General features: G+C 37.3%; 58 protein-coding genes (1 of these 58 running past the window's edge). 40 read left to right on the top strand and 18 right to left on the bottom strand.

Features of this window, described 5'->3' with window-relative positions; genetic code table 11:
* From H9635_RS15660 to H9635_RS15650, 3 genes are all read left to right on the top strand, one after another.
* A protein-coding gene (locus H9635_RS15660) for an O-acetylhomoserine aminocarboxypropyltransferase/cysteine synthase family protein (protein WP_191701249.1) crosses the window boundary here: on the top strand, positions 1–60 show its end. The gene continues 1245 nt to the left of window position 1, outside the view; only the last 60 of its 1305 coding nucleotides appear in the window; its start codon lies off the left edge, out of view; the stop codon is at positions 58–60.
* Between the two features lie 187 nt (positions 61–247).
* Positions 248–646: a hypothetical protein gene (locus tag H9635_RS15655; RefSeq protein WP_191701248.1), complete on the top strand. Its 399-nt coding sequence runs from the start codon at positions 248–250 to the stop codon at positions 644–646.
* A gap of 228 nt (positions 647–874) precedes the next feature.
* Positions 875–1861 (top strand): homoserine dehydrogenase, encoded by a 987-nt coding sequence (locus H9635_RS15650; protein WP_191701247.1) that lies wholly within the window; start codon positions 875–877, stop codon positions 1859–1861.
* Between the two features lie 98 nt (positions 1862–1959).
* On the opposite strand, the gene H9635_RS15645 is transcribed toward H9635_RS15650, so the two are convergent.
* Together H9635_RS15645 and H9635_RS15640 are read right to left on the bottom strand one after the other, a co-directional pair.
* Positions 1960–2928: a hypothetical protein gene (locus H9635_RS15645; RefSeq protein WP_191701246.1), complete on the bottom strand. Its 969-nt coding sequence runs from the start codon at positions 2926–2928 to the stop codon at positions 1960–1962.
* A 184-nt stretch (positions 2929–3112) separates the two neighbouring features.
* A complete protein-coding gene (locus H9635_RS15640; protein ID WP_191701245.1) occupies positions 3113–3343 on the bottom strand; it encodes a DNA-binding protein in 231 nt (76 codons plus the stop codon).
* Positions 3344–3461: 118 nt separating this feature from the next.
* Here H9635_RS15640 and H9635_RS15635 point away from each other — a divergent pair, with 118 nt between their 5' ends.
* From H9635_RS15635 to H9635_RS15615, 5 genes are all read left to right on the top strand, one after another.
* Positions 3462–4328: an EamA family transporter gene (locus H9635_RS15635; RefSeq protein WP_191701244.1), complete on the top strand. Its 867-nt coding sequence runs from the start codon at positions 3462–3464 to the stop codon at positions 4326–4328.
* Between the two features lie 325 nt (positions 4329–4653).
* Positions 4654–5346 (top strand): response regulator transcription factor, encoded by a 693-nt coding sequence (locus tag H9635_RS15630; protein ID WP_191701243.1) that lies wholly within the window; start codon positions 4654–4656, stop codon positions 5344–5346.
* Between the two features lie 185 nt (positions 5347–5531).
* On the top strand, positions 5532–7727 hold the full coding sequence (locus H9635_RS15625) for a sensor histidine kinase (protein WP_191701242.1): 2196 nt from the start codon (positions 5532–5534) through the stop codon (positions 7725–7727).
* A 237-nt stretch (positions 7728–7964) separates the two neighbouring features.
* Positions 7965–9035 (top strand): metallophosphoesterase, encoded by a 1071-nt coding sequence (locus H9635_RS15620; RefSeq protein ID WP_191701241.1) that lies wholly within the window; start codon positions 7965–7967, stop codon positions 9033–9035.
* 22 nt (positions 9036–9057) lie between these two features.
* Positions 9058–9882: an undecaprenyl-diphosphate phosphatase gene (locus H9635_RS15615; RefSeq protein ID WP_191701240.1), complete on the top strand. Its 825-nt coding sequence runs from the start codon at positions 9058–9060 to the stop codon at positions 9880–9882.
* Between the two features lie 217 nt (positions 9883–10099).
* Here H9635_RS15615 and H9635_RS15610 read toward each other — a convergent pair whose 3' ends face one another.
* Positions 10100–10897: a TIGR00266 family protein gene (locus tag H9635_RS15610; RefSeq protein WP_191701239.1), complete on the bottom strand. Its 798-nt coding sequence runs from the start codon at positions 10895–10897 to the stop codon at positions 10100–10102.
* 258 nt (positions 10898–11155) lie between these two features.
* Between H9635_RS15610 and H9635_RS15605 the strand changes: the two genes are divergently transcribed.
* From H9635_RS15605 to H9635_RS15580, 6 genes are all read left to right on the top strand, one after another.
* A complete protein-coding gene (locus H9635_RS15605; protein ID WP_191701238.1) occupies positions 11156–12634 on the top strand; it encodes an aldehyde dehydrogenase family protein in 1479 nt (492 codons plus the stop codon).
* 137 nt (positions 12635–12771) lie between these two features.
* Positions 12772–13944, top strand: a complete 1173-nt coding sequence (locus H9635_RS15600) for a saccharopine dehydrogenase family protein (RefSeq protein ID WP_191701237.1) — start codon at positions 12772–12774, stop codon at positions 13942–13944.
* A gap of 10 nt (positions 13945–13954) precedes the next feature.
* Complete coding sequence (locus H9635_RS15595; protein WP_191701236.1) at positions 13955–15145, top strand: acyl-CoA dehydrogenase family protein; 1191 nt, start codon at positions 13955–13957, stop codon at positions 15143–15145.
* A gap of 134 nt (positions 15146–15279) precedes the next feature.
* The gene (locus H9635_RS15590) at positions 15280–15738 is read left to right on the top strand and encodes an NUDIX domain-containing protein (RefSeq protein ID WP_191701235.1); all 459 of its coding nucleotides are present in this window, start codon (positions 15280–15282) and stop codon (positions 15736–15738) included.
* 66 nt (positions 15739–15804) lie between these two features.
* Positions 15805–16134: a four-helix bundle copper-binding protein gene (locus tag H9635_RS15585; protein ID WP_191701234.1), complete on the top strand. Its 330-nt coding sequence runs from the start codon at positions 15805–15807 to the stop codon at positions 16132–16134.
* Positions 16135–16271: 137 nt separating this feature from the next.
* Positions 16272–16991, top strand: a complete 720-nt coding sequence (locus tag H9635_RS15580) for a ZIP family metal transporter (protein WP_191701233.1) — start codon at positions 16272–16274, stop codon at positions 16989–16991.
* 24 nt (positions 16992–17015) lie between these two features.
* Here the strand turns inward: H9635_RS15580 and H9635_RS15575 are convergent, their stop codons facing one another.
* On the bottom strand, positions 17016–17360 hold the full coding sequence (locus H9635_RS15575) for a DMT family transporter (RefSeq protein ID WP_191701232.1): 345 nt from the start codon (positions 17358–17360) through the stop codon (positions 17016–17018).
* Between the two features lie 32 nt (positions 17361–17392).
* Positions 17393–17707 (bottom strand): DMT family transporter, encoded by a 315-nt coding sequence (locus tag H9635_RS15570; protein WP_191701231.1) that lies wholly within the window; start codon positions 17705–17707, stop codon positions 17393–17395.
* Positions 17708–17951: 244 nt separating this feature from the next.
* Between H9635_RS15570 and H9635_RS15565 the strand changes: the two genes are divergently transcribed.
* The 10 genes from H9635_RS15565 (at position 17952) to H9635_RS15520 (ending at position 26892) form a co-directional block, all read left to right on the top strand.
* Positions 17952–18755: a carbonic anhydrase gene (locus tag H9635_RS15565; RefSeq protein WP_191701230.1), complete on the top strand. Its 804-nt coding sequence runs from the start codon at positions 17952–17954 to the stop codon at positions 18753–18755.
* Positions 18756–19085: 330 nt separating this feature from the next.
* Positions 19086–19286 carry a cold-shock protein gene (locus H9635_RS15560; protein WP_191701229.1) on the top strand — a complete coding sequence of 67 codons (201 nt, stop codon included), beginning with the start codon at positions 19086–19088 and terminating at the stop codon, positions 19284–19286.
* Positions 19287–19499: 213 nt separating this feature from the next.
* Entirely contained in the window at positions 19500–19877 is a 378-nt protein-coding gene (locus H9635_RS15555; RefSeq protein ID WP_191701228.1) for a VOC family protein, read from the top strand.
* A gap of 148 nt (positions 19878–20025) precedes the next feature.
* Entirely contained in the window at positions 20026–20826 is an 801-nt protein-coding gene (locus H9635_RS15550) for a protein phosphatase 2C domain-containing protein (protein WP_191701227.1), read from the top strand.
* Between the two features lie 26 nt (positions 20827–20852).
* A complete protein-coding gene (locus H9635_RS15545; RefSeq protein ID WP_191701226.1) occupies positions 20853–21497 on the top strand; it encodes an alpha/beta hydrolase in 645 nt (214 codons plus the stop codon).
* Positions 21498–21534: 37 nt separating this feature from the next.
* Positions 21535–21912, top strand: coding sequence for a VOC family protein (locus H9635_RS15540; RefSeq protein ID WP_191701225.1), 378 nt, complete (start codon positions 21535–21537; stop codon positions 21910–21912).
* Between the two features lie 29 nt (positions 21913–21941).
* Positions 21942–22340, top strand: a complete 399-nt coding sequence (locus H9635_RS15535) for a VOC family protein (RefSeq protein ID WP_191701224.1) — start codon at positions 21942–21944, stop codon at positions 22338–22340.
* 170 nt (positions 22341–22510) lie between these two features.
* Entirely contained in the window at positions 22511–24649 is a 2139-nt protein-coding gene (locus tag H9635_RS15530; protein ID WP_191701223.1) for a beta-propeller domain-containing protein, read from the top strand.
* Between the two features lie 232 nt (positions 24650–24881).
* Positions 24882–25580 (top strand): ABC transporter ATP-binding protein, encoded by a 699-nt coding sequence (locus tag H9635_RS15525; RefSeq protein ID WP_191701222.1) that lies wholly within the window; start codon positions 24882–24884, stop codon positions 25578–25580.
* Positions 25570–26892, top strand: coding sequence for an ABC transporter permease (locus tag H9635_RS15520; RefSeq protein WP_191701221.1), 1323 nt, complete (start codon positions 25570–25572; stop codon positions 26890–26892). The genes H9635_RS15525 and H9635_RS15520 overlap by 11 nt, the downstream gene beginning before the upstream one ends.
* Positions 26893–26941: 49 nt before the next feature.
* On the opposite strand, the gene H9635_RS15515 is transcribed toward H9635_RS15520, so the two are convergent.
* The gene (locus H9635_RS15515; protein WP_191701220.1) at positions 26942–27868 is read right to left on the bottom strand and encodes a 5-oxoprolinase subunit C family protein; all 927 of its coding nucleotides are present in this window, start codon (positions 27866–27868) and stop codon (positions 26942–26944) included.
* Positions 27862–28563 carry a 5-oxoprolinase subunit PxpB gene (pxpB, locus tag H9635_RS15510; protein ID WP_191701219.1) on the bottom strand — a complete coding sequence of 234 codons (702 nt, stop codon included), beginning with the start codon at positions 28561–28563 and terminating at the stop codon, positions 27862–27864. The genes H9635_RS15515 and pxpB overlap by 7 nt, the downstream gene beginning before the upstream one ends.
* Before the next feature lie 84 nt (positions 28564–28647).
* Here pxpB and H9635_RS15505 point away from each other — a divergent pair, with 84 nt between their 5' ends.
* The gene (locus H9635_RS15505) at positions 28648–29406 is read left to right on the top strand and encodes a LamB/YcsF family protein (RefSeq protein ID WP_191701218.1); all 759 of its coding nucleotides are present in this window, start codon (positions 28648–28650) and stop codon (positions 29404–29406) included.
* A gap of 259 nt (positions 29407–29665) precedes the next feature.
* Here the strand turns inward: H9635_RS15505 and H9635_RS15500 are convergent, their stop codons facing one another.
* Positions 29666–31066 carry a polysaccharide deacetylase family protein gene (locus H9635_RS15500; RefSeq protein ID WP_191701217.1) on the bottom strand — a complete coding sequence of 467 codons (1401 nt, stop codon included), beginning with the start codon at positions 31064–31066 and terminating at the stop codon, positions 29666–29668.
* Positions 31067–31248: 182 nt separating this feature from the next.
* Between H9635_RS15500 and H9635_RS15495 the strand changes: the two genes are divergently transcribed.
* Both H9635_RS15495 and H9635_RS15490 read left to right on the top strand, forming a co-directional pair.
* Positions 31249–31995, top strand: coding sequence for a threonine/serine exporter family protein (locus H9635_RS15495; RefSeq protein ID WP_191701216.1), 747 nt, complete (start codon positions 31249–31251; stop codon positions 31993–31995).
* Between the two features lie 50 nt (positions 31996–32045).
* Positions 32046–32534, top strand: coding sequence for a threonine/serine exporter family protein (locus tag H9635_RS15490; RefSeq protein WP_191701215.1), 489 nt, complete (start codon positions 32046–32048; stop codon positions 32532–32534).
* A 41-nt stretch (positions 32535–32575) separates the two neighbouring features.
* On the opposite strand, the gene H9635_RS15485 is transcribed toward H9635_RS15490, so the two are convergent.
* Entirely contained in the window at positions 32576–34579 is a 2004-nt protein-coding gene (locus H9635_RS15485; RefSeq protein WP_191701214.1) for a sensor domain-containing protein, read from the bottom strand.
* Positions 34580–34912: 333 nt separating this feature from the next.
* Between H9635_RS15485 and H9635_RS15480 the strand changes: the two genes are divergently transcribed.
* Positions 34913–35785 (top strand): GNAT family N-acetyltransferase, encoded by an 873-nt coding sequence (locus H9635_RS15480; RefSeq protein WP_191701213.1) that lies wholly within the window; start codon positions 34913–34915, stop codon positions 35783–35785.
* Between the two features lie 274 nt (positions 35786–36059).
* On the opposite strand, the gene H9635_RS15475 is transcribed toward H9635_RS15480, so the two are convergent.
* The gene (locus tag H9635_RS15475) at positions 36060–36539 is read right to left on the bottom strand and encodes a hypothetical protein (protein WP_191701212.1); all 480 of its coding nucleotides are present in this window, start codon (positions 36537–36539) and stop codon (positions 36060–36062) included.
* A 245-nt stretch (positions 36540–36784) separates the two neighbouring features.
* Complete coding sequence (gene helD / locus H9635_RS15470) at positions 36785–39046, bottom strand: RNA polymerase recycling motor HelD (RefSeq protein ID WP_191701211.1); 2262 nt, start codon at positions 39044–39046, stop codon at positions 36785–36787.
* Between the two features lie 285 nt (positions 39047–39331).
* On the opposite strand from helD, the gene H9635_RS15465 reads away from it, so the two are divergent.
* Positions 39332–39763 (top strand): NUDIX hydrolase, encoded by a 432-nt coding sequence (locus H9635_RS15465; protein WP_191701210.1) that lies wholly within the window; start codon positions 39332–39334, stop codon positions 39761–39763.
* A 26-nt stretch (positions 39764–39789) separates the two neighbouring features.
* On the opposite strand, the gene H9635_RS15460 is transcribed toward H9635_RS15465, so the two are convergent.
* Positions 39790–40143: a hypothetical protein gene (locus H9635_RS15460; protein ID WP_191701209.1), complete on the bottom strand. Its 354-nt coding sequence runs from the start codon at positions 40141–40143 to the stop codon at positions 39790–39792.
* Between the two features lie 196 nt (positions 40144–40339).
* Between H9635_RS15460 and H9635_RS15455 the strand changes: the two genes are divergently transcribed.
* The 3 genes from H9635_RS15455 to H9635_RS15445 all read left to right on the top strand — a co-directional run bounded on the left by H9635_RS15455 (position 40340) and on the right by H9635_RS15445 (position 41959).
* Entirely contained in the window at positions 40340–40654 is a 315-nt protein-coding gene (locus tag H9635_RS15455) for a hypothetical protein (RefSeq protein ID WP_191701208.1), read from the top strand.
* Between the two features lie 46 nt (positions 40655–40700).
* Entirely contained in the window at positions 40701–41501 is an 801-nt protein-coding gene (locus tag H9635_RS15450) for an alpha/beta fold hydrolase (RefSeq protein WP_191701207.1), read from the top strand.
* Positions 41502–41647: 146 nt separating this feature from the next.
* Positions 41648–41959 (top strand): hypothetical protein, encoded by a 312-nt coding sequence (locus H9635_RS15445; RefSeq protein ID WP_191701206.1) that lies wholly within the window; start codon positions 41648–41650, stop codon positions 41957–41959.
* Positions 41960–42249: 290 nt separating this feature from the next.
* Here H9635_RS15445 and H9635_RS15440 read toward each other — a convergent pair whose 3' ends face one another.
* Positions 42250–43272 carry a DUF2804 domain-containing protein gene (locus H9635_RS15440; protein WP_191701205.1) on the bottom strand — a complete coding sequence of 341 codons (1023 nt, stop codon included), beginning with the start codon at positions 43270–43272 and terminating at the stop codon, positions 42250–42252.
* Between the two features lie 161 nt (positions 43273–43433).
* Between H9635_RS15440 and H9635_RS15435 the strand changes: the two genes are divergently transcribed.
* The 6 genes from H9635_RS15435 to H9635_RS15410 all read left to right on the top strand — a co-directional run bounded on the left by H9635_RS15435 (position 43434) and on the right by H9635_RS15410 (position 49011).
* Complete coding sequence (locus H9635_RS15435; protein WP_191701204.1) at positions 43434–43937, top strand: amidase domain-containing protein; 504 nt, start codon at positions 43434–43436, stop codon at positions 43935–43937.
* Positions 43938–44012: 75 nt separating this feature from the next.
* A complete protein-coding gene (locus H9635_RS15430; RefSeq protein WP_191701203.1) occupies positions 44013–44576 on the top strand; it encodes a nitroreductase family protein in 564 nt (187 codons plus the stop codon).
* A 235-nt stretch (positions 44577–44811) separates the two neighbouring features.
* Entirely contained in the window at positions 44812–46785 is a 1974-nt protein-coding gene (locus tag H9635_RS15425; protein WP_191701202.1) for a methyl-accepting chemotaxis protein, read from the top strand.
* 134 nt (positions 46786–46919) lie between these two features.
* Positions 46920–47549 carry a general stress protein gene (locus H9635_RS15420; protein WP_191701201.1) on the top strand — a complete coding sequence of 210 codons (630 nt, stop codon included), beginning with the start codon at positions 46920–46922 and terminating at the stop codon, positions 47547–47549.
* Positions 47550–47680: 131 nt separating this feature from the next.
* Positions 47681–48379, top strand: coding sequence for a CoA transferase subunit A (locus H9635_RS15415; protein WP_191701200.1), 699 nt, complete (start codon positions 47681–47683; stop codon positions 48377–48379).
* Positions 48379–49011: a 3-oxoacid CoA-transferase subunit B gene (locus tag H9635_RS15410; RefSeq protein ID WP_225231341.1), complete on the top strand. Its 633-nt coding sequence runs from the start codon at positions 48379–48381 to the stop codon at positions 49009–49011. The genes H9635_RS15415 and H9635_RS15410 overlap by 1 nt, the downstream gene beginning before the upstream one ends.
* Positions 49012–49056: 45 nt before the next feature.
* Here the strand turns inward: H9635_RS15410 and H9635_RS15405 are convergent, their stop codons facing one another.
* The 3 genes from H9635_RS15405 to H9635_RS15395 all read right to left on the bottom strand — a co-directional run bounded on the left by H9635_RS15405 (position 49057) and on the right by H9635_RS15395 (position 52023).
* On the bottom strand, positions 49057–49254 hold the full coding sequence (locus H9635_RS15405) for a YwbE family protein (RefSeq protein ID WP_191701199.1): 198 nt from the start codon (positions 49252–49254) through the stop codon (positions 49057–49059).
* 80 nt (positions 49255–49334) lie between these two features.
* Complete coding sequence (locus H9635_RS15400; protein ID WP_191701198.1) at positions 49335–50255, bottom strand: dipeptidase; 921 nt, start codon at positions 50253–50255, stop codon at positions 49335–49337.
* Between the two features lie 64 nt (positions 50256–50319).
* A complete protein-coding gene (locus H9635_RS15395; RefSeq protein ID WP_191701197.1) occupies positions 50320–52023 on the bottom strand; it encodes an ABC transporter ATP-binding protein in 1704 nt (567 codons plus the stop codon).
* Positions 52024–52221: 198 nt separating this feature from the next.
* Here H9635_RS15395 and H9635_RS15390 point away from each other — a divergent pair, with 198 nt between their 5' ends.
* Complete coding sequence (locus H9635_RS15390) at positions 52222–53133, top strand: HNH endonuclease (RefSeq protein WP_191701196.1); 912 nt, start codon at positions 52222–52224, stop codon at positions 53131–53133.
* Between the two features lie 53 nt (positions 53134–53186).
* On the opposite strand, the gene H9635_RS15385 is transcribed toward H9635_RS15390, so the two are convergent.
* Positions 53187–56057 (bottom strand): DUF3427 domain-containing protein, encoded by a 2871-nt coding sequence (locus H9635_RS15385; protein WP_191701195.1) that lies wholly within the window; start codon positions 56055–56057, stop codon positions 53187–53189.
* Between the two features lie 21 nt (positions 56058–56078).
* Complete coding sequence (locus H9635_RS15380; RefSeq protein ID WP_191701194.1) at positions 56079–56468, bottom strand: (deoxy)nucleoside triphosphate pyrophosphohydrolase; 390 nt, start codon at positions 56466–56468, stop codon at positions 56079–56081.
* Between the two features lie 203 nt (positions 56469–56671).
* Here H9635_RS15380 and H9635_RS15375 point away from each other — a divergent pair, with 203 nt between their 5' ends.
* Positions 56672–57046, top strand: a complete 375-nt coding sequence (locus H9635_RS15375; protein ID WP_191701193.1) for a peptidylprolyl isomerase — start codon at positions 56672–56674, stop codon at positions 57044–57046.
* Positions 57047–57671: the final 625 nt, after the last annotated feature.

Below are 57671 nucleotides of genomic sequence, written 5' to 3'. Positions count from 1 at the left end.
GATTTAGAACAGGCATTAGCGAAAGTTGCGGCTGAAGTAGGCGCAGAGACAAACGTATAAAACTTAAAAAAAGCTTAGCTTTTCCCATTCGAGAAGCTAAGCAATTTTTAGAAAATTAATTCCTACTAATTATATAAGTTTTATTGACAAAGTTAATACCTAGTAATACAATTGGAATAATAAAACTACCAACCAAAATATTTGAAATAATGTTGCAGCATTATTGAAGGAAAAGGAGTTGTTCGACATGGGGAAAGTATACAGTGCACAAAATGTAGCAGCCTACATTATTTATGAATTAAACGAAGTAAAGGAATATGTAAATGCTTGTGCAATTCAGCAAATTTTAGCGGATGTAAATGTCATGTGGCAAAAGGTTTTTGGGCATAGTGCTTTCTCGGAACAAACTCACAATCTGGAAACAACAGGCTATGTCATAAAGGAAGTTGCTGAGGAGTATAACGTTCATGGAAGTGCGCATATTTTAACTCCAGCACGCGAATGGTTTTTAAAATATGGTGAGTTCCAGTTAGTGCAACGCCCATATGCGGTGCCAAACTACTCCGTAAAAGAAGAACTTGTTATGACAAAAATTTTAAATGCGCATCGTTTACGCGTATATAATTCTGTAAATGTAGCAGTATAAAATAACTTTAAACACTAGCCGGAGAATTTCTGCTAGTGTTTTTGTTTACCCGATTTAGCTATTAAACAATAGAATTTAAATGAAATTTGACCGTTTACAGTAAACAAATGTCCTTCTAGGAGAGATTCTCCTTGTTTTCATGTATTATATAGGATAGAATTTCTTTAAGATAAATTATTTGAATTATTCGTCAATATATATGTGTTAAGAATTTGGAGGAGAAAGGCAATGGCAACAATCAAGGCAGCGATCTTAGGATTTGGCACAGTAGGTCAGGGAATTTACCATATTTTAAATGAGAAGAGGCAGGAGCTTCGCGAAAAGCTGGGGGTAGAACTGGAGGTCGCGAAGATTTTAGTAACCGATGCAAGCCGTGAGCGTGTACCGGGAACAAAGCATTTAATGACAGAGTCAATGGATGACGTACTGGCGGAGAGTGACCTGCAAGTAGTATTTGAAGCGATTGTAAATGAAGAACCTGCATTCACATACTTAAAACGTGCTGTTGAGGCGAAATGCCATGTCATTACAGCGAATAAAGTGATGCTTGCGAAACGGGGCGAAGAACTCGAAGCATTAGCAAAGTTAAATGGTGTATTTATCGGCTTTGAGGCAACCGTAGCAGGTGGTGTGCCTATTATAAAAACGATGAAAAACATTCTGCTTGTAAATGAAGTTAGATGTGTACAGGGAATTTTAAATGGAACGACAAACTACATCTTAACTAAAATGCGTGCAGAGGGCTGGAGTTTTGATCAGGCGCTAAAAGAGGCGCAGCAATTAGGCTATGCAGAAGCAGATCCATTTAATGATATTTCGGGTCAAGATGCCTTTAAAAAGCTGATGATTTTATCAAGCTTAGCATTTGGAGAACAACCAAACTGGGCAGATGTAGATGTGATTGGCATTGATACAATATCAGCAGAGCAAGTAGCCGATGCGAAAGCGCAAGGGCTACGCTACCGTCATGTGGCAGAAGTTGAAAAGCTGGAAGATGGTACAATTCATGCAAAAGTTGCACCGCTATTAGTAAATAATGAACATCCACTTTATCCGGTGGATGATGTCTTTAATGCCGTAACGATGGAAACAGACTATATCGGCACATTATCCGTAATCGGACCAGGAGCAGGTATGTATCCGACAGCAAGCGTTATGGTAGAAGATTATGCGGAGATTATTGGCAAACGGGCAGGTTTTACAGTAACAATTTAACAAGAGAGAAGCTATCTCACTTAATGAATTAAATATTATCCATGAAGTATAAGACACCATTGTTCCTCTTTAGAAACAATGGTGTCTTTAGGTTGCTGTTACGAACTCTGCTGTACATTAAGGGTAGAATCAAATTTTTGAAACAGGTCTCTAACAGATGGGTGTAGTTGATTGTTTTCTTCTATAATTAACTCTTGTATCTCACTCTCTTTTATCATCCTATAAATCGTTTTTAACTGATCCACTTGAACGGCTGTTGGTGAGTCGATAATCATTTCGTTAAGGAAGGTAATGGGACCGTTTAAAGAAACATTTAGTTCAGGATTCAGGGTAAAGGCTAGCTCGAACAGATGTTGAGTATTTCTAATTTCCTGTAAGACCGGCTCTATGATATACCATCTCTCCTGAGAATCCTGAAGGGTATTTTCACTGGCTTCTTGTATTGGGACCGTTTTCTCAAAGGCTATTTCCATAAGTTCATAAGCGTCTTTAAAAAGAGCATAGGAAGCGGGTTGATTATAATAATCGTTCATATTCTCTTTTTTATAAAAGGTTTCCTTTTGAAATCCCTTTACCTTTTGATCGTAAGTGAATTTTTGGATAATTATACTAGCGTGCTGCGTCATATGCATCACAATTCCCGGCTTTCCATCAAAAGTTGCGGTACTAAAATCCAGGGAGCCTAGTTGAATATAATCATCAAATAGCGGATAAGAATTTTCACCATCCTTCACTACTAACAACCAGTTCTGGCCATCGTCCCAAGCGAATAAACCATTTTCCATTTTTCCTGCATTTACGTACAATTCAATAATTTCCTCTTCACCATCTTCATCGATATCTAAGCTTTTTTTCTTATAAAGAGTCTGAGGATATTTTTCGATATTTTTTACTGAAATAGTTGAATAATCACTGTTTGCTTGTTTTATGAGAGCCTCATTTTCTAGTGATATCTGTTCCATTTGTTTTTTTAACTCATTTATCTCTTTAGTCTGATCTGTATTTGATTGAGTGCACCCGCTCAGTATACCTGCAAAGCATATTGTTCCTAATAAAAACGTTCTCATTACAATCCTCCCTCTAGAGCTTTTTAAATGTAAATTAGAATTCCACATGGTTACTTTATGTAAATAATACTTAATATTAACATAAATTGGTTAAGTGAGCTTCTTAGAATTAGATAAATTAAATCACAAAAAGGCGTGACTATATTATCACGCCTTCTTCGAAGAGTAGATTTTGCAATTTTCTTTAGTCCTCATCCTTAATATCCACATCTTCTGGGATAGGAGTGTTTTTCCAAATTTCGATTTCTTCTTTAATTCGCTCAAGTTGCTGATGGTACGTTTCAAATTGTGCACTGTTAATTAAAAAGTTTTCACCATCATGCACTGCTTTAATACGACCAGCATAAATGTACTGTAGAATCTGGTGCTCCGACATGCCTATATCATTTGCAGTTTGTTCCACTGATTTATACATCATGATGCCTCCTTTTAATTTTGGGTTAACTCTATTATAAATATAATTTAGATAAAGTTCATCTCGATTGGCTGTTCAACGTATGATAGCATAATGGTTATAAAAGCGGGGTGTAATAGTGAATATTTTACCGTACATATTTGTTTTATTGGCTGCGATGCTTTGGGGCACAGTCGGTACGACACAAACATTTTTAACAGAAGGTATTTCCTCATTCGCAGTTGCTGGTATTCGTTCGGCAATTGGCGGGGGAGTTTTACTAATCGCAGTTATCCTCATGCGAAAAATTTCGTTTCGTCAATGGTCATGGAAGTGGACTATTCTGGCTGCGATTGCAATTGCTTTATTCCAAAGCTTATTTTTCACATCTGTCCGTTTTACAGGTGTGGCGGTAGGGACAGTTGTGACAATAGGAAGTTCACCGGTATTTGCAGGAATAATTGAATGGGTCTTTTGGAAAGTACGCCCAACACTTGTCTGGGCAGTTGCCACCGTGTTGGCGATTGTCGGCTGCTTACTGTTGTTTATGAATCAGGGAGATACAACGATAAACCCTGTTGGAATTGCATTGGCACTGGCAGCGGGCTTCATGTTTGCCCTGTATACGAATGTAAGTAAGCAGTTGATGAAACGCGAGGAAACGTTACCAGCGGTTGCGATGACCTTTACACTTTGCGCATTATTTTTATTGCCATTGGCAGTGAAGGATGGTTTCAGTTGGGTAACAGAAGGCGTGAATCTTTGGGCAATGCTATTTATGGCGCTTGCTGCAACGAGTTTGGCGTACATATTATTTTTGGGCGGATTAAAGAAAATCAGCTCGTCCGCTGCAGTGACATTAAGTTTGGCTGAACCTTTAACAGCAGCATTACTTGGCGTATTTTTAGTTGGCGAGCATTTAACATTTGTAGCTTGGATTGGCGTTGGTTTATTATTAGGTGGAATTGTAGTATTAACAATAGGTGCAAAAAAAGCTGCTTCATAGGAGGTAGCTTTTTTTTTGAAAAGATTTGGTATTTTGGATAAATCCTAGACCCCATAATTTTATTAGCCGATGCTGTGCCGAAAGTAGAAAGTTCCCGATGGAAAGTGGAACCTTTTAAATGAAAAGTAGAACCTTTAGCAGTGAATGTAGAATGAATCACGAATAAAGTAGACCCGGTAATTTTATTAGCCGGTGCTGTGTCGAAAGTAGAATCACTTTTAATGTAAATAAGAAATCTTAAGAAATTCTTCAGATTTTGAGTAGGTAGATGTTAAGAAGTTCCATTTATTATAAAGTTATAAGAAAAAGTTGTGAGGTGAGCAGGATGGATCAACTGACGGTTCTCGTGACTGATGACGATCAGGACATACGGGACGGCATAGAAATTTATTTGAAAAATGAAGGATATAGGGTGTTGAAGGCAGCAGACGGGAATGAGGCAATCGAGCTGCTGAAGCAAAATGAAGTGCATTGTATTATTTTGGACGTGATGATGCCGAATATGGATGGAATAACCGCAACGTTCAAAATTCGGGCAGAGCGTAATATTCCAATTATTATGCTTAGTGCAAAGGCGGAACAGACAGATAAAATTCACGGCCTTTCAGTTGGGGCAGATGATTATATTACGAAACCTTTCCACCCACTTGAATTGTTGGCACGTGTAAAATCTCAGCTTCGACGCTATGTCAATTTCGGAACACTTGGACTTGGGGAAGCAACTCCACTAGTTGAAGGACTTGAACTTGATGCGGCAGCTAGGGAAGTAAGAGTCGACGGGGAGCCTGTCAAACTAACACCGACCGAGTATAAAATTACCGAGCTATTATTAAAAAATGCAGGACGTGTTTTTTCAATTGGTGAAATTTATGAAATGGTTTGGAATGAACCTGCATACAACGCTGAAAATATTGTAGCAGTCCATATCCGTAAAATCCGCGAGAAAATTGAAGCTGATCCTAAAAATCCCCGCTATTTAAAAGTTGTATGGGGCTTAGGGTATAAAATTGAAAAGTAAAGTTTTTACTTGGATGGGGGCAATGAGCGCGGTAGTCGGATTTTATTATCTCGGAACGTACTTTATTGATTATTTTACAGGGCGATTTGTCCCGTTAGTTAAACAGATTTTATATTTTTTATCAATATAAAAAGAGCATTTGCTGCATGATGGGTAGATGTTCATTCCATTAGGAGGAATAACGAATGAAGAACAATAAAATTTACCTCCAACTTTTTCTTATGTTTGTGGTGGCGACCGCAGTCATTTTAATTTTTACAAGTGGTAGTAGTTATTTGGGGAAAACATTTAATGAATCACAAGATTTTAAGCGTGATTCGGAACGATTAGTATCCGAGCTTTCACAGAACTTATTTAATGTACCGACAGAACAAGATTTTGAAGGAGCCTTAACCGTTTCGGAAGAAGAAATCCATAGTTATCGTACACATTATGGTTCCCTGGCGGAGCAAATTCAAAATATTAAAGAGCAATATAAAGGTGACATAGAGGTAGCACAAGATTCGGATGTTATTGAAGCAATTGAGCAAGAGCGTGATGCAAAAATCGAGGATATAAAGAAAAATTTCGAAGATGATGATTATGTAAAGGCAAAAATAATCGCAATAAAGAAAAAAGCGATCCAAGAAGAACTGAAACAGATTAACAGTGAAAGAAAAAATACATTAAGTCGATTTAATTACTTCGCTTACGAATTTACAGATGAAAAAACGGGAGAAGTTTACCGCAATGGCGATGTTGAGGAGCAGGCAGTCTTTGAGAATACGTTTAATAATGTAGGAAAAGACTTCAATGGTAATTATACAATTCATTTTTCTGACCATGATAATCTAGGAATTATTAGAGACAGTTATACGCTTGACCGGGATTTAAAAAGTATTTCGGGTGTTGTGACGGTTCCAAAATCCTGGTTTGATAACTCTTATTTAGGAACAGACAAGAAAGCATTTAATGTTACGAAATATGTATATTATGGAATTGTTCTTGCAGGAATTATTAGCTTTGTATTATTAATGACTTATTTAGAACCAACGCGGGAGCTATTCAACCGGAAATTCCCACTGCGTGAACAATTTGAACGCTTACCGATTGATATTCGTATTGTGGCAACGATTATTGTCGCTAACTTCGCAATTATATCTAGTGAAATGTTTAGAAGGTCTATTCGAACACAAATTAATAATTATATAGTTGGTCATTATAGTCAGATTTTTGATCTATTCGTCACAGGAATTATTAGTTTTGCTCTTATTACGGCAGTTATTTTTATGATAGTTTCAATTTTAGAAAGTTTAAAGGGGCAACGAGATTTAGAAAAAATTTGGCCTCAAACATTTATTTCACAATTAGTAGACGCTGCCAAATCGATGTTTGATAATCGCTCTGTAGGGATGCAGTCACTAATATTACTATTTGTAGTGTTCCTCGGAGGGTTTGGACTTGCAGTTGTGATGGCAACAGCAGACGCAGGAGTTTTCCTGTTTTATATGTTCTTATTTGTAGTATTCTTCATGCCAACACTTTATATTTTCATGCGTCGTATGGGCTACCTAAACCGTATTATGAAGCATACAGAAGATATGGCAAACGGCCGTTTAACAAAAGACCTGAAAGTGAAGGGGAAATCTCCTTTAGCGAAACATGCACAAAATTTAAACGGGCTGCGTGAAGGCGTTCGTACTAGTCTGAATGAGCAGGCTAAAAGTGAACAAATGAAAACAGAACTAATAACAAATGTAAGTCATGATTTGCGTACACCGTTAACGTCAATTATTACGTATACGGATTTACTGAAAAATCCATCGATTAGCGAGGAAGAACGCACTAAGTATATTGGGATTTTAGATGCAAAATCGAATCGTTTAAAAACATTGATAGAAGATTTGTTTGAAGTATCGAAAATGGCGAGTGGCAATATAGAAATCTCCAAGCAGCGCATCGATTTAGCCCAACTGTTGCAGCAGGCGGCTGGTGAGCATGGGGAAGATTTCGCGGCGGCAAATTTAGATTTACGAGTAAATATTTCAGAGCAACCAATATATGCTTATGTAGATGGGCAGAAATGGTGGCGAGTAATCGATAATTTAATCGTCAATGCTCGTAAGTATTCATTAGAAGGCACGCGTGTTTATGTGAACTTAAAATTAGTTGACGGAAACGCAGAGTTAGCGGTTAAAAATGTTGCAAAGTATGAGCTATATGAAGAGGCATCACAATTAATTGAACGCTTTAAACGTGCAGATACGTCGCGTCATACAGAAGGCTCTGGGCTAGGCCTTGCGATTGCACAGTCCATTGTTGATCTTCATGGTGGGCAATTGGAAATAGCAGTAGACGGAGATCTTTTTAAAGTAACAGTGAGTGTTCGTACAGAAAAATAAGCAGAAGAAACTGCAGTAAGGGGATGACCCTTGCTGCAGTTTTTTCCTGTAGGAGAAATAGTTGGGTTATAATAGTATGGATATAAAAGCATATTAAAGGGATATTGAAGATGACTAAATCTATTAGAAATAAGCATGATCTGAAATAAATTTTTTACAAATAATCTTCTTTATTAACGTCAAAATGTTGAAATGTAGTAAAATAGCAACATTAAATATGTGAGGGGTTTAAGTATAATGCGAATATTATTCGGCATCTTGGCGATAGCAATATATAGTGGCATTACGTTTTATCTCGGCTGGAATTTAAGGGCATGGCTACTGTCCATTCAGCAATTCCGCTGGCCAATTGTTTATTGGACATTTTTATTTCTCATTTCCTATGGTTATTTTATAGGAAAGCTCCACCCATTACTGACGCCTTTAACAGTACTAGGTAGTTATTGGATGTTCTTTTTGCAGTATGGGCTGATTCTCTGTATTATAGCTAATCTGATAATTAAGTTTTCACCGCTTTCGACGAAAATGGTTGGAACAGGTGTTGTTGGTTTACTAGTCATTTTATTAATTGCGGGTACATATTTTGCATACTCTCCAGTAGTACGGAATGCTACTATCGAGATAAATAAGCCTGGAGAAGATATGCGTATTGTTATGGCATCAGATTTCCACCTCGGTCTGTTATCCGGGACAGGGCATTTAGAAAAGTTTGTTAAGCTCTCCAACGAACAAAAACCGGACTTAGTGCTATTACCGGGAGATCTTGTTGATGACAGTCCTCAGCGCTTTATTAATAAAGGCATGGGGGAAGTGATGAAAAACCTTCAGGCAACATATGGTGTTTATGGAGTACCGGGAAATCATGAGTATTATGGCAATGAAATTCCTGAATTTAAACAAGCAATGACTGAATCGAATGTTCGTATTTTAATGGATGAAACAATTTTAGTGGATAATCGTTTTTATTTAACAGGACGTGAAGATTTAACAAATAAGAAAAGGTTGGCATTAAATGAGCTACAGCCAGAAAATCAGGAACTTCCTTGGTTTGTTATGAATCATACGCCAATGGATTTGGATGAGCCGGCTAATTTAGGTGTAGATTTTCACGTATCTGGACATACCCATCGAGGACAGATGTGGCCAAATCATTTCATAACAGAACGAATCTTTGAATTGGATTATGGCCATCGTCAAAAGGAACAAATGCATGCGCTTGTCTCAAGCGGCTTTGGCTTCTGGGGACCTCCTACACGTTTAGGCAGTCAATCCGAACTCTGGGTAATTGATGTGAAATTTAGCGAATAACGTTTGCAAAAGGAGCAAGTATATGGAATGGATAGAGCTATTAAAAGCTTTAATCTTAGGATTTGTGGAAGGGATGACCGAGTTTGCACCAGTTTCTTCAACAGGACATATGATTATTGTTGATGATATGTGGCTGCAGACGAAGGAGTTTTTAGGTTCGGGGTCTGCCAATACTTTTAAAATAGTTATACAGCTAGGATCAATATTGGCAGTCGTTTTTGTAATGTGGAAACGGTTATTGAGCTTAGTCGGACTATATAAAATGGAAGGGCAGCAATCGACCCGGTTTAATTTAGGGCATGTGCTGATCGGTATTATTCCAGCAGGAGTTTTTGGTCTATTATTTGAAGATTTTATAGACGAAAACTTATTCAGCATTAAAACAGTAATTATTGGGCTGATAATCGGAGCTGTATTTATGATTATTGCTGATAAATTTGGACCTAGAAAACCTTCAATTACTTCTTTAGACAATATATCTTACAGTAAAGCCTTCAAAATTGGGGTTATTCAATGTTTGTCGCTTTGGCCAGGGTTTTCGCGTTCGGGATCGACTATTTCAGGAGGCGTTTTACTTGGACTAGATCATAAAACAGCTGCAGATTTTACATTCATTATGGCGGTACCGATAATGGCAGGGGCGAGCGGTTTGTCACTTGTGAAAAACTGGGACCAAATTAATGCCGATCACTTTTCTTTTTATGCAGTAGGCTTTATAAGCGCATTTATATTTGCCCTTATTTCGATAAAGTTCTTCCTGAAGCTGATTTCCAAGGTAAAGCTCACACCCTTTGCAGTATATCGAATTGTATTGGCTTTAATTTTAATTTTTATTCTATCTATATAGTGAAATCGTAGACGTCAAATATTTGTAGTAATTTGGCGTCTTTTTGTCGAATTGTAATGGCGATTATAGCCGATTTAAGCAATGTAAAATCGGAAGTAAAGGAAGCCATTCGCCAGTGGGATATTTTGAAATGAGTAAATGAGAAGAAACGATGCAAACATTTTAAATCAAAATGAGGCATATTCTGAAAGAGGGTTCAGAACATGCCTTGTTTAAGCTATTTATTAAACATATCAAATAATCCGCCGATGCCGCCTTCACCAGCATCTTTACCGCCACCGCCTTGAGAAACCGGTGCAGCTGCGAACACGCGGCTAGCTAAACGGCTAAATGGCAATGACTGCACCCAGACTGTTCCTGGTCCAGATAGTGTGGCGAAGAATAAACCTTCTCCACCGAAAAGCGCTGTTTTAATACCGCGTACCATTTCGATATCGTAACGGACGTCTTGTGTCATCGCAACTAAACACCCTGTATCAATACGCAATGTTTCGCCTGGCTGAAGTTTGCGTTCATAAATCGTTCCGCCCGCATGGACGAAAGCCATCCCATCTCCTTCAAGTTTCTGCATGATGAAGCCTTCTCCACCGAAGAATCCAGTTCCTAATTTCCGCTGAAATTCTACGCCTACTGAAACACCTTTTGCTGCAGCTAAAAATGCATCCTTTTGACAAATAATTTTGCCGTCTAATTGGCTTAAATCCATAGGAATAATTTTACCTGGATATGGTGAGGCGAAATAAACTTTACGTTTACCGGAGCCATTGTTCGTAAACATCGTCATGAACAAACTTTCGCCTGTAATTAATCGTTTTCCTGCACCTAGTAATTTCCCCATCAGACCAGAACCTTGGTTTGCAGATCCATCACCAAATACAGTTTCCATTTGAATCTGATCTTCCATCATCATTAAACTTCCTGCTTCAGCCACAACCGTTTCCTGAGGGTCGAGCTCTACTTCTACAAACTGCATGTCGTCTCCATGTAATACATAATCAATTTCGTGGTTTTTCATATACATATCCCCTTAATAAACAAAATTTATATACAACATACATACGCTTATAAATTTCAAAAGTTTCAAAGTAACGGAAATATATTTGGCAAATATTTAAGCAAATTAATATTTACCGGGATTGAGTATTTCCTTATTTCCCCTCAATTTACTCGGTATTTGTCAGAATTTTATGTATATTATTGCGTAGAAAAAAAGGGGATAAAGTAGAAAATGTCGAATGATATAAGAGAAAACTAGAATTTGTGAGGTGGGGTAATGAAACTGTTAAATTTTATTGGTGGAGAATGGATGGAAGATACTTCATTGCAAACAATGTCTGTGATAAATCCTGCAAATGGTGAACAGTTAGGAACAATACCACTTTCGACAAAATTTCAAGTCGAATTAGCTGCACAAAAAGCGAAAGAGGCACAAAAAGAGTGGGCACTTGTCCCAGCACCAAAACGTGCCGATTATTTATATGAAATTGCATTTAAATTAAAAGAGAAAAAAGAACATCTGGCACAAACGCTGACAAAAGAGATGGGTAAAGTAATCGAAGAAGCACGTGGCGAAGTACAGGAAGGTATTGATATGGCGCTATATATGGCAGCGGAAGGGAGACGTTTGTTTGGTGAAACTGTTCCTTCGGAGTTGCCAAATAAATTTGCGATGAGTGTACGTGCACCAATTGGGGTAGCAGGGCTTATTACACCATGGAATTTCCCTATTGCGATTGCAACATGGAAGGCTTTCCCAGCTCTTATAGCAGGCAATACAGTTGTATGGAAGCCTTCAAACGAAACGCCTTTTATGGCATACGAATTAGCTAAAATCTTTGAAGAGGTCGGGTTACCGCCAGGCGTTGTAAACGTAGTATTTGGCTCTGGACCTACAGTCGGTACTGCAATGGTTGAGCATCCGGACATACGCATTATTTCCTTTACGGGATCTACAACAACAGGTAGCAAAGTAGCGGAGCTTGGCGGAAAACATTTGAAAAAAGTATCGCTTGAAATGGGCGGGAAAAATGCAGTCATCGTGATGGATGATGCAAACTTAGATTTAGCATTGGAAGGCATTTTATGGAGTGCGTTTGGCACGGCCGGTCAACGTTGTACAGCATGTAGCCGAGTTATCGTGCATAAAGATGTAAAACAGGAGTTGGAGAAACGTCTTGTGGAAGCAACTAAGCAGCTGACAATTGGAGACGGACTGAATCCAACAATCAAAATAGGGCCAGTCATTAATAAGGCAGCACTCGAAAAAATTAACCATTATGTCCAAATAGGCAAGCAGCAAGGTGCAAACTTACTTATAGGTGGAGAGATATTAACAGACGGTGACTTGGCAAGGGGCTACTATTATGCACCTACGATTTTCACCGATGTGGAGTCAACGAGTATATTGGCACAGGAGGAGATATTTGGTCCTGTCGTTAGCATTATTGAAGTAAGTAGTTTAGAAGAAGCAATTGAAGTAAACAACAATGTGAAGTTTGGCTTATCAAGCTCAATATTCTCACAGGATGTAAATAAAATCTTCAAAGCACAGCAATTACTTGATACAGGTATTGTGTATGTAAATGCTGGGACAACAGGAGCTGAAATCCATTTACCGTTTGGAGGTACAAAAGGTACTGGAAATGGACATCGCGATTCAGGGCAAGCAGCTCTTGATGTCTATACGGAATGGAAGAGCATTTACGTTGATTACAGTGGGAAGTTGCAACGCGCTCAAATCGATAACGCATGATCTTTCGCCTAGTGCGAATTATCTTAGATTACTTTATCTTCATTCAAGCAGTTCCTGAATGAGATAGCTTTCGGAGGATGTCACAGGACGCAATTGTGCCGAGGCATAATTGACATACAAAAAAAGGGGATGTTTACATGAAAGTAGTAGTGCTTGGTGCTGGTTTGATGGGGAAAGAAATTGCACGCGATTTAGTCGATAGTAAAGAAGTAGAAACAGTATATTTAGCAGATTTATCAATCGAAAACGCGAAGGAATTCGTCGATACTTTAAATACAAAAAAAGTAGAGGTTGTACAGCTAGATGCAGACTGTGATGAAGATTTACGTGAAGTAATGGGACGTGGAAATGTAGTTATTAATGCATTGTTCTATACATTCAATGAACGCGTAGCAAAAGCTGCAATTGATGTAGGGGTTCATTCGGTTGATTTAGGCGGTCATATAGGCGGCATTACTGAATCAATTTTTCAGCTAAATAATTTGGCTGCTGAAAAAGGTGTAACAATTATTCCAGATTTAGGAGTAGCACCTGGCATGGTAAATATTCTAGCAGGATATGGTGCAACGAAGCTTGATACGGTTGACTCAATCAAATTATACGTAGGTGGCATTCCAACAGAGCCGAAGCCACCGCTGCATTATACTCGTGTATTTTCTTTGGATGGTGTATTCGACCACTATACAGAGCCATCTAAAATGATTCAAAAAGGCATTTTAGCCGAGGTAGAATCTTTAACAGGCATTGAGCCGATTTACTTTGATGAATTTGGTGTACTAGAGGCGTTTTATACATCGGGGGGAATTTCGACTTTATACAAAACTTTCCCGGATGTAAAAACATTAGAATACAAAACAATCCGCTATAAAGGCCATGCTGAAAAGTTCAAATTACTAGCTGAGTTAGGTTTCCTAGATAAAAACAATATAGTAGAAGCTAGCGGGCAGGAAGTAAATGTTCGGGAAGTAACTAAAGAAGTATTGAAGAAAAAATTGGATTTAGGCAAGAAAACGGACGCTGTATTGTTGCGTGCGATTATTTCAGGGGAAAAGTCAGAAGAACAAATTACGTACGAGTATGAAATGGTAGTACGCAAAGATTTAGAGAAAAATGTAACGGCAATGGCACGTGCGACAGCCAATACAATTTCAGTCGTAGCGCAAATGGTTGGCAATGGGATGATTACCGAGCGTGGTGTAATTGCTCCGGAATCAGTAGTACCGGGTCGTGAATTCATTAAGGAAATGGCAAAGCGTGGTGTCGACATTAGAGAGACATCACATCGTTCATCAATGATTGTTAAATGGTAGGAGTGATTTTATGAACTTCGAGTTTACTGAAGAGCAAACACTTTTACGTAAAACAGTGCGGCAATTTGTCGACACTGAAATCATCCCATATATTGCAGAGTGGGATATGAAGGGTGGATTTGATCCTAAAGTATGGAAGCGCCTAGCCGAAATTGGGCTAATGGGAGTCTGTATTCCCGAAAAATACGGCGGGGCTGGAATGGATTATAACTCGCTTGCGATAGTATGTGAAGAGCTGGAGCGTGGGGATACAGCTTTTCGTACAGCTGTTTCTGTGCATACAGGTCTCAACAGCATGACGCTTATGCAATGGGGTACAGATGCCCAAAAGGAAAAATACTTAACACCTCAGGCAAAGGGTGAGAAAATTGGTGCATTTGGCTTAACAGAACCTGGTGCAGGATCTGATGTGGCTGCGATGAACTCCTTTGCCAAACGAGACGGAGACTATTATATTTTGAATGGGCAAAAAACATGGATTTCGTTATGTGATATTGCGGATCACTTCATCGTTTTTGCCTATACAGACAAGGAAAAGGCGCATCACGGTATTTCCGCTTTTATTGTGGAACGGGAATGGGCTGGCTTTAGCTCAAAGGCGATTAAAGGAAAGTACGGAATCCGGGCAGGCAATACTGGCGAGCTGTTTTTTGACGATGTAAAAATTCCGATCGATAATTTACTAGGTGAAGAAGGGGAAGGCTTTAAAATTGCCATGTCCGCCCTTGATAATGGACGTTTTACCGTAGCAGCCGGTGCGGTTGGTCTAATTCAAGCTTGTATCGAGGCCAGTGTGAAGTATTGTAAGGAACGTGAAACTTTTGGGAAGCCAATCGGTGGGCATCAGTTAGTCGGTCAAATGCTTGCAAAGATGGAAGCGGGCTATGAAATGAGTAAACTTCTTGTATACCGTGTAGGGGAGCTGAAAAACAAAGGTGTTCGCAATACCCGTGAGACTTCTTTAGCAAAATGGCAAGCATGTGATTTTGCAAATAAAGCTGCAGATGACGCTGTACAAATTCATGGGGCATATGGTTATTCCGATGAGTATCCAGTAGCGCGCTATTTACGAAATTCAAAAGCTCCTGTTATATATGAGGGAACGCGGGAAATTCATACAATTATGCAAGCTGATTATGTACTCGGGAAACGCAACGATAAAAAACTGCGCTGTATGCTGCCTAGCTGGCCGTTTGAATAATAGAGTGGAGCGAAAGGGTTTATGAACCTTTCGCTTTTTTTGTTAATGTTAAATATAGTAAAAAGAAGTAGTAACCACAATTTTGGATGGAAAATAAGAGCCTAAAAAAATATTTGTAAGGGGGAAAGAATGAAATGAGAATAAGAAATTCAGCAAAAGCAGTTATCGTAAAGAACGGAAAGTTATTAGCTATAAAATTACAGGAAAATAATAGTACATACTATACATTACCGGGCGGTGGTCAAGAACATGGTGAAAATCTGCATCAAGCATTAGAAAGAGAGTGCATGGAAGAGATAGGTACCAAAGTGGAAATTGGAGAGTTGATTTTTGTACGTGAATACATTGGAAAAAACCATGAATTCTTTGCTAAACATGCTCATGCGCAGCAAACGGAATTTATGTTTTTATGTCGTGTACATCAGGATAGCTTTGATAACGGAAGCAACCCCGACACTGGACAATCAGGTACAGAATGGATACCAATTAAGGAATTACTGAATTTTAAATTATACCCGCAAGCAATGAGACCCCAGTTGATTTCTTATTTTAACGGGGAGAGAGCTGCAACTTATTTAGGTGATATAAATTAATGAGTATGTTTTAGGATGCAATGGAGGGGTATCAGAGTAAATAATAAGTTAAAGGAGGCAAATTAAATGACACATGAACATTATCAGTCAGTAATAGAGGCACTTCATGAATGCATGGCTGCTTGCAATCATTGTTATGATGCTTGTTTAAAAGAAGAAGATGTAAAAATGAGGGTAGGCTGTATTCGTCTTGATAGAGAGTGTGCAGATATTTGTGCTTACTTTGAACAGGCAATCAGTAGAGGAACGCCATTTATTTCTGAACTGGCCCAAGTATGTGCACAAATTTGTGAAGCATGCGGTAATGAGTGTAAAAATCACCATCATGAACACTGTCAAAAATGTGCAGAGGCTTGTTTTAAATGTGCAGAAGCATGCCGAAGTCTGATTGCATAATTTTTATTTTTTGAAAGAGCGTTTCCATAGAGGATTCGCTTTTTTATTATGAATAAGTATTTATTTTAAGGATTTTTCATAAATCACCCTGATAAACCATACCACTTATTATACTGATGGAAAGGTGATAATACGGCATGTGGTTATTAGGTTTTTTATGTACCTTTTTAGGCTTATTTATTGGTGGTCTAATAGCTTGGCTTTTCAAAGGACTGCATCAGAGAGTAGATATTTTTTACGGGATCTGTGCAGGTATTATCTTTGGCTTAATTAGTTTTGAAATTTTTCCGGAAGCAGTTGAATTAGGAGGCTGGGCAAGTACGCTTTTAGGGTTTACAATCGGAATCATTATTTTTGCAGTATTGCATAATACTTTACATAGTAACGAAAGTGAAAAAAATATTGAAAAAGATAATTTGTATATTCGTGCAAGTTTATTATTAATATTCAGTCTATCGATTCACAATATACCAATGGGAATTATTTTAGGGGCAAATCAAAGTTCTGATTTTACAATGGCATTGTTGCAAACACTGTTATTTCATAGTATCCCCGAAGGTATTATTTTGTTTACCCCCTTGATTTTGGCAGGAAAGCGAATGAATCTTTTTATTGTATTTTTAATTACCTTTATTGTATCGATACCAGTTGCACTAGGTATCTTTATTGGTGATTTTTTAGGATTTGTACACCAGTCAATCAACACGATCTTAATAGGCTTAACTTTAGGAATCATTTTTATGGTTACTGTATCGGAAATTTTATTCCCTGCATTAATCAAATCGTCAGCGTTTAAAGTTTTACTTTGGACTATGATAGGGATGGTGATAATAGGGGTTTATATGAAAATATTATAAATGTGCTTTTAAAGCGGCTGTACCTTAGTTTGTAGGTTCTGCCGCTTTGTTATTGGTTGCAGAATTTAGTACTACAACCCCGCCTATAATTAATAATATGCCTGTTACTTTAAGGATACTTAGAACTTCATCCCATAATACTACACTTACAAAGAGCGTTAATAAGGTTCCTACTCCAGCCCAAATAGCGTAAGCCAAACTTAACGGTAAAGTTTTCAAAGTTAATCCAAGGAAAAAGAATGAAAGTCCATAACCTAGAACTACTGCAGCTGAAGGTAAAGGTAGTGTGAAACCATCTGATATTTTTAGCATCGTTGTAGCGAATACCTCACAAATTATTGATATTGTTAATAAAAAGTATGCTTTCATATTTTTTTTCCTCTCTTCTTCAAGATAGTAGGTTAGCCAATATTTAAAATAACAACGCCTCCAATAATTAACCCTAACCCTAAAAGCTTTTTGCTGTTCCAGCCCTCTTTAAAAACGATAATTCCTATTAATGCAGTTAAAGCTGTCCCCACTCCAGACCAGATCGCATATGCCAAACCAAGTGGAAGTGTCTTCAGCGATAACGATAAAGCATAAAAAGCGATGGCATAACCAATAGCTATTCCAATGACAGGGAATAATTTTTTGAAGCCGCTTGACGCTTTAAGCATTGTACTTCCAAATACTTCACTAACAATGGCAACTGCCAATAGAAAATATGCGTTCATAGTAATCCCTCATATCTTTTAATGTTTTAGTGTTTTCAATATTATTTTACCTTTTTTAAATAAAACTTTAAGTGTATGCACAAAATGTATTATAAAATGATTGAATATTAAATTCTTTATGATGCTTTATATGGATAAAGTAGTAGTATTTATTAACTGAATTTCTAATTTTAAGTATATTTCTGCGATTCATCATCAGATTTTTAGTAATCTAGATAATGTATTAAAAAAGGAGGTTTTATTAATGAAAAAACTCGGATATTTATCTTTAGCTGTATTTTTAAACTTGTCTCTTGCAGCGTGTGCTGAACAATCTACAGAAACTATTGAACCAAAAGAAGATGAAAAAGCTAGTACTGAACAAATGGAATGGTCTTATGATGATGTTACAGGTCCTGAATACTGGGGTGAACTAAACGATGAAAACTTAGCGTGTGTTAACGGAGAAGAACAATCACCGATTAATCTGGAATTTTCCCAAGTGAAAGTAGATAAAAAATTAACAGAAAATCAGATTAACTATGAGCCAACCAATTTTACACTGATAAACAACGGTCATACCGTACAGGCTAATGCTACAACAGAAAATAACAGCATGATTGTTGAGGGAAATGAATATAAGCTTTTACAATTCCATTTCCATACGCCAAGTGAGCATCAGTTTAATGGTCAAAGTTATGAGATGGAGCTGCATTTAGTACATAGTGATAAGAATGGAAACCTAGCTGTCCTTGGATTGATGATTCAAGAAGGAAAGGAAAATGAAATAATGGCAGCTCTTTGGAATGAATTACCGGCTGAAAAAACGGAAGAAGCAGATACGGAAGACTATCTAATTGATTTACAGGCTTTGTTGCCTGAAAATCAAATATCTTTCCATTATGCAGGGTCCTTAACGACACCTCCTTGTACAGAAGAGGTAAAATGGAACGTTTTTGAACAGCCAATTGAAATGTCAAAAGAACAGATACAAGCATTCCAGCGCATTTTCCCGGATAATCATCGACCTGTTCAACCATTGAATGATCGGGAAGTTAATAAAAATTGAAATGAAAAATTTTACTGATAGTTTAAAGAGGTAGTATGTAATCAAACTAGTGCATAGCTAAAGAGACCATCACGTTATGGTCTCTTTTTGATAAAGAACATTAAATGTTAAGAGTAATACGGGGTAGAATAATCACTTTAAAAACACTGGACTGGACATTACTAATTATTTGTTATATACTATGGTTAATAAGACGGATTACAATACATTAATAAATTCACCTATTACAAAGAGTATTCGTGTTTTATTTAATACTTTTTGTAATATGTGAATTTTTTTCTTTTTTGAGGAATTATGATCTTATTAATACGAATAATGGAGGTCATTTAAATGACACAAGGTACAGTAAAATGGTTTAACGCAGAAAAAGGTTTTGGATTTATCGAAGTTGAAGGCGGAAACGACGTATTCGCTCACTTCTCAGCAATCCAAGGCGACGGTTTCAAATCTTTAGACGAAGGTCAAAAAGTTGAATTTGAAATCGAAGACGGTCAACGTGGCCCACAAGCTACAAACATCGTAAAACTTTAATTTTAATGATGTAATAATAAAGAAGAGGTATCCTTTAACGAGGATGCCTCTTTTTTTTTGGTGCTTAATTTACCATGAAAAGGAATATTCATTTTTTCATGTTAAATAAAGATTTCTTGTTTTAAGAGGTTATAGCAGCCTTCATCCCGAAATAAATGGATAAAGGATTGTTTAATTTATAATTACTTAAATTGATGAATAGGGGGAGTAAGGATGGAAGCAAATATGATTCAAAAAATTGGGCAGATTGGGGTGCCAATAAAAAATATGGAGAACGCAATTGCGTTTTATAAAGATAAATTAGGATTACCAGTACTTTTTAGTACAGATAGTATGGCATTCTTTGAATGCAGTGGGCAAAGGCTTCTTCTATCTATCCCTGAAAAAGAGGGATTTGCAAATTCAAGTTCTGTTATCTACTTTCAGGTAGAAGATATAAAAGAAGCTTATAAAGAATTGATTGGAAAAGGAGTTTTCTTTAACGACGAGCCACACATTGTTGCAAAAATGGAACATACAGAAACATGGATGGCTTTCTTTAAAGATAGTGAAGACAATACACACGCCTTAATGAGCGAATTGCAAATTTAATTCCTAGCATTCGATGTGGCGAAAAGTCTCCTGATTTTTATAAAAAATTGGGATATATAGGAAGAAATATAGGTTTTAGTAAAAGTTTAGTCATGATTAGTTTCCATTTAAAAATTGTGGATCTAAAAAGAATAAAGGGGGGGTGCAATTGTATAAATTTAGCTGGGTGGGGAGTGAAAATCATTTTGTAGATATACTACATATTGAGCAAGTCAACAACTTAACAATCGGTCGTTTTGGAGGTAATTCATCGGCAGGTCAATATAAAAACGAGGATGGCTGTATAGTTTGGTCAGATGAAGAACAGGATTGGGAATTTGTAGTGCTCCTCGATGCACATAATTCAGCAGAGAGCGCCGAACTTGTCATAAATACTATTACAGAGGAAGAACAAAATTTAACGACTATTTTTAACATGCCATTACGAGATTCTTTTAATCAAATGGACAAATACATAGTACATATTTTTCAAAATCCACTTTTTCTAGCGAGTTGTCGAGAGATCCAAGGGGAAACTGCGTGTCTTATCGTTTTAAGAAAAGACAAGTATGTTTGGTGGTTTTCAGTTGGAGATTGTATCCTTCATCTGTTTCACCCCGAATTGGCTAAGATGGATCAATATCTTTTGAACCAAAGAAATTTCTATGAATGGATAGGACAAGTAAACACCTTTGAACTGGATGTACCATGCTATAGTACGGGGCGTAGGGAATTAAGAAAAGGAAAGAACCATCTTTTTCTTACAACAGATGGTTTAACGGAATGCCCTGATGGTAATTTCCATAACGCTACCGAAATTATGAAGGTATTTGATAACGCCAAATCCCATCAAGATTCCGTGCAGAATTTATTAAAGGAGATTGAAAAAAAGGGAGTACGAGATAGCACTACTATTATTTCGTGGATAGTTAATGTAGAAAGAAATGCGAGTGAACCAAGTGACTTATAAATTTATGAAGAATAGGAGGCATTTCTATGTTTAAAGTAAAAACGGATTCAGTAGTGGGATATAAGGAAATGAAAATTCCCTACACTTTATTAAGCACCAATGAGGATTCAAAAAATTTAGTAATCATGCTTCCTGGAGCTGGATATAGCACGCAAGCTCCTCTCTTTCATTATTCGACTGGAGTGTTTTTAAATAAATCCTCCGATGTGTTACAAGTCAATTACTCTTATAATGACAAATTCTATGATAATTTCAGCATCGATGAAATTAGTGATGCGATTAAGCATGATGTAAGGGTAGTTATCGATCATGTTTTAAATGATGGATCGTATGAATCCTTTTGTCTGATCGGCAAATCTTTAGGAACGATTGCTATGTCATCGGAGTTAAAAAGAAATATTTTTAAAGAGGCAAAAGCAGTTTGGCTAACTCCGCTTATTAAAAGGGAAGATGTTTTTGAGGCAATGGTAAAAGCAGAAAACAGAGGATTATGTTTTATCGGTGACAACGATCAGCATTACAATGCAGAAAGATATGAGCAAATAGTTCAAAATACGAACATTGTTTCCACACTATTCCCTAATGTAAATCATGGTTTGCAATATGAGAATGACCCTGTTACTTCAATTGATGTATTAAAAAGTGTGATTAAAGAAATTAATGAATTTTAAATACAGATCGCTAGGAACATAACAAGGAGTTGAATAGATGACTATCCCCATTTTTAAGGGAATGGAAGGTGTTTTTATCCCTGTAAAAGACCCAGCTATTTCGGCTAAATGGTATGAAGAAGTACTGGGATTTGAAATAATTTACATTGAAGAAGAGGCAGCTGTCATGCAAATTGGAGAAGAGTCCCAAACGGTAGTATGTTTGGTGAAGACTTTGAATCATGTACCAATGAAGTTCCCGGAGAACAAGTTTGGGGTAGGCAAATACTATAATTTTATTCCTAAAGATATAGAAGAAGCCCATAATACTCTTCTGACCAAAGGTGTAAAGGTGAATTCAATTGGAGGGGAAGGATCCACTAGATTTTTCACTTTTTATGATCCGGATGGCAATCCATTGGGAGTCTGTAAATAAAGGCTTTTAAAAGCTGAAAGGAGATCAAAATGAGGGAGAAATTACTAAGAATAGGTACAACATATATTCCAGTAACGAATGTAGACCTTGCTGCTGATTGGTATGTAAAAAAACTAGAAGCAGAGTTAAGCTACAAAGATGAGGACAAAGCTATTTTAAACTTGGCCAATCAAAGTATCTTTCTTGTAAAGTCCCTTGAAGGCCAAAGCTCCAATTTCTTGGATATTTACGGGAGTGAGCGTTTTTCGTTAACATTTGAAGTCGATGGAATAAAGGCATTAGAAGCATTACACAAAGATTTTAAGCAAAGTGAAATAAACGTTGGAGAAATTGAAGACAGAGGACATGCTGGCCGGAATTTTACTTTTTTTGATCCGGATGGTAATAAATTTGATGTATGGAGTGAGCTTAGCCCTTCCTTTAAATAAAGAGGGTTATTTTCTATTGGAGAAAACAAGCCACCGCTTTGATTATATTTTGATCAAAGCGGTGGCTTGTTTGTTTGTAAAGATATGTGTAAAAATTTTTATTTGTTCTGTAACCTTTCCGTTATTTCCAAGTCTAATTAAATACAAAAGAATGGAAAAGGAGGGTTTTTATGAAAAATGGCAAGCTTTTTGGAATGGGATTAATTACTTCACTTGTCGCAATTTTAGTATTTGGCTATTTTTTCTTTACTAAAAACACAGAAGTGCAGGCAACAGGTATTTCATTTAAAGGGGAAACGTATTCGATTACATTGAAGCAACCAATTACGAAAGAGAGTTTAACGGATGGTTCTATCGTTGTATTAGATGAAAACGAGAAGGCTACAAAGGCTAAACTTTCGATTAATAGCAACGGGGAAATTTTATCTGTAGATGGGTTAAATTTAGGGAAATACACACTTCAAATCAAAAAAGATGCCTTTGCAAAGAAAACTAAATTGCAGCAGGAACAGTCTGTGACACTTGTAGTCGTTAAGAAAGTGAAAAATATTGTTTCAACAGAAGATTTAAAAGATTATTTTCGCGCATTTTTAGCGGCAGAAAATTCATTGTCGAATCGATTTAACGATATGGTAACAAATGATATGGCAAAAGAGGAATCCGCTATGTCGATGGATAATAGTGCAAAAAGTAGCGGGGGTCCGAGTCATTCTACTACAAATAATCAAGTAGAAGGTATTGATGAAGGGGACATTACGGTTACAGACGGTCGATATATTTACACGATTATTGATAACAAGGTAGCAATTGTCGATACGAAAGATTTAAAAGTGGTGAAGCGTATAACTGTTGGTAAAGATATTTATCCGAATCATCTAATGATACATGATAAAACATTAATAGTTGGATACTCGTCTTATGTTCAGACACAAAAGGAACCGTATGATGGGAAATCCGTATCAACAGTAGCGTTTTATGATGTGACCGATGCTAAAAACGCAACATTAGTACGTGAAGTAGGTCATGATGGTGGTATATTAAATATTCGCAAATCCGGAAACTATTTATATGTAGTGTCGAGTCTTACACCGAACTACTGGCTGCTTCAAGAGACACCGAATGTTGAATTGCGTCCGTCTACGTATGATGGTAAAAAGGAAACAATTATGCCAATCGATAAAATCCGTCTTTTACCGGAAAGCAATGAGCCGAATTATTTGATCGTTTCGGCAATCGATGTCAGCAATGTGAAGTCAAATGAATGGAAAACAGAGAGCTTTCTAGGAAGCAGCGGTCAAATGTATATGTCCGAAAATGCGATCTATATTGCGTCTATGAATCATTACGGTTTCTGGCCGGAAATTGAAACCGCAGATACAGCCGTCTCCAATATCATGCCAGCACCACAAAATAATGAAACGACAATCTATAAAATTTCAGTAAATAAAACAGCTTTAAAAATGGAGGCACAAGGAAAAGTAACAGGTTCTATATTAAATCAATTTTCAATGGATGAGCATGATGGTCACTTCCGTATTGCCACGACAGAAGGCAATGCCTGGGGAACTGCAGCAAATTCGAAAAATCATTTATTTATTTTAGATAAAAATATGAAGCAGGTTGGGGCAGTTAAGGATTTAGCAAAGGGTGAACGTATTTACTCTGCTCGTTTTATGGGTGATAAAGCGTATTTAGTAACATTTAGAGAAACTGATCCGCTGTTTGTCATCGATACAGGAAATCCGAAATCTCCAAAAGTATTAGGGGAGCTGAAAATTCCAGGATTCAGTAATTACCTGCATCCGATTGATGAAAATCATTTACTTGGAATTGGCTATGATACGGAAGTTCGAATGGAAGAGGGTTCTAAAGAGCCGATTGTCTTAACGAAAGGTATGAAACTGAGCTTGTTTGATGTAACAGATTTCAATAATCCGAAAGAAAAACAAGCGTTAGTGATTGGAGGACGTGGCACATATTCTCCTGTTCAACACGATCACAAAGCGTTATTCAGAGATCCACGCCAAAACTATTATGGATTCCCTGTAACACTTTACTCACCGACAGAAGAGGAAGACCGATTAAAATATGAAGGAACGGGTGCGCACATTTATAAAGTAACGGCTTCAGGAATTGAACTTGTAGCTGACATGATGGAAAAGGCACGTCCAGGTGAACAATATGAAGATTATTATAATGTAGTACAACGATTATTATATTTAGACGATCAATTGTTTACAGTGTCTCCATCCAAGGTAACAAGTTTCAATGGGAAAACGTTTGAAAAGCAGCAAACAGTAGGGTTTTAACAGTAAATTAACCGTAGGCACACAGGAGAATATGTGCTTGCGGTTTTTTATTTGAAAGAACTAATGAAGTGACAAGTTTCTTATCCTTTACTGCTACTATGCGGCTCCCGCCAAAGGAAAATCGCAACTTATTGTACTTATCTTTTTTCTTAAGAATTTCTTCACTTTTAGCCTTTCTAAATATTAAGATTTACCGTTTACACTAAATGTATGGGAAAAGGAGTGAACAATGATGATTAAAGTGAATAACTTACAACATACATTTTCAATCGGTAAAAAAGGGAAGGAAAAAACAGTACCCGTACTGAGGGATGTATCCTTTGATGTAAAGCGCGGTGAGATTGTAGCAATCGTAGGGAAGAGTGGTTCTGGAAAATCTACATTACTGCAAATATTAGCAGGTTTTATGAAGCCAGAGCATGGTTCGATTGTCGTTAATGCACAGGAAATCGCGGCATTTAATGAAGCTGCGAGCGCTAAGTTTCGTTTAGAAAATTACGGCTTTATATTTCAAAACTTTCAACTGATGCCAAGCTTAACGGCATTTGAAAATATAGAATTGCCTTTAAAATTAAAAGGGATGAATGTTTCAGCGCGTAGAAAACGTGTTGAAGTTATTATGCAGAAGGTTGGTTTGACGGAAGTAACGGATCATTACCCAAATGAATTATCAGGGGGGCAACAGCAGCGTGTTAGTATAGCACGGGCACTTGTAACAAATGCCCCAATATTATTGGCGGACGAACCTACAGGGAGCCTCGATTCGGAAACGGAGCAAGATATTTTGATGCTTATTCAGCAGTTAAATCGAGAACTTGATTTGACATTTATTATTATTACACATGACGAGGAAGTTGCAATGATTGCTGATAAACGCTTCCGCATGCATGATGGCAAGTTAGTAAAGGAGGGTAATCACCGTGTTATTTAAAGATCAAGTAGACTTTGTCATGCAGCATATTAAGAAGAACAAATTACGCGTATTTATGACGGTGCTTGCCGCTACAATGGGCTGTGCGTTTCTAATCGTACTTGCTTCGATCGGATTTGGGTTGCAAGCTTCAATGGAGGAAGAAATTTTATCGAGTGAAAGCGTCACAAAAATTGAAGTTATGGGTGGGGAAGCACAGTTTTCGGAAGAGGAAGTAGCAGAAATTGAAGCAGTAGAAAATGTACAGACTGTTTTAAAAACAACGACAATAGATGCAGAGGTGAAAAGTTTTTTTGAAGACCGGGATACAATTTCTGGTTTACGATTAACGAATTTCACTGATTATGCTTCTATAGCAAAGCCGTTAGCAGAAGGCACATACCCGAAAAATGAAAATGAAATTGTTGTCGGCTATCATTTCGGTCAAACGTTATTGAATGAGGCAGACCGCAAATTGATTGAGGAAAAAGAAAAAGCGGCTAAAACAGAGGGTACTTATTATAATGGAGAAGAAGAAGGCTATAAGAGCTCATTAATCGGTAAGGAGATTGAAATTGCGATAAGGTCGTATGATGATCCGAACAAGCTTTCAGATCGTATGACATATACGATTGTTGGTGTGATGCCAAAGCCTGCATATGAATGGGCAATTGAAAATAGAATTTATATGATGGACGAGCAACGTGCAGTTCTTGAAAATAGCTTTAAGCAAGTAATTGATGAGAACCCGGCTGATTACCAATTATTTTTTGAACGCTATGATATTTATGCAAAAAGCTTAGAATACGTGAAACCAATCTTGGAAGATTTACGTGGGAAAGGCTACGGTGTATACTCGGTTACCGAACAGCTTGAGGACTTAAATGTCTTTTTCTTAGTGTTAAAGGCAGGTCTGGTATTTGTTGGGACGATTGCAGTACTAATTGCATCAATCGGTATATTCAATACAATGACAATGGCGGTAACAGAGCGTACAAGGGAAATTGGTGTACTAAAGGCAATTGGAGCGAGTCCAAAATTGATTCAGCGACTATTTTTAATGGAAAGTACATTTATAGGTGTTATCGGAACAGTCATAGCCATTGCGATTTCCTACCTAGTAAGCTTTGCATCTAATCTTTTACTGCCGATTGTTTTAGAGGCAGCAACAGGTGAAGAAAACTTTGGCAATATCCAATTTTCTGCTATTCCATGGCAGTTAGTAGTGATTGCTGCAACAATTAGTATCGGTGTTGCGATGATATCAGGATTAAGACCAGCACGAAAAGCAACGAAAATCGAAGTAATGCAGGCTTTAAGACAAGAATTATAGGGAAAATTCCACCTCGTAAAAGTAGGGCTCTTCTTTTACGAGGTTTTTTCTATTTCAGAACGGCTTCGAGCAAGCGTAATTGCTGTTCCAGTTCAAAATAAGCTTCTTCGGCCTGTTCGAGTGATACAAGCTGGAAAAGTAGTGTCTGTTGGGGAGCAAGCTGCGCTAAACGATGTAAATCAGCGGTAATTACTTGTGCAATTTTCGGGTAGCCTCCTGTTGTTTGCCGATCTGCCATTAATAGAATCGGGTGTCCACTTGGAGGTAATTGGATCGTACCGAATGTGACGGCTTCGGAAAGTAATTGAAGCGGTTTTTCAAGAAATATGGACTTGTGGGAGTCTAATTGATAGCCCATACGGTCGGATTTATTCGAAATTGTATAAGATTGATTAATAAAGCTAGTTTGCATACCACGGCTAAATTGCTGCCACTCGGTTCCTGGTAGTATACGAATAGGTGCTTTTTCGTAGAAGGTCTTTGTATTTACTTGATATGCAGCATATTTTATTCGCGTTTCCTCATAAGGAATCTCATCGCCCGGTTGCAGTGCTCGTCCTTTATAACCGCCAAACTTCGCTTTTAAATAGGTGCTTCGACTACCGAGTATTTCATCCACTAAAAATCCACCTGCAATACAGAAATAGCTTCTTGCACCATTTATTATAGTCTCACACGTTAATATGTCACCTGCTTTAGCGGAAATGACTTTATACATGGGAACTAGCTGATTATTAAGTGTTGCGTGCATCATTCCACCTGTCAAAACAAATGCTGTAGTTTTTTTAAATTCGAATGACCCGCCATTTAATGTCATTTCAATGGCGGCTTTATCGGATTGCTTTAACAGCGCATTGCCGATCCGGTAGGCAACTGAATCCATTACGCCACTTGTAATGATCCCATATTGTTGATGGCCAGTTCGCCTTCCATCTTGAATTGTAGAAAAAATTCCTGGTTTTATAACTTTTAGCATGAAGTGACCTCCTTTACGGCAACAAATCGAACACGGTCACCTGCTCGTAATAATGTAGGAGGGTTTTTGTCAGGTAAAAATAATGGCGTCATCGTTCGACCGATAATTTGCCAACCGCCTGGTGTTGCAAGCGGATAAATGCCTGTTTGTTCTCCGGCAATCCCTACTGAACCGGCCGCGATTTGTAATCTTGGAGTGGAATGACGAGGTGTTGCGATTTGTTTATCCATCCCGCCCAAAAACGGGAACCCAGGTGCAAAGCCTAGCATATAGACGAGATACTGTTTAGCGGTATGTATATCTATCACTTGTTCCGGTGTTAATCCATTAACATGTGCAACATCGTTTAAGTCAGGACCATATTCACCACCGTAAATAACTGGAATATCTATTAGCCGGCCCATTTCTTGAGATGAAATGTCTTGATTAGTAAGTAAGTTTTCAATATAGTTTTGTACTTTTGTTGAACTCGTTTTTAATAAGTTGGGTTGTAAATATTTTCTAACTATAAACGGATCGTAATAAATACAAAGATTCGTATAGCTCGGCACAAGCTCGATAAAACCGGGAAAAGGGTGCTGTTGGATAGTTATCATAGCTTGATGAATTTGATGGTGTGCTTGTTCATTAATCGTCGTACTAAATTGAACAAATAGAGCATTGTCGCTTAATTGCCTAAATTGCAGAACCGGCATGTATTTTCACCTCATTATTGGAATGAATGATTATGTATGGCATGATAATAGCATAACATTCTGATAGTTGTTGGGGGAGAGGCTATGTATACGATTGATATAAATTGTGATTTAGGCGAGAGCTTTGGAAGATATAAGTTGGGAGAACAAGAGGAAATACTACGTTATATAACGTCAGCCAATATCGCATGCGGATTTCACGCAGGAGATCCAACTGTCATGCGCGAAACGGTGGAGCTGGCGGTAAAAAACAATGTGCAAATCGGTGCACATCCGGGACTACCTGATTTAAACGGCTTCGGGCGCAGGGAGATGAAGATTTCTCCTCAAGAGGCGTATGACATCGTTGTATACCAAATCGGTGCACTGCAAGGATTTTTAACAACTACAAACGTAAAAATGCAACATGTTAAACCTCATGGAGCGCTTTATAATATGGCGGCGGTACAAGAAGATATAGCAAAAGCCATTGCACAAGCGGTATATGATATTTCGCCTAAGTTAATTTTATATGGATTAGCCTCAAGTGAATTAACGAATGCAGGAGAAAAAATTGGCCTGAAAACTGTGCACGAAGTATTTGCGGATCGGACGTATCAGCAAGATGGCACGCTTACAAAGCGCAACGAATCGAATGCTCATATTACAGACGAAAAAAGGGCTGTCGCCCAAATAATAGAGATGATAAAGGAAGGAACAGTCACTTCCGTTCAGAATACGAAATTCCCACTTCAAGCACATAGTATTTGTGTGCATGGGGACGGGGAGCATGCCGTACAATTTGCCCAGCTGACCCGTACGAAATTGGAGCAGCAAGGTATTGTAGTAAAGGCATTTCAATAAAAAAGAGGCTGGGACATAAGTAGAAATTTCTTTGTAAAAGGGAAATACTCTTATTAAGAAATTGATATTATATGAATTGATTGAAGTGAAGGGGCGACTCCTGGGGGAACAGCACGACGCCTGAGACTACAGGCTCAGGCCGTGCCCCCGGAAAGCGTCCCCGTAACGGAAATTAATTCTGGTAGAAGCAGAAAACTATCTATTTTTTCTTTTAAAAAATAGATAGTTTTCGTTTTGTCCCAGGCCCTTTCGTCATATTCTAGTGATACTTCAAAATTTCAGTAACAGTTAAAAACTCGTAGCCCTCATCTTGTAAATAAGCGAGTACTGGCTCCAATCCGTCTGCAGTTGATTGGTGGATATCATGCATTAATACAATCGCATTGTTATGTAATCCATCTTTTAGCATTGGCAGAAGTTTTTCTGAGTCACGGTGTTTCCAATCGAGGGTATCAATTGTCCAGTTAACCGTTTTACATGGGATAAGCTTACGTACTTCATCATTAACCGCTCCATATGGCGGACGGAATACAGTTGAGTTTTCACTAATCGCACTTTTAATGGCCTGTTCTGTAGATTCATACTCTTTTTGAATTTCCGATGGAGACATTTTCGTTAAAACACCGTGTGTCCACGAATGGTTACCAATTTCATGACCAGCTTGACGCACTTTACGTACCAATCCAGGATAATATTGAACACGGCTGCCAAGCATGAAGAAAGTTGCCTTTGCATCATATTTTTCTAAGAGTTCTAAAATCTGTTTCGTTACTTCTGGGTGTGGTCCATCATCAAACGTAAGGGCAATTCGTTTTTTTGAAGGGTTCTTATCATTTTTCGGAATAATTGTTTCCTCTGCCTGCATCTCAATTTGGAAATCTGAGGCTAAAAGTGGGTTAATGAATGATAGAGACATTTCCACTGTTGGCATTCCTGCTTCAAGTTCTGTCACTTCTCCTTCATTAAAGTAAATAATGAGGGAATCTCCCTTTAATGCAAAGCGCTTAAATAATCGCCATTTCGGTTGAGTCGCAGAAGCAAGCTCTTTTTCCTTAATATAATCTTTATAGGTTGTGTTCTTTACCATTTCAGATTGAACATGTGCAGCAAAGGTTTCTAAACTTTTTAGATCTTCATTCAGGAGTGTACGAATATCGAATAATTCACCGGTTTCATTGTCAATTAAAAATGTTGTGATTGTTGTCTGTTGCTCTACTGCATTTAAAATTGTCTTATTTGTTAATACGAAGGAGTAGTAATGGTCATACTCAAAAGTATCAAGGCTAATATTTAGTTCGCCGGATAATTGTTTTTCATTTTGCTGTAGACGCATCATGCTTATGTAATATTCTTTCGATTCTTCGATATACGTAGTGACCGCTTGATTGAACGTTTTGTATTCTGTAAGTGGATATTGAATTACGAAAGGGATCTTATCATCATTCGAAATGTCTGTGACAATCTTTACACCAGGAAAAGTTGATGGCTCTACGCTTGTAGTAGAATCGTGCTCTTTTGCAGATGTCTCCTCACTACTCGGGAAAAGTGGGTTATCACTCAAAACTGTTAAATAGACAGTAATAGCTCCCAGTATAATGATAGAGCTAATAAGGGTTAAATCAATCCAAGGACCGCGGCGTTTTCTGTAAGGGTTTGACATGATGTACTTCGGTTCCTTTCTATTAAAAATAGACATCTAAGTAAAGCTATAAAAAATATATTAAATTTATTAATCATTTTAGAAAATACACTATCATAGTAGCATATATTGTATGAAAAAAGGCTGTTATTTTAATGGTGCTTCAAGTAATATGAGCTAAGAAGTGGAAGGAGGTCCATCGTATGGATAATGAACATACTGAAATGGCAATAGACTGCTTTTTACTTGCAGGCCGTATCATGATTGAAAGTGGTGCGGAAACGTATCGAGTGGAAGACACGATGCTACGTATGGCCCGTTCTCAAAACATGATGGATGCACAAAGCTACGTAACGCCAACAGGAATTATTTTTTCTCTTGGTAAAACGCAACCTACTCGAATTACATCGATTCCAACAAGAATTACGGACTTACACCGAATTGCTCTTGTCAATAATGTTTCGCGTAAGCTTACATCCCACCTTATATCAATTGAACAAGCATATGAAGAATTGAAGAAAATAGAAAAAACGAATTATTTCCTTCCAATAGCCATTCAGGTCCTTGCTGCGAGTATAGCGAGCGGTGCCTTTTTACTGCTGTTTAAGGGGACTGTAAGTGACATTCCAGCTGCTTTTATTGCAGGAGGGTTAGGTTTATATATCGTTACCATCATTCATAATATGACGCGCGTAAAATTTTTCTCGGAATTTCTTGCTGCGGTGGCTATTGGTGTTGTGGCATCTTTTGCAGTCTATTATGGATATGGTACAGAAATCGATAAAATTATTATTGGCTCAGTTATGCCACTTGTTCCTGGTTTGCTCATTACAAATGCGGTACGAGATATGATGGCTGGGCATTTTACAGCAGGGATGGCAAAGGGAGCCGAAGCTTTTTTAACAGCGTTTGCGATTGGCTCAGGAATTGCACTTGTTCTGTCCTTCTAAAACTTTGACTGTCAGTAAACTTTGCAATATTGGAATAGGAGGAAAGCTGGATGTTGGATAGTGTTCTTATTCAAATCGTTATTAGTTTCGTTGCAACAGCGTGCTTTGGTGTCATTTTTAATGCGCCTACAAAAACAATTCCAGCATGTGGCTTTGTCGGTGCAGTTGGTTGGGCAATCTATTACGTCATGATTGAAATCGGAGTCGATGAGGTACAAGCCTCGTTTTTAGGGGCATTTGTTGTGTCATTAGTAGCGTATTTCTTTGCGCGCAAATTTAGAATGCCCATGATTATTTTTAGTGTTTCAGGAATTATTCCGCTTGTGCCTGGTGGAATAGCCTACAATACAATGCGAAACGTTATGGAACTCGATTATATTATGGGTCTGCAAAATGGGATGCGGGCATTTATGATCTCTGGAGCCATCGCGATGGGACTTGTTTTCGCAGAAGTATTTATGCAAATTATTTTCCGACTATTGAGCCAGGGGAAGACTTCAATGCAATCCTTTATGAAATCGAAAAAAAGAAGCTCGTAAGGCACTGTTTTACAGTAGCCTTACGAGCTTCTTTATTATTGCTATACAAGTAAAGATGAAATGCCATTAGAAGAGCTTGGTTTACTAATAAAGTATCCTTGTAAAATATCGCAGCCAATATTTGTTAGGAAATCTTTTTGTTCTTCTGTTTCTACACCTTCTGCAACGACTGTTAAATTCATCGATTTGCCAAGCTGAACCATGCCATTTACAAGCTGCTGCGTTTTTTCAAACTTCAGTGAGCGGATGAAAGTTTGATCGATTTTCAAAATGGAAATCGGCAATAGCTGCATATAACGGAATGAGCCGTAGCCCGTACCAAAGTCATCTAATGCAAAAACAATTCCTTCGTTCTCAAGCGTGCGCATCTGTTTAATGATGCTAGTTTCAGCTTCTGCTTCCAAAGCAAATTTTTCGGTAATTTCGATTTGCAATAAACTAGCAGGGCAACCTGTACGTTCAAGAGTAGCTAAAATTGATTTTGCCATGTTTTTGTCACGGAACTCACGGACAGAAGAGTTAATACTTACTTTAATATTATGACCAGCCTTTTTCCAAAGAACGGCTTGCTCACATGCCTTTTCGAGCATAAATGAACCGATATTATTAATTAGACCTGTTTCCTCTGCTATTGGAATTAATTCATCAGGAGAGACAACACCAATTTCCTCATCATCCCAGCGAACTAAAGCTTCCACTCCTGTAAATTTCCCAGTTTTTACATCGAGCTGTGGCTGGTAAAGAACATGTAAATTTTTCTGATCCAATGCCAGTAATAACCGCTTTTCTATGATTGAGTTACGATTCAATGTAACATGTGAAGATTTTGACAAGGAAACAATTCGGTCACCACCAGCATTACGTACAGACGTAATGGAAGCCAATGATGCCTTCATCAGATGTGTAAATGTCAATTGGTCTTCAGGGTAGCGAGTAATGCCACCGCTTACGGAAAGGGGAACAGCAACATTTCCATTGTATATTGGGTTTTGCTGTAAATAACTTAGGAAACCTTGTGTAAACCATTCAGGCAGAGGTGTTATCACAACAAAATCGTTTTCGTTAATGCGGGCCATTGTACTATCTTGGAAATACATTTTCAGTCGCTTTGTGAATTCCATGATAAGTGATTTCTCTGCACAATCATCATGCAGATCTTTAATGGTATAGAATTTATCGATGCTTAAGTAAACAAATGAAAAGTGACGATCTTCCTGAATCATTTCATCGATTACTTGTGCAAGGCGGTGCACATTCATTAACCCTGTTTCAGTATCAATATAGGCGATTTTTTCGAGCTGGAACTGAATCGCTTTTTCCTTTGTAATGTTTCGTTCGATAAGGAAATATTGATTTAGCTCTGGTGCAGGTCCAAGCATAGGAATGGCGGTTAAATGAACCCAATAATGTTCGTCGTCCTTTGTCACCTTTTCTACATCACCTTGCCAGATTTGCCCACTTTGTACTGTTTTCCAAATTTCCAAAGCGACCTTTTCGGAATCGCCATTATTTGGAAATAGCTGCCAAAACGTTTTGCCGAGAACCCGCTTTGGTGTCCAATGGCTTGCCTTTAAAAACTGCTGGTTGGTTTGTATGATAAAACCATCCTGATCGAGTGTCACAGTCATAAAGGATTGCTGAATACCACTCTTTAAATCGATTAAATGTTGCAGTTCGTCATCTACTAAACGCATTTCTTCATTAGGAACACATAAAATGAAAATAGCTTCCTTATTTTCGAAGAGGATAGGTTTTGTATAAACTGTACATATTTTGGAAGCCTCACCCTTCATCAATATTGGAACATTGTGTAAGCATAAAGCTACAGTACTTGTTAAGATGGACTCCACTGTCTCGTTACTTATTTCTGAAAAAAGAGTGTTGTAAACAGGGTTTTCTTTTAGTTCTTTAGTCTCGGCTTCTGAGTAGTCAAAATGATGAAAATTTCCTTTAACAATTGTTCCATTTGGTAGAAGTATAAAAGAAGGGAAGGGAGTAACTAGTATTGGTTCAATATTAGTAGAAAGGGTTTGCTCGTTTATCATACTTTAAATCTCCTTATTTAATAAATTATTACTATAATTATAATGAGGCAACATCCATTGGTCATTAAAAAAAATCTTTTATATTTATATATAAGCGTTTAATAGGATTATTATACCTCAATTTTATAAGAAGGATAGTTAAAATTATACATATTTCTTATATTTGGCATCAATAGAATGTCGTACTCTTATCATCATGGTATAAATAAGAAAAAAATAAGAGAATAATTTTGTAAATCATTTTAAAATTGATAATTGCGCGCTATTGTTGCGTAACTACGTGAGCTTTACTAAAATAGAAACATTATAGAAGATAGAATTGGAGTAGAAAGAATGAATTTATCGGCAATTACCGTGTCGTTTCCTTTAGATCAAGAAACATATGAAGAAGTACAAAACTTATGTAAAACAGCCGCTGTTTGTGATGGCATCCTATTAAATCAGGTAATGAATTTAACAATTGCTAAAAGTTATGAAACACGCGGGTTTTATGTACTAGTATATGATGATGAAAAAAATCTATTAGTTGGGGCAGGAACTGCTGTGGATCTAATGGGCTTAAATACGTATGAATGGTCGATGCTAGTTGCCCCAATGTACCGTCAGCTTGGAATTGGAACCGCCATTTTAAATGTGCTAAAAGAAGGAATGGCGGTACGAAAAAGTGAAGGGGAGCTTGCTCTTGTAATGGAAGGTTCTAAATACGGAAAAGAGTTTTTAGAGCAAAATGGGTATTTATACAGTTTTTCTGAGGCAACTTTAGAGGCTCATGCGGAAGTTATGGAGAATAAAGGGGCGGTGACTTTACGTCCTTTCATGCAAAAAGATACGGAAGCGCTCATTTCAATTTTTAGTGATGCTTTTGGCGATATACGTGAAGAATCATTGGAGTTAATTGAGTTTAATACGACGACAGAAGGCTTAGTAATGTGGACAGCCGAAATGGATGGGGAAGTAGTTGGAACTGTGACAACCCGTAAAGAAGGGGAAGTGCAATGGATTACTGCGTTTGCAGTATCACCGAAGAAACAGCGCCAAGGCGTTGGTACGCAAATTTTAAACTTCGTGAAGGACTATGCAATCCGTTCAGGTGATAAAACTATTTTACTTGATGTAGAGATTGAAAATATGGGTGCACTCCGCGTATATGAAAAAGCCGGATTTATGAAGTCGTCACAATTGGATTATTATATTTATATTGGGTAAGAAAATGAGAAAACTTTACTGAGTGCTTCAGTTAATAGGGAGAAAATAATTTTAAAAATAATATTTAAGGGCACAATTCGTCTATGAATTGTGTCCTTGTTTTCGTTGTTGCTTCACGAGCTATATATAGACAAACGCAATTAGCACAGGAATCAGTAGCATCGCATAAATTTATGTGCCTTCGTTAATTCCGTTGTTACAATACTTGCTAATTAGATATTAGAAAGAGATGGGAAATCTATAGTAAGGCTATGTTCTCCAACTAACTGAGCAGTTAGTTTAATCCCATTTCCTCGCACCAAGGTCCTTGTCCTTTACATTGAAATTGATAAATTTTATTTTCATTTTTAACTTTTAGTTCAATTATATAATCCAATGGGTGATGAAAATTACCTTGCTTCGCATCTCCAACTATATTTATTTTTTCAATATCGTGATAACTCAAGTTTAATTTTTGATAGTCAGTGGAACTCCCTAAAATGACTAACAAGCGATGCTGTTCATTTATTAATCGATCCGAATGTCTATCATATGCATAATAACTAATAAGCCCTGTTTGTATAATCAACAAGGCACAAATAACAATGCCAATCTTTTTAGAAATCCCTTTTCGTGCTTTCCAAAATAAAAGGATGGTCAATGAGCATGCTACGTATAAGATGGTAAATTCAATCGTTACATTATTTAAAGCGATACCATTTCTGAACAAAATAAAACCATATAAGAAAATTAAAGCAATAACTATAACACCCATTTCATCACCCCTATTATTTATCTGAACAACTAGTAACTAAGATGATTTGCTTTTCTTTCAATAAAGAATATAATTCTACAACCCTTTCCAAAAATCCTATTTGAAGAGGAGATATCATTAGAATTAAAGAATAAGGTATGAAGTAGTTTGGACTATAGTTCAATAAGGAAAGTAAAATATTTCGCCAAAAAAACGCTCAGATTTCTAAGCGTTAACTTGTACTAATTAAGCTGTTATTTCCGTTGTTAAATACGCTTTTCTCCCGATATATTTGCACTAATTGGCTTCATTAAAAAAGCCTCTTTCGAAGGACCAATCAAATAAAGTTCATGCATGGCACGGGTTAACGCTACATATAAAAGCTTCCGATCGAGCGGGTTGTCATAATACGGTGTGTCAAATGACGTGAGAATAACTGCATCAAACTCTAATCCCTTTGCTAAATGACTTGGGATGACTAGAAGCTTTTGCTGATCGATTGCCGAGTTTTCGTCAAGCAACTGTGCAGGGATATCCGAGTTTTCAAGCAGTTTAACCAATTGAACAGCTTCATCTGTTGTTTTGCATATGAGTGCAATGGATTGATGACGGTTTTCACGAATTTTTGCCAGCACGTCTTTAATGATGTTGTCATCAAAGTTTTCCGCTGTGATAAACTCAGGCTTTTTCCCATGACGGACAACGGGTTCAACGAGCGGTAAGTCCTCATCCATCTGCATTAAAATTGCATTGGCAACTTCCATAATTTCAATTGTCGTACGGTAGCTTTTTTGAAGGGTAGCATAGGTTGCGCGAGGGAAAAGCTCAAGGACCGGCTGCCATTCTGTAAGAGATCTATAGCTATGGATACCCTGCGCTAAATCGCCAACCATCGTGAACATATCCGTTTCAAGTCCCGCCTTTAAAGCAGCGAGCTGGAAGTAGCTGTAATCCTGCACTTCATCAATAAAGACGACCCGCATTTTCCATTTATCCTCAATCCCTTTAATTTTCGCATGTAAAAATAAAAGGGCTGCTAAATCTTCAAGTGCCCATTGCTCTTTTTGGTGTGCCTCTAAAAATAACTCTGTTTCTTCAACGGACAATTCGGGAGCCAGTTCAAATAATAATTCCCGGCTTGTAAGGAATGTTCGGTATAGTTGCTTAATTTTTGCCTTCTGGAATTTTCTCATATAAGAAGATGCGACAGTTTTTGCTTCCTGTTTAATTTTTGGAATGCGGTCATCACGTTCGTCGATTAGTTTTGTGACAGTATGACGGCGCTTTTCTGCATCTCGCATGCCATTGAGCGCACGGCCAATCGCGTCTTCATAGCGTGTATTTAATGTAGTTAGTACAGCAGCTGTTTTCCGTTTTACTTCGGTCTGAATAACTTTTTTAATGCGCTCGAGCCGTTTTTCAACAGGCATATAATGAAATTCTACTAAGAATAGCTTTCGCAAATGGTCGCCTTTCATTATTCGGTATTTTTCAATAAACACATCATCAAATAATGCGGCTAACTTAGCTTCGTAATGCTGCAAATAGCGATTCATCATCAACTCATAAAAGGGACTGCCTTTCATTTTCGGAATCATCCAGCCTTCATGTGTGGAGGATGGATTGGCAATTAGCTGTTCGAGCTGGTCATTTGGATTTTGGAGCTTCAACTTAAGATTAACCGCATCAAGTACATATTGAGCATAAGTTGTTTGACATATTTTATCAACACCTAGCTCAGGCAACACGTCTGCAATATAGTCAATGAATAAACGGTTTGGTGCTAAAATCATGAGCTGTTCGGGATTGAAATGGTCACCCATCGTATAGAGGAAATATGAAATCCGGTGCAGGGCAATTGTTGTTTTTCCTGACCCTGCTGCTCCTTGTACGAGAATCGGTTGACGAAGATGGGCTCGAATAATTTCGTTTTGTTCTTTTTGTATGGTGGAGACGATTTCGGTTAAGCGAACATCTGCTTTACCTTCTAGTGCCTCTTGCAGCAACTCGTCATTCGTTGTTAAATCGACGTCCCGATAGTCTAGGAGCTTTGCATTTTCAATTTTATATTGTCGCTTTGCAAACAAATGTCCCGTAAGTTCTTCACCGCGAACATCATAAGTAATCTCACCTAACCGTCCGTCATAATAGACATTTGCAACAGGGGAACGCCAATCGACAATGATCGGTTCATGCGTTTCGCTATGGAAAAGAGAGGTTTTTCCGATATAAAGGAATTCTTCATTCTCCTGCTCACGCTGGAAATGGATTCTTGCAAAATATGGCTTTTGTCGAATTGCCTCCAAGCCTTCTTTTTGGTTGCGGGCCAATTCGAAAAAGCGGGTATTCATTAAAATATTTAAGAAGCTGTCACTCGAATCTAAGTATTCCACATTGGTCATTGCAGAGCGTATATTTTCCTGTGCTGTTTCAATATCTCTTTTCGAACTATGCAAAATCTGGTCCATATAATGAACCGTATCATGCAGCCGCTGCTGTTCTTGTTTGAACTCTTCATTTACCGTCATGTCGTTCCCCCTATCGTCAATCAATTACACTTCACTGCACGGCGTAAAGATTAAGTTTTTACTTTTTTTTGAGACTGTAACATTGTCAGATAATTATCTTATCAAAATACGATGTGTATATTCAAGGAGATGTATGGAATTACGAGGAGAATAGGAAGTCATGATATTTAAGGCACTAATAATACTTAGGAGTTACCGAAATATTTCAAACTAACAAAAACCATATAATGGTATTATTTTAAGTGAGGTTTATTTAATAATTGAAATAATGAAGGAGGATTTTTAATGGAACAAAGTACAACGAAAATCTATACACCCCCGAAACATATCGTTTCAGCAGCCACAATTGTTCTTAATGATCAAAACGAAATTCTGCTAATCAAAGGACCTTTAAGAGGTTGGGAGATGCCAGGAGGTCAAGTAGAAGAAGGTGAATCGTTAAAAGAAGCTGCTATTAGGGAGACAAAAGAGGAAACGGGTATAGATGTTGAAATAATAAAGTTTTGCGGAATTTTCCAAAATGTAAAAAGGTCAGTTTGTAACACACTCTTTCTAGCAAAGCCTATTGGAGGGCAATGTACGACTTCAACCGAAAGCTTAGAAGTAGGATTTTTTCCAATTGAAAAAGCTTTAAATATGGTGGAATTCGGTAATTTTCGACAAAGAATCGAATGCTGCCTAGAAGAAAGTAATCACCCTTTTTATATAGATTTTTAAGAGCAAAAGAAGAGAGGAATTCACCGCTATATTTTAAAAACGACATCGACTGTACAACTGTATCGAGGTGTGCCTTTCTCAGCATAAATATTGTGCTGAATTGTAATTTTTGCATTGCTGAAAGTATGTGACTCTTCTTTATCTGCATACACTTGGAAAAAATCAACGGTGTAATACTTATACTCATCTTTTTCAAGGTAGGCCCAGACTTCATCCGCTTTACGTGGATCAAGACCTTTACTATGTAAAAACTCGATAAGTTCAATATTAAACATAATTTGCTCCGTGTATAAAACACAATCACCACATATACAATGGTTGGCTGTACCAACAAGTGCTCTTTTCGAATGAAATTTTTCATTTAGCTGCTTAGTGTTCATAGTGCCCTCCAAAAAAAATAATAGTTTAATTTTACCTGAAATGCCTTAAAAATATAATTAAATCATCTTTTTTGATAGAAGCTATAACATTACAACCCTAGGAGATGTAAACAGTACTCTTAACGAATTTTCGGATTACTTCAAGAGTGGGTATAGTTTTTTTAGTAGTATTTAAAATTTAAGGAGGCATGATTTTATGGAAATTCAGTGGGTGAATGGGCAATATTCAGAAGATAAGAGGATTTTTGATTCTGAGATGGAAGTGTATGAATGGACACACTCCTTGTATACGGATATTTCGCTTTATTTATTTAGAGAACAAAATGTTGGTTATGCAACGCCTGATGAAAAAGTAATTGATTTTTTAACCGAACTGCTTCCGCAATGGGCAGATCATTTAAATCTACAGCTTATAGTGCATAAAGATAAAGTAGAAGAAAACGGTAAATATATTTATAGAATTTGGACTTCACAAGTAGAAAAAATTGATGGAAGGGATGGAAAAGGGTAGCCTTTTGTAATAAATTCACTAAGTTTCTAATCAGGAGGGATATTTAATGATTGAGAAATCTATCCAATCCTCTAGGGGAACCGTCTATTACTGGACGAATGAGATGATTCCCCATCAGAGATATGCTATTGTCTTTTGCCATGGGTTAACAGCAGATCACACTCTTTTTGATAAACAAGTTGAGTATTTGGCTGATGAATATAAACTGATCACTTGGGATTTCCCTTTGCATGGAAAATCGAGGCCCTACGATAAATTCACCTACGCAAATGTAAATAAAGAACTGTTATCTATACTTAATCAGGAGAATATAGAAAAAATAATTTTAGTGGGGCAGTCAGCAGGAGGTTTTATTGCACAATCCTTCGTTCAGGAATATGCAGATAAAGTAATAGGGTTCATAGGAATAGGCACAACACCTTTTGGTAAAGTTTATTATAAAAAGTCGGAACTGTTTTGGATTAAACACTATTCGACCATTGCAAAGCTGTACCCTTATAGCTACTACTGTAAAGCAAGCGCAAAAGCAAGTTCGCTAACTGAAGAAGCAAGAGGGAATATGTACAAAACATTAAGTATTTTAGGGAAAAAAGATATGTTAAAAGCAGCGAGTGCGGTTTATGGTGAATTTCTGAAGATAGAAGATGAAGTTCAGTTTAAATGTCCTGTACTCATTACTTATGGTGAATACGACAATACCGGCTATGTTAGAAAATATAATAATAGCTGGGCAGAAAAGACGGGATATCCAATGAAAATTATCTCAAATGCTTCTCATAATGCAAATTATGACAACTTCGAGGAGTTTAATGACATGCTCATTTCTTTTATTCAGTCCAATTTATAAAGGAAGGGATAGCTATTTCTAAATTTAATAAAAGACTATTACCGGTAGTTGTTTATATATTTTTAATAGCAATATTATTAATTTTTATACAAAAAACAGACTTTAATTTGACTGGCTATACGTATTACTTTGATGAAGAAAATTCGGTGTTAACAATTGAAGAAGGATATCTAAATAAAGAAGTCAATCATGTGATATATAATGTGCAAGAAAATTCTAATGCCACTAAAGCATTATTGATTATATTACCGATTAACAAAGCATATCAATTATGGATGGTTACTATAATCTTCCTGACATTTTATTTATCCTGCTTCTTCTTTATAATATTTTCTGGAAAATCAAGATTATATTTGGGCTTATATCTTTTAATCCTAATTGTCTTTATTTTAGGAGATCTATACATTCATAAAGAACTGATTGAGGAGATAACTAATACTCTCGATAAAATAAATTAAAGCTTTTAATTTACTTGAAATCAGTCAGTAAAAAAGAGCCTGGGACAAAACGAAAAATATCCATTTTTCCAAAGAAAAAATGGATATTTTTCTACTTCTACCAAAATTGATTTCCGTTCCGGGGACGCTTTCCGGGGGCACGGCCTGAGCCTGTAGTCTCAGGCGTCGTGCTGTTCCCCCAGGAGTCACCCCTTCACTCCAATCAATTCATATAGTATCAGTTTCTTAATAAGGATAATTCCCTTATACAAAAAAATTTCTACTTATGTCCCAGGCCCGTATCTTTATCTTCACCACTTCGCCACATGTTCTTCAATACAGCCAAGCATTTGCTGAATTTGTAAAGTTGTGCCGTCTTCGAGCTGAATAAATCCATCATAATAGCCTACCATTTGGTGGACAGAGGAAACGATGACCTTCGCATTAGTTTCGGCTACTCGTTCAAAAAATGGTGTAAACATTAAATTGACCTGCCCGCTGAATTTTGATTTTACAGTCCATGGCTTCATAAAATCGGTACGGTCATAGTGAAATAATACATCTTCATGTATTTTTGTCATCTTTCCATCGACAAAAACAGCATTTTCCGTCATGCCCGTACCGTCTGTCCACTTCCCGCCAAAGTTTAAGCCAATTCGTTGACCTCTTACGCGCTGTGAGGCCATTCCCCAATTCCATGTTGCTTCACGAGGCCATATCCCACGTCCATAATCCAGCACCGCAAAGCTTTCTTCAGGAGTAAAGTTAAAGTGGCGATTACCAATATGTACAACACCAGTAGCCGGTAACGTATGATGTTTTGCTGTAAATTGAAATGTTTTGCGATTCCATGGAATGACTACATTAAGGGACTCATCATTTTTTGGATGCTCAATCTTCAGCTCTGCATGTAGTGGGTCTCCATCAAAATCTGGCGCATTGACCGTTAAATGAGTTTCATTGTTGAAGTACGTCATTTCAATCGATACTTCGCTATTTTTATATTGGATGGTTTCCAACACTTTTTCAGGCATTTTTACATTTGCCCCAAGTGGAATTAAAATTGTTTTTTCGAAATAGCGCTGTGTTTCATACTCGAGAAAATAGACGAAGCACACCGCAGCATAATCTAAGTGACTGATCGTAGCGGAAAACAAAATTTCCTCGCCAAAGACACACCAATAATTCCATTTTTTCTTGCGCATAAAATGACCGGATAGATTGCAATCGATAATTGGTGTTCGTGCATAGCCGATTGCCTCCGGATTCAGATTCCCTTTTTTATCGCATAGAACCGTTGGAAGGACGATTTCCCTTTCTGCGTGTTGCCTCATCTAAATTCCCCCTTTAACTATCTTTAAAAATTAAATGAATATAATGCAGTTAAAATAATTGTATCAAACAATTACAAAAACAGGGTATTTTCACTCTACATTCATATAAAGTACATAAAAAGGAGAAATTCGACATAGGTTGTGAAAAAAGGAGAAAAAAGTTGGTTTCATACTATAATCGAAAGGCTGCAGTGGCCTATGCCAATAAATGGTGGGATAGCTTTAATCCTGAGTTTCCTAGATTTCAGGATGACTGTACAAATTTTATTTCACAATGTTTATATGCTGGAGGTGCGCCAATGCGCGGGGCACCGAATCGTGGGGAAGGCTGGTGGATGATTGGTTTAAATGAGCGCTGGAGCTATAGCTGGTCTGTTGCCCATTCACTACGTTGGTATTTGGAAACGTCAAAGCGTGGACTCCGGGCAACAAGAGTAAATTCAGTTGAACAGTTAGAGCTAGGGGATGTCATTTTTTATGATTTCCAGGGGGATGGAAGAATTGATCATAGTACAATTATAACTAGAATTGAGGGGGGGATTCCATATGTAAATGCCCATACGTCAAACAGTGCCGATCGGGAATATTCTTATGAGGATTCCACAGCCTATACACCACAAATGACTTACTATTTCTTTCATATTGAGGATGAGTTTACGTTGTAAAGCAACCTTCTAACATATGTTAAATGTTGAAATTTCATGATAAGGTAGTATTAGTAACAGAAGGGGGTTTTGTCGATGACATTATCAGTAAGAGATGCAGTATTACAACGTCGATCAATTAAACTATTTAACGGACAGCAAGTTGAAAAGGAAGCAGTGTTGGGGATTTTAGATGAAGCAAAATGGGCACCAAATCACGGCAACCGTCAGCCTTGGCGTATAGTAGTAGGCGCGGGCGAGCAACTTCCAAAAGTACATGAATTACTAAAAAATCTAGCTATCCCAAAATGGGAAGAACTTTCAGAAGAGGCTCTTGCTACTCAAATGAAAAAGTTCACATTAGCAGGTGCTTACGCATTTGTATTAGTGACGGAGGATGTTCGTCAAAAAGAACGCCTGGAAGATTACGCCGCGGCTTCTTGCTATTTACAAAACGTACAGCTGCTAGCATGGGAAAAAGGCATCGGTACATGCTGGAAAACACCTGGATTCTTAGATAATCCGAAATTCCGTGAAGCATTAAAAGCTCAACCACATGAACGAGTAATTTCAATGTTCCAGTTCGGCTATTTTGATGAACTGCCAAAAGCAAGAGTGCGTAAAGAGCTTACGGATTTTGTGACAGAGTTCGAAATTTAATCGTATGAGAATGCATGAGGAAATCAATATTTTCCCGTGCATTTTTTTGTTCAATAAGGGATTTCATCAATTATTTTGAGTGATTTCCACCTATTTCAGGGTTTGTAACAGGGCATCCCTTGCTTTGAAAACTTTTTTCTCTTAAACATAAAAATTAGTTTGAAATCGAGATAAATACATAATAAAATTCAATTATATGAGGAAAAAATAAACAGGTGTTTAAGAAGGAGCAACTATGCGCTATAAAAGTTTAAAAACGCGACTAATATTAATATTTTTATTAGTTGGCATTATCCCCGTTTTTGCTACAGTTAGTTACAATTACTTTGCAGCATTTAATAGTTTTGAAGAAGTGCAATATTCTCAACAAAATGAAATGGAACATTCTGTAACGAAGTATTTTGAACAGACTGCATCTGATTTACAATATTTAGTTGAGCTCTATGCGAAAGATCCGGAAATACAGCAACTACTTTTAGAGGAAGACCGCACCTTAATAAAATCCGGTGGTGAAGCGTTATTTAATAAACTTAGTGCACAGCATAAGCTAGCCATTTTTGAAATTGGTGATGAAAAGGGAGCAGTGCATGTAAGAGGTCATAATCCATCTGCTTACGGAGATGATAAATCCGAAATTGTCGCTATTCAAGGTGCTCTGCAAGGAAATACGTATAGTGGGTTTGAATATGGTACAAGCGGTTTGGCAGTTAGAGCCTTTGCACCAATTGAATGGAATGGACGAACAATCGGTACATTACAAATTGGGGTTGGAAATGAATTTGTGACAAGTGTTCAAAGCTTATTTCCAAATGCAAAGCTGCAGCTGATAGATGCAAATGGAGAGATTTTTGAAGCATCTGAAAAGGAAAATATCGGGAGTAAACTAACAGGAAATGCAATTTCTGCTATTTTAAATGGAGAAGCAAGCCAATTAAAAAATCAAGATAAAAAAGTGATTGAGAGCTTTTTACCTTTGCAAGATCCTACAGCAACTACTGTTATCGGAGGCATCCATTTAACCCAAAATATTGGAAAGACGCAATCTGCTATGTTCTCGATGATAAATGGTGGTGCCGTCATCTTAATTATCACTATTATACTAGCAATAGCCGTTGCGCTAACTTACAGTCGCACATTAACAAAGCCCATCATACATACATCTAAACTTCTGCATGTATTAAGTGAAGGTGATTTAACACAACGAATGGAAGCGCATAACCGTCAAGATGAAATCGGCCAGCTAATGACAGATATGAAAATAATGCAGGAAAATCTACATAGAATGATTGGTGAAGTTTCGAAAGCATCAAGCAGTGTAAATTCAAAAAGTGCTATGCTCGCTCTGTCAACAAGTGATGTGTCGACAGGGTCTCAGGCCATTGCTGAAACAATGGAAACATTATCACGTGGCATCGAATTGCAAACAAATGAAATTACCGAAGTCTATGAGGCTGTTAATAAGTTTTCAAACGATTTAAAGGAAACGGCAGAACAAGGGACAAGGCTCGAATCAGTTTCCGGTAATGTGCTTTTACTTTCATCGGAAGGAACAAAAATGATGCAAACTTCCAATGGACAAATGCAGGAAATCCACAACATTATGGATACGGCAATTCATAAAATGGAGGAATTAGGTGAGCGTGTTGGAAAAATCACATCTTTTGTAAATATAATTGAAGATGTAGCTAATCAAACGAACTTACTAGCACTAAATGCCTCTATTGAAGCAGCGCGGGCTGGGGAACATGGAAAAGGATTTGCCGTTGTAGCAGAGGAAGTACGGAAGCTTGCTGAACAAGTGGCAAAATCAGTGACAGAAATTTCCGCGATTGTCACAACGATTCAACATGGTTCAAATGAGTTAAGCAGCTCACTACAGCAAGGATTTACGACAATCGAAACGGGTACAGATCAGCTTTCAAATACTGCTGATACTTTTAAGGAAATTGAACAATCTGTTTTACAAATGGATGCATTTACAAAACAAGTCCTTGGGCAATTACAAACAATGAGTAATAAAGGACAAGAGATTAATCAATCTATGCAGGAAATTTCCGCTATTACTGAGGAAACAACAGCAAGTGTGGAAGAAACGACTGCTACGGTTATTGAAACGAGTGCAACGATGAATAACGTTGCAGAGACAACAGAACAGTTAGCCGAACTCGCAGATCAGCTGAATCAAATCGTAAAAGAATATAAAATTTAATGAAAAAGAAGTCGCCAAAAATAATACTGGCGGCTCTTTTTTTACATTGTTATAGGCGATTGCTATTTCAAAATAGGTTTTGTGTAATGTAGAAGGGGAAAAGGGCAGTAAGAAGAATTAATGGAGGGATGCAAATGTTTAATGAACCAAAACAGTCGATTGATGTCGCCTATACTAAAGGGGAATTGCTAGAGAAACTCCAAGAATTACGTGGCGGCGAACCGGGCGAGGAGATAGATAGAACCCATGTTTACGTATTAACTAAAGATGTGGACGAGTTCCATTCCATTGCTCGTCACCAGCAAATTTCACTTATTACAACAAATGGCGTTCGTAGTATACTCAAAACAATGTTTACGAAAGAAACACCGATCGAGGAAAAATTACGTCGCCTAAACTTACCGGAAAATGAACGTCTAGAATATGAAAAGATTATAAATGATGGGGGTAAAGTCCTCATAACAGGCAGTGACCCATTTGATGAAGAGGGTTGGGATGGACATACACTAGATAATTGGATTACGAACCGCTCAAATCCTTCGAATTTAATTCGCTGGGATATTGAAGAGGAAAGACCGATTCCGTTTGAAGAGCAAAAGAAAAAATATGAACCTTTGCCTCCGAATAGCGAAGTAGCAGGAGAATTTGGACGTGGAGATGAAGTAGAAGATCCAGATACAATTCCTTTGCAGGACAACCAACGCTACGTTCGTGACCCACACACAAAAGAACTAAGTATTTATCAAGGACCACATAAAAAGTAACGGAGAGAGCCCAACTGACATGTAAGCAGTTGTGGCTCCTTTTTAATTTAGTTAATGTAAATTATGACTTTTAGAGGTAAATTTGTAGTTTTGTAGAATATTTTGTATGGATGTGAAAGGGGACGAGAATGATGAATAAAGTAGTAGCTTCTGTACAACAGGCGATACAACATATAGAAGATGGGGCTGTTTTATTGGTGGGTGGCTTCGGTTTATGTGGTATCCCAGAAAATTTAATCCAAGCATTGAAGAATAAAGGGACAAAGAATTTAACGGTTGTCAGTAATAATTGCGGTGTCGATGATTTTGGGCTTGGCATCCTGTTACAAGACAAGCAGATTACGAAAATCATTGCTTCATATGTAGGAGAAAATAAAACATTCGAACAGCAATATTTAAATGGTGAGCTTGAAGTAGAGCTAACACCACAAGGAACCCTGGCTGAACGTATCCGGGCAGGTGGTGCAGGCATTCCGGCATTTTATACTGCAACAGGTGTTGGAACGCCGATTGCGGAAGGAAAAGATACAAAAGAATTTGATGGTAAAATGTATTTACTCGAGCGAGCGATTACAGGAGACTTTGCACTTGTGAAAGCATGGAAAGCCGATCGCTCTGGGAATTTAGTATTTCGTAAAACTTCACGCAACTTCAACCCGCTCTGTGCAACAGCCGGAAAAGTTACGATAGTGGAAGTGGAGGAGCTTGTAGAAGTTGGCGAGCTTGATCCTGATGAAATTCATTTACCAGGCATTTACGTGCAGCATATTGTGCACAGTGAAACTTTTGAAAAACGAATAGAACGCCGCATTGTAAAGGGGGAATCATAATGGAAGCACGCTTAAAGATTATTCGCCGTGCTGTAAAGGAAATTGAAGATGGTATGTACGTCAATTTAGGCATCGGTATGCCAACACTCATTGCGAATGAAATCCCTCCACAGTTTAATGTAATGCTTCAATCTGAAAATGGGCTTCTTGGCATTGGACCATATCCAACGGAAGAGGAAATCGATGCCGATTTAATTAATGCTGGGAAGGAAACGGTAACAGCAAGGGCTGGAGCAGCATTCTTCGATAGTGCAGAAAGCTTTGCGATGATACGAGGCGGGCATATTGATTTGGCGATCCTTGGTGGAATGGAAGTGTCGGAGCAGGGGGATCTAGCGAATTGGATGATCCCCGGAAAAGTCGTAAAGGGAATGGGGGGCGCGATGGATTTAGTAGTTGGCGCCAAAAAAGTAATCGTCATTATGGAGCATACAAATAAATACGGCGAGTCCAAAGTAAAGCGTGAATGTACATTACCGTTAACCGGTAAAGCTGTTGTTCACCGTCTAATTACAGATTTAGCTGTATTTGATTTTACTGATGGCAAGATGCAACTAGTTGAGCTTCAAGAAGATGTGACAATAGAGGAAGTAAGGGAGAAGACAGAGGCTGTATTTGAAGAAAAATTATAATAAAAAAGAAAGCGCAAAAAGTTTAGAAGCTTTTTGCGCTTTAACTTACTTCGGATATGTTTGACATACACGGCCGATTTGTCCATCTGTTAAGCGGACTTTTATGCCGTGTGGATGTGAGCTAGAGTTCGTCAATAAATCCTTTACTACGCCCCGTGTTGTCGTCCCTGTACGCTGGTCCTTTTTTAATACGATATCAACTTCCAGACCAGGGTATACATCGCTGCGATTTTTGCCGTTCATTAAATCCGTCCCTTCAACTAAACTTTCCTAAGTATAACACGTCAAAAAAAAATAACCCTACATGGAAGCAGGGTTAAAAACTATTTAGGTAAATGATTTATAAAATTGGCATAAGCAAAGCCTCGTACTTGCTCTTCACTATAATATTTGAGAAGTTCATTAATAAAGTTTTGATACATCCCTGCATGTTCAAGTCCTTCAACTTTATAATCGATTCCATCAAAATCTGAGCCTAAACCAATTAATTCTTTTCCACCAAGCGAGCAAATATAATCGATGTGACGAATTACGTCCCCCATACTCGCACGATTTGTCCCGTTTATAAATTCAGGATATAACACGATATGAATGGGCGCATTTTTTTCAATCATCGCCCGTATTTGGGCGTCGTTTAAATTGCGAACATGATCACATACAGTTTTCGCATTCGAATGGGTGGCAATGACATAGTCCGCCTGCTCTATAACATCCCAAAAGCTTTGTTCATTCAGATGAGAAACATCAGTGAAAACTTTATGCTGATTGTTAAGTTTAATAATCTCTTTACCAAACGGTGTTACGCCATGCCCATAATGGCTATGTGCTCCATCTGCTGCTTCGTTAGGGTAGTTCCAAGTGAGTCCAATTGATAATACGCCTAGCTGATGAAATGGATGCCAAATTTTTAGGTCTCCACCGAAAAAATCAACACCTTCAATTGTTAAAAATGCCCCGATTTGTCCAGGTTGAAGTGTTTCGAAATCTGCCCATTTTTTAATATGTACTACACCTTCGCGTAATACCTCATTTCGAAAGTACTCAATCTGCTTGATCGCAGTTGCGCGTTTTTCTACAAGCGAAAGCTCAGAATCAACATAAATAGCAAACGCTTGTGCTATCACATGACCTTCAACTAATTTTTCATAATTCACATCCAGGTTAGGGGAATTATGAAAGTTATATCCGTTCTTTTGCATGCGTAACAATGCATCACAGTGTAAATCAATAATCGGAATGCTCATAAGGATACCTACCTTTCTATTTTTTTAAAAAGGTGAATGACCTAAATCATTCACCTGAAAATTTCTAAGCATGATGAAGTCCTGCGAAAATGCCGCCTTTTGCGACAAGCTCTTCATACGTACCTTGTTCTTCAATGCCATTTGGTGTTACAACGAAAATATAATCTGCATCACGGATCGTAGCTAAACGGTGAGCAATAATTAATGTTGTACGGTTTTTCGCTAAATCATTTAATGACTGTTGGATAATACGCTCTGTGGCTGTATCAAGCGCAGACGTCGCCTCATCTAAAATTAAAATCGGCGGGTTTTTCAAGAACATACGCGCTATGGCAAGACGTTGTTTTTGTCCACCTGATAATTTCAAACCACGTTCACCAATCTCTGTATTAAAGCCATCTGGTAAGTTTTCGATGAACTCCAGTAAATTTGCCTGTTCAACGGCAGCTTTAATTTCCTCAAAACTCGCACCTAGTTTACCATATTCTACATTTTCCCTAATAGTTCCTGTAAATAAAAACACATCTTGTTGAACAGTACCGATTTGCCTGCGAAGTGATTGCTGCGTCAAATCACGAATATCGTATCCGTCGATTGTAATTGCCCCATCTGTAATATCGTAAAAGCGGGGAATGAGCGCACTTATCGTCGTTTTCCCTGAACCAGATGGCCCTACGAACGCAACCGTTTTGCCAGCTTCCACTTTAAAGGATAGGTCGTTTAAAACTTGCTTACTGTCCGCATACTTAAAGCTTACATTTTTAAATTCGATATTACCGTCTAAATGTTCAACAGCAATTGCGTTTGGACTATCAACAATTGTTGGTTCCTGGTCCAGCAAATCACAGAAACGTTTAAAACCGGCCATTCCTTTTGGATACATTTCCAGTAGGGCGCTAATTTTGTCGATTGGCTTAATTAGAACATTCGTAAATAAAATGAAGCTCGCAAACTCACCGGCTGTAAGGTTGTCATTAAATGAAAGCCAAGCACCCACAACAAGTACGAGTAAAGTAAGGAGACGCGTTAAAAAGTAAATGCTTGAATGCGTACCTGCCATTACTTTGTAGGCATAGATTTTCGCTTTACGAAATAATGCGTTTTGATCTTTAAAGCGAGTTGTTTCAAATTCTTCATTTGTAAATGATTTCACAACCCGAATACCTGAGAAGCTATCTTCCACACGGCCATTGACGTTCGCTATTTCACTGTACATAACGCTCCAGCCCTTTTTCATACGAGTATTGCTCCAATACATTACGGCAATCAAAAGCGGTACGAAAAACAAAATAATCGTCGCGAGTGTTGCATTAATATTGAACATAATCGTAAATGCCCCAATAAAGGTCATCATCGCAATGAATAAATCTTCCGGACCATGATGCGCAAACTCTCCAATATCAAATAAGTCATTTGTAATCCGGCTCATTAAATGACCAGTCTTCATGTTATCGAAAAACGTATACGGCTGGCGCTGTACATGGTTGAACAGCTGCTGACGCATATCGGTTTCGATATTGACTCCGAGCTTATGCCCTAAATAGTTGACGATATAGTTCATCACCGTACTTACTATATACGTCAGTAAAAGAAGGGCACTAATTTTAGTAATCATGCCCCAATCATTTGTCGGGAGGAGATCATCGATAAACCATTTTACCGCCAACGGAAACAGTAATTCCAAAATAGCTACAAAGACCGCAGAAGAGAAATCAATGATAAACAATCGTTTGTGCGGCTTGTAGTATGTAAAAAATCTTGCTAACATTTCAAGTCCTTTCTGTTCACAACTCCTAAACCGAGTGCAACATGTTGTAATAGTTTTGGTTAAATGGATTATAACATTTCTTGGGAATTTTTCGAGAGGCGAAATAATGGTTTATAAAGAGAATGTTTTTAGGCAAGTTATTTATTAATAGGAAATTAGAAATGATACACTTATAGGAAAAGAATTGAAGGTGTACGTATGAATTTTTATATTGTAATGCAAGGGCGTACATACGATGAGGCAAAGGAAAAGCAGGTCGTATGGTGCTCAATTTTAGATAATAGTGGACAAACACCACATTCTTGGGAGCGGATGAAGGAAGTAAAGAAAGGCGATGCGATTTTTCACTGTGTCAAAGGGGAAATCGTCGCAATCAGTACCGCTCAGGAAGATTGCGGGGAAGGTGTGAATCCTTTTGATCAATCAGGTGAGATGGGGCACCAATTTCCCGCAGTTTATGAGGAACTTCACTTCCCAATTTCGATAAAAGAACATTTTAATGAAATCGTGCCTTTACTCCCAGTTAAATATTCGCCATTCCAACATAATGGTGACGGTAACCAAGGTTTTTTATATCCTTGTAATGAAATGCTAGCAATCAAGCTGCTGGAGCTTATGAGTGATACAAATATTTATGAAGAAAATGAGGAGCAGCTGGAATTTGCGATTGGCCTAATAGCACAAAAAGAACGCAATACGCTGGCACCTGTATTAATTGAAACAGAAGCGGAAGCAAAGGTGAAAATCCGTAAAGGTCAGCAAAAATTTAGAAAGCAACTGATGCCATTATGGGACAATCAATGTGCGCTATGCGGTATCTCGTTACCTGGATTATTACGCGCAAGCCATTCAAAACCATGGAAAGATGCAACAAATGAGGAGCGACTTGATCCATACAACGGTATTCTACTATGTCATAACCATGATGCGTTATATGACCAAGGCTATATCGCATTTGATGGAACAGGAAAAATCCATATTTCCTCTGAAATTGAACGAATGGATTATGTGAAATACGGGATTCATGAGAAAGTGCACGTTGCAAGAGTAGAAGAGAATAAGAAATATTTCAAGTGGCATAAGCGGGAGATATTTAGAGGCAAAGAATAAACCAATAGAAAAAGCAAGGTGTGACCAAAAATTAGGTTACACCTTGCTTTATTTTATTCCTCTACTAAATAGTGGTAGATGTCATACTGGATTGGTTGTTCGAGCGCCATTTCCATTGTAACAACAGGATAATATTTTCCTTTATCTAAAATTCTTTCTGGTTTTGCAGAACTTGGATTCACAGCACATCGACCAAGGTAATAGAAATCTTTACCTTCACCATTGTCTTTTTTTACAAACAGATAAACGTTTGTCCCATTTTCAACAGAGTGAATAAGGATTTGCATTTCCTTTGATTTATCAATATATCGATTTTTTGTTGAACACCATTTAAATGTATCATCTGATAAAAATTCATCCATATAGTTTGTTTCAAGATCGTTCTCATCATTTTTATGATAATTTACGAAAATAGGAAAATCACCGTTTTTCGGACGACCACCATTTAATGTACCTTCCTCGTTCTTTTCCCAATCTAGTAGGCGGCATACTTCACGGCGGGAGTATTTTTCATATAGTTTAAAGGGTTCATGATTATTAAATTGTTTATTTTTCATTAAGGCACTTTCAAGTAAATCAATGAAGTACTGTTTGAAATTTTCGTCTCGAAGTGAAAGTTGCAATTCTTCATTAAACATATAGCGTGAATTCGATTTTATAATTAAAGGTTTATTTCCGAATTTTTTATTGTCAGCTTCTACGAAAAAGTTTAAAGAAAACACATTTTCAATGCCTTCAATTGTACCTTTATGAATATAAGCATTTCGAGATTGCAATGCTGAAAGATAGCTTTTTTCTGAAATAGATTCTTCTTCTAAAAGAAGTTGCAACAATAAAATTTCATGTATTCTCTTCCCTGATAAAAGGTCCTTTCCAATGAAAGATAGAACGGATTTTTCATAATCGGTAATTGAAGGGATATCTTCTTTCATCTTCATTAAAAAGTCATAATAGGTAGGAGTATAGCTAATAATGACTTCGGGATCTAAAGAATTTTGTTCAATAAAATCTTTAAGCATAGGAATACGTCCAATCCGATTTTTAAGCTCAGAATAGCTATCTCGTAACATTTTTAATGTCGATAAATTCGCATTATTTATCGCATCAAAAATTTGCTTCTTCGCAATCTCTTCAAAGTTAATCGTTGAAACCCCTTGAATGTAATCCGTATTTACCGTGTTGCGACGAACGTTATCTTTGTTCATCGACTTATCACCAGATAGGGCAATCGGAATTAAATAGTTATTTTTGTAGTTGCCGATAAAATCAATGATTGTTACATATTCCTTCACATTATGTTTCCGTAATCCTCGACCAAGCTGCTGAATGAAAATGATGCTAGATTGTGTTTGGCGAAGCATGACAATTTGGTTAATGAAGGGAATATCAATCCCTTCGTTAAAAATATCTACAGTTAAAATATATTCCAGCTCACCATTTTCTAATTTAGCAATCGCTTCTTCACGTTCTTCTTGAGAGTGATCACCAGTCAATGCAGTCGTTTTGTATCCACGCATATTCAGGAGGTTTGATAGGGTACGAGCTTCTTCCTTCGTACTGCAAAACATTAATCCGCGAACGCGATCCCCAGAAAATCCGTAATAAGAAATTTTTTCAATAATATGGTCAATTCGTTCACGATGAACTAACTTTTGTAAATCTGCTGTTTCATCGATGAGTTCACCATCAAGTTCATAGTCCGTCACACCGAAATAGTGGAAGGGGCAGAGCATATCTTCTTCTAATGCTGCTTGAAGGCGAATTTCATAAGCCACATTATAATCAAATAGTTCATAAATATTGAAGTTGTCTGTACGTTCCGGTGTTGCCGTCATCCCTAATAAAAATTGAGGTTCAAAGTAATTCATAATTTTTAAATACGATTCCGCACCTGCTCGATGAACTTCATCAATTAAAATATAGTCAAAATGATCTTTAGCAAATTGTTGCAAATAAGGGTCCCTTGATATTGTTTGTACGGTAGCAAATAAATAACGGGCATTTAAATCTTTTTTGTTGCCTGATAAAATTCCATAATCTTGCGGGTCACCTAATAAAATATTGCGAAAATCTTGCATCGCTTTTTTCAAAATTTGTTCACGGTGCACGATAAATAGCATGCGTTTAGGTGCAGCATTTCGAACGTCAAACGCAGATAAATAAGTTTTTCCTGTCCCAGTTGCTGAAATGATGAGGCCACGGTTCGCACCACTTTGGCGAAGGAGCTTTAACTGCTCAAGCGCGGCTACTTGCATTTTATTAGGCTGTATTTTTAAACTCTCTTTTAATGGATTCGTTACATATAAAGATGGAGAGGCTACTTTATTATTAAATTCGGGCTTCTCATAATTGATTTGGTATTGTGCAACCCATTCTTCGCTTAATGGGATCGCGCTATTCCATTGCTGTTCAAATTGATTTTTAAAATGGTTAATGACTTCACCATTTTCAAGGGAAGTTAAATAAACATTCCATTCAAAATTGGCTTTCAATGCACTATCCGTTAAGTTAGAGCTTCCAACGATTAAAGAATAATGCTGATCATGCTCGAAAATATAGCCTTTTGAGTGGAAACCTTTCACATCGGTAACGCGAACTTCTACATTTGTTAATTTGAGAAGTTCTTTAAACATTTTTGGCTGATTAAAGCTTAAAAAGGTAGAAGTTAATATGCGTCCACGAATACCTTTTTTCTGAAGGTCATACAGCATTGTTTTTATTGTCGCTAATCCACCTTCAGTAATGAATGCCACAGAAAAGGTGAACGTTTTACATGTTTTCATTTCTTGTAAAAGAGATGAAAGGACATTTTCATGTGCTTTATTGGATAATAATTTCGGTTTAAACTGTGAGGAGACGGCCTTTGTTTGATCGATAAACCCTTTATGTAAAGAGGCTTCAATTTTTTTAACTAACTGCTCCATAAAAGCACCACCTTTAAATACTTATTTTAATAACTTTTCAACGGCTGGAATATCTGCAGGTGCAAAATCTAGTTCATTGAGTGATGAACGCTTTACCCACTTCGTATCTGAATGCTCTAAAGCAACGGGGGATCCATTAACGATTTTTGCCATATATGTTTCAAGACGAACGATAAACGTACCGTAATCATAAGTAGTGTCTTCAACTTTATCACCTACAGCAATTTCACAAGTAAATTCTTCTAAAATCTCGCGTTTTAATGCTTGCTGTGGTGTTTCATCTTTCTCAATCTTTCCACCTGGAAACTCCCAATAGTTTGGTAATGACATTTGAGGGCTACGTTGTGCACAGTAAATTTCCTGTTTATCGTTTTCGATAATAGCACCAACGACATGTACTTGTTTTTTCAAAATTAATCATTCCATTCTTAATTAATAACCTAATTATAGCTTGTTTATGAGTATTTAGTAGAGGTTAATAAGGTTTAAAATAACAGTTCACTTATCCAATAGTATATACTTTTGTTTATATATGGTATTTAATTGGGCACAAGAAGGCCTCAAGATAATAATTGAATAATAAACGTAAGACCAAAAGAGGGGAGAGAATTGAAATGAAAAAATTATGTTGTTTAATATTATTTACATTTATATTAACAGCTTGTAATTCATCGGAATTGAGTATTACTGAAATTCAAAACATTCCTAATAAAGTACAAGAAAATATAAACCCTGACTATCAGCTTCAATGGATTAATAATATTGATAAGAACGCCAGCTATATTATTTTTCATTCTACTGATGATGTTACCGCGGACCTTGAAGTAGTTGATAACATATTAAACGTAAAACTGGATAGCACGGGTCAAAAAAATAATGAGTTGAAAATGTATGTATATAAACTCAATCGTGGTGATGCAGAGTTTGACACGATAAATGTGAAAGTAAACGGGCAGGATACACCATTAGATAGTCTTACGGGTTTTTAAGGAGGATAGTTTCTCCTGATTACCAAAATCAATATACAACATATTTTGAAATATGTGCCATAAGAGTAGGGGCTTATAAATGGCACTTATATATAAATAAGCCCTATCTCGATTTTGGTGATTTGTGTTATTAACTAGAAATTTGCATTGAAAAAGAATTATCATTTTCTAAATGCTCCCTCACTTCTTTCATTAACGATCATGGAAATTGCTTTTACTCGGATTTATATGAATCGTTGCCTCTCTCAATCCAGTTACGAATGTAACAACACTAACAGCAATCCTACTAGTTATTGAAAAGATAAAAAAGACATCTCACTTTTGAATAATGTGTTTGAATTTCTGATAACAACTAAGTTACCAACCGGATTTCCCTCACTTTAGGGGAGAGGGAACGGTATTTAAAAATTTATTTTTACGTGTATATAATAAGAAGAGAAAAGAAAGAATAAAAAAAGAGAAAAAAACTTTTTAAAAAGTGTTGACGTTTATTTAAATGGCGTGTATAGTTATACAAGTCGCCGAGAGAAAACGCGACAAACGAACAAAATGAACCTTGAAAACTGAACAAGCAACGTTAATGAAACAAGCTTCTTAAATGAAGCAAACAATAGATTTTAACTTT

It is taken from the genome of Solibacillus faecavium (assembly GCF_014836905.1).
GTDB classification, from domain to species: Bacteria; Bacillota; Bacilli; order Bacillales_A; family Planococcaceae; genus Solibacillus; species Solibacillus faecavium.
The sequence above is the reverse complement of the archived record's forward strand: the minus strand, read 5'-3'. Positions and strand labels throughout refer to the sequence as shown.

Excerpts from the sequence above, each read along its gene's own strand:
- H9635_RS15415 (WP_191701200.1), top strand. The coding sequence starts at position 47,681 with ATGAATAAAGTAGTAGCTTCTGTACAACAGGCGATACAACATATAGAA.
- H9635_RS15410 (WP_225231341.1), top strand. The coding sequence starts at position 48,379 with ATGGAAGCACGCTTAAAGATTATTCGCCGTGCTGTAAAGGAAATTGAA.
- helD (WP_191701211.1), bottom strand. The coding sequence starts at position 39,046 with ATGACGGTAAATGAAGAGTTCAAACAAGAACAGCAGCGGCTGCATGAT.
- pxpB (WP_191701219.1), bottom strand. The coding sequence starts at position 28,563 with ATGCCGGTTCTGCAATTTAGGCAATTAAGCGACAATGCTCTATTTGTT.
- H9635_RS15420 (WP_191701201.1), top strand. The coding sequence starts at position 46,920 with ATGTTTAATGAACCAAAACAGTCGATTGATGTCGCCTATACTAAAGGG.
- H9635_RS15605 (WP_191701238.1), top strand. The coding sequence starts at position 11,156 with ATGAAACTGTTAAATTTTATTGGTGGAGAATGGATGGAAGATACTTCA.
- H9635_RS15395 (WP_191701197.1), bottom strand. The coding sequence starts at position 52,023 with ATGTTAGCAAGATTTTTTACATACTACAAGCCGCACAAACGATTGTTT.
- H9635_RS15615 (WP_191701240.1), top strand. The coding sequence starts at position 9,058 with ATGGAATGGATAGAGCTATTAAAAGCTTTAATCTTAGGATTTGTGGAA.
- H9635_RS15545 (WP_191701226.1), top strand. The coding sequence starts at position 20,853 with ATGTTTAAAGTAAAAACGGATTCAGTAGTGGGATATAAGGAAATGAAA.
- H9635_RS15455 (WP_191701208.1), top strand. The coding sequence starts at position 40,340 with ATGGAAATTCAGTGGGTGAATGGGCAATATTCAGAAGATAAGAGGATT.
- H9635_RS15490 (WP_191701215.1), top strand. The coding sequence starts at position 32,046 with ATGTTGGATAGTGTTCTTATTCAAATCGTTATTAGTTTCGTTGCAACA.
- H9635_RS15405 (WP_191701199.1), bottom strand. The coding sequence starts at position 49,254 with ATGAACGGCAAAAATCGCAGCGATGTATACCCTGGTCTGGAAGTTGAT.
- H9635_RS15480 (WP_191701213.1), top strand. The coding sequence starts at position 34,913 with ATGAATTTATCGGCAATTACCGTGTCGTTTCCTTTAGATCAAGAAACA.
- H9635_RS15400 (WP_191701198.1), bottom strand. The coding sequence starts at position 50,255 with ATGAGCATTCCGATTATTGATTTACACTGTGATGCATTGTTACGCATG.
- H9635_RS15385 (WP_191701195.1), bottom strand. The coding sequence starts at position 56,057 with ATGGAGCAGTTAGTTAAAAAAATTGAAGCCTCTTTACATAAAGGGTTT.
- H9635_RS15565 (WP_191701230.1), top strand. The coding sequence starts at position 17,952 with ATGAAAAAACTCGGATATTTATCTTTAGCTGTATTTTTAAACTTGTCT.
- H9635_RS15375 (WP_191701193.1), top strand. The coding sequence starts at position 56,672 with ATGAAAAAATTATGTTGTTTAATATTATTTACATTTATATTAACAGCT.
- H9635_RS15425 (WP_191701202.1), top strand. The coding sequence starts at position 44,812 with ATGCGCTATAAAAGTTTAAAAACGCGACTAATATTAATATTTTTATTA.
- H9635_RS15495 (WP_191701216.1), top strand. The coding sequence starts at position 31,249 with ATGGATAATGAACATACTGAAATGGCAATAGACTGCTTTTTACTTGCA.
- H9635_RS15570 (WP_191701231.1), bottom strand. The coding sequence starts at position 17,707 with ATGAACGCATATTTTCTATTGGCAGTTGCCATTGTTAGTGAAGTATTT.
- H9635_RS15580 (WP_191701233.1), top strand. The coding sequence starts at position 16,272 with ATGTGGTTATTAGGTTTTTTATGTACCTTTTTAGGCTTATTTATTGGT.
- H9635_RS15535 (WP_191701224.1), top strand. The coding sequence starts at position 21,942 with ATGAGGGAGAAATTACTAAGAATAGGTACAACATATATTCCAGTAACG.
- H9635_RS15625 (WP_191701242.1), top strand. The coding sequence starts at position 5,532 with ATGAAGAACAATAAAATTTACCTCCAACTTTTTCTTATGTTTGTGGTG.
- H9635_RS15465 (WP_191701210.1), top strand. The coding sequence starts at position 39,332 with ATGGAACAAAGTACAACGAAAATCTATACACCCCCGAAACATATCGTT.
- H9635_RS15600 (WP_191701237.1), top strand. The coding sequence starts at position 12,772 with ATGAAAGTAGTAGTGCTTGGTGCTGGTTTGATGGGGAAAGAAATTGCA.
- H9635_RS15460 (WP_191701209.1), bottom strand. The coding sequence starts at position 40,143 with ATGAACACTAAGCAGCTAAATGAAAAATTTCATTCGAAAAGAGCACTT.
- H9635_RS15590 (WP_191701235.1), top strand. The coding sequence starts at position 15,280 with ATGAGAATAAGAAATTCAGCAAAAGCAGTTATCGTAAAGAACGGAAAG.
- H9635_RS15485 (WP_191701214.1), bottom strand. The coding sequence starts at position 34,579 with ATGATAAACGAGCAAACCCTTTCTACTAATATTGAACCAATACTAGTT.
- H9635_RS15655 (WP_191701248.1), top strand. The coding sequence starts at position 248 with ATGGGGAAAGTATACAGTGCACAAAATGTAGCAGCCTACATTATTTAT.
- H9635_RS15630 (WP_191701243.1), top strand. The coding sequence starts at position 4,654 with ATGGATCAACTGACGGTTCTCGTGACTGATGACGATCAGGACATACGG.
- H9635_RS15645 (WP_191701246.1), bottom strand. The coding sequence starts at position 2,928 with ATGAGAACGTTTTTATTAGGAACAATATGCTTTGCAGGTATACTGAGC.
- H9635_RS15595 (WP_191701236.1), top strand. The coding sequence starts at position 13,955 with ATGAACTTCGAGTTTACTGAAGAGCAAACACTTTTACGTAAAACAGTG.
- H9635_RS15640 (WP_191701245.1), bottom strand. The coding sequence starts at position 3,343 with ATGTATAAATCAGTGGAACAAACTGCAAATGATATAGGCATGTCGGAG.
- H9635_RS15530 (WP_191701223.1), top strand. The coding sequence starts at position 22,511 with ATGAAAAATGGCAAGCTTTTTGGAATGGGATTAATTACTTCACTTGTC.
- H9635_RS15610 (WP_191701239.1), bottom strand. The coding sequence starts at position 10,897 with ATGAAAAACCACGAAATTGATTATGTATTACATGGAGACGACATGCAG.
- H9635_RS15430 (WP_191701203.1), top strand. The coding sequence starts at position 44,013 with ATGACATTATCAGTAAGAGATGCAGTATTACAACGTCGATCAATTAAA.
- H9635_RS15440 (WP_191701205.1), bottom strand. The coding sequence starts at position 43,272 with ATGAGGCAACACGCAGAAAGGGAAATCGTCCTTCCAACGGTTCTATGC.
- H9635_RS15555 (WP_191701228.1), top strand. The coding sequence starts at position 19,500 with ATGGAAGCAAATATGATTCAAAAAATTGGGCAGATTGGGGTGCCAATA.
- H9635_RS15560 (WP_191701229.1), top strand. The coding sequence starts at position 19,086 with ATGACACAAGGTACAGTAAAATGGTTTAACGCAGAAAAAGGTTTTGGA.
- H9635_RS15540 (WP_191701225.1), top strand. The coding sequence starts at position 21,535 with ATGACTATCCCCATTTTTAAGGGAATGGAAGGTGTTTTTATCCCTGTA.
- H9635_RS15575 (WP_191701232.1), bottom strand. The coding sequence starts at position 17,360 with ATGAAAGCATACTTTTTATTAACAATATCAATAATTTGTGAGGTATTC.
- H9635_RS15585 (WP_191701234.1), top strand. The coding sequence starts at position 15,805 with ATGACACATGAACATTATCAGTCAGTAATAGAGGCACTTCATGAATGC.
- H9635_RS15650 (WP_191701247.1), top strand. The coding sequence starts at position 875 with ATGGCAACAATCAAGGCAGCGATCTTAGGATTTGGCACAGTAGGTCAG.
- H9635_RS15450 (WP_191701207.1), top strand. The coding sequence starts at position 40,701 with ATGATTGAGAAATCTATCCAATCCTCTAGGGGAACCGTCTATTACTGG.
- H9635_RS15525 (WP_191701222.1), top strand. The coding sequence starts at position 24,882 with ATGATTAAAGTGAATAACTTACAACATACATTTTCAATCGGTAAAAAA.
- H9635_RS15475 (WP_191701212.1), bottom strand. The coding sequence starts at position 36,539 with ATGGGTGTTATAGTTATTGCTTTAATTTTCTTATATGGTTTTATTTTG.
- H9635_RS15390 (WP_191701196.1), top strand. The coding sequence starts at position 52,222 with ATGAATTTTTATATTGTAATGCAAGGGCGTACATACGATGAGGCAAAG.
- H9635_RS15505 (WP_191701218.1), top strand. The coding sequence starts at position 28,648 with ATGTATACGATTGATATAAATTGTGATTTAGGCGAGAGCTTTGGAAGA.
- H9635_RS15515 (WP_191701220.1), bottom strand. The coding sequence starts at position 27,868 with ATGCTAAAAGTTATAAAACCAGGAATTTTTTCTACAATTCAAGATGGA.
- H9635_RS15500 (WP_191701217.1), bottom strand. The coding sequence starts at position 31,066 with ATGTCAAACCCTTACAGAAAACGCCGCGGTCCTTGGATTGATTTAACC.
- H9635_RS15620 (WP_191701241.1), top strand. The coding sequence starts at position 7,965 with ATGCGAATATTATTCGGCATCTTGGCGATAGCAATATATAGTGGCATT.